This window comes from Acidovorax sp. Root275 (genome assembly GCF_001428965.1).
GTDB classification, from domain to species: Bacteria; Pseudomonadota; Gammaproteobacteria; order Burkholderiales; family Burkholderiaceae_C; genus Acidovorax; species Acidovorax radicis.
In genome coordinates, this window is the sequence record NZ_LMJH01000001.1 from 298,552 (window position 1) to 356,222 (window position 57,671).

46 protein-coding genes and 4 tRNA genes (2 of these 50 only partly in view) are annotated in these 57,671 nt (G+C 63.3%); 26 read left to right on the forward strand and 24 right to left on the reverse strand.

Annotation, left to right across the window (positions count from 1 at the left end; all coding sequences use genetic code 11):
* The 5 genes from ASE52_RS01410 to ASE52_RS01430 form a co-directional block, all read left to right on the forward strand.
* Positions 1 to 174: the 3' portion of an ABC transporter ATP-binding protein gene (locus ASE52_RS01410; RefSeq protein WP_057225069.1), read on the forward strand. The gene continues 630 nt to the left of window position 1, outside the view; the window shows 174 of its 804 coding nt (coding positions 631–804); the start codon falls outside the window, past its left edge; it ends in the stop codon at positions 172 to 174.
* Positions 171 to 1,070 carry a branched-chain amino acid ABC transporter permease gene (locus tag ASE52_RS01415; protein WP_010460501.1) on the forward strand — a complete coding sequence of 300 codons (900 nt, stop codon included), beginning with the start codon at positions 171 to 173 and terminating at the stop codon, positions 1,068 to 1,070. Before ASE52_RS01410 ends, ASE52_RS01415 begins: the two co-directional genes overlap by 4 nt.
* On the forward strand, positions 1,067 to 2,113 hold the full coding sequence (locus ASE52_RS01420) for a branched-chain amino acid ABC transporter permease (protein ID WP_057223205.1): 1,047 nt from the start codon (positions 1,067 to 1,069) through the stop codon (positions 2,111 to 2,113). Before ASE52_RS01415 ends, ASE52_RS01420 begins: the two co-directional genes overlap by 4 nt.
* 264 nt (positions 2,114 to 2,377) lie before the next feature.
* A complete protein-coding gene (locus ASE52_RS01425; RefSeq protein WP_057223207.1) occupies positions 2,378 to 2,848 on the forward strand; it encodes a (2Fe-2S)-binding protein in 471 nt (156 codons plus the stop codon).
* Positions 2,845 to 5,145, forward strand: a complete 2,301-nt coding sequence (locus ASE52_RS01430) for a molybdopterin cofactor-binding domain-containing protein (RefSeq protein WP_057223209.1) — start codon at positions 2,845 to 2,847, stop codon at positions 5,143 to 5,145. Before ASE52_RS01425 ends, ASE52_RS01430 begins: the two co-directional genes overlap by 4 nt.
* A gap of 181 nt (positions 5,146 to 5,326) precedes the next feature.
* Here the strand turns inward: ASE52_RS01430 and ASE52_RS01435 are convergent, their stop codons facing one another.
* Complete coding sequence (locus ASE52_RS01435; protein WP_057223211.1) at positions 5,327 to 5,716, reverse strand: nuclear transport factor 2 family protein; 390 nt, start codon at positions 5,714 to 5,716, stop codon at positions 5,327 to 5,329.
* A 144-nt stretch (positions 5,717 to 5,860) separates the two neighbouring features.
* Here ASE52_RS01435 and ASE52_RS01440 point away from each other — a divergent pair, with 144 nt between their 5' ends.
* Entirely contained in the window at positions 5,861 to 6,841 is a 981-nt protein-coding gene (locus ASE52_RS01440; protein ID WP_057223213.1) for an AraC family transcriptional regulator, read from the forward strand.
* A gap of 83 nt (positions 6,842 to 6,924) precedes the next feature.
* Here the strand turns inward: ASE52_RS01440 and ASE52_RS01445 are convergent, their stop codons facing one another.
* Entirely contained in the window at positions 6,925 to 7,347 is a 423-nt protein-coding gene (locus ASE52_RS01445; RefSeq protein ID WP_057223214.1) for a DUF1810 domain-containing protein, read from the reverse strand.
* Positions 7,348 to 8,353: 1,006 nt separating this feature from the next.
* Between ASE52_RS01445 and ASE52_RS01450 the strand changes: the two genes are divergently transcribed.
* Positions 8,354 to 9,241, forward strand: coding sequence for an alpha/beta hydrolase (locus tag ASE52_RS01450; RefSeq protein ID WP_057223216.1), 888 nt, complete (start codon positions 8,354 to 8,356; stop codon positions 9,239 to 9,241).
* A gap of 47 nt (positions 9,242 to 9,288) precedes the next feature.
* On the opposite strand, the gene ASE52_RS01455 is transcribed toward ASE52_RS01450, so the two are convergent.
* Positions 9,289 to 10,983, reverse strand: a complete 1,695-nt coding sequence (locus tag ASE52_RS01455) for a hypothetical protein (protein ID WP_057223218.1) — start codon at positions 10,981 to 10,983, stop codon at positions 9,289 to 9,291.
* 164 nt (positions 10,984 to 11,147) lie between these two features.
* On the opposite strand from ASE52_RS01455, the gene ASE52_RS01460 reads away from it, so the two are divergent.
* Positions 11,148 to 11,651, forward strand: coding sequence for an alpha/beta hydrolase (locus tag ASE52_RS01460; RefSeq protein ID WP_347230959.1), 504 nt, complete (start codon positions 11,148 to 11,150; stop codon positions 11,649 to 11,651).
* 229 nt (positions 11,652 to 11,880) lie between these two features.
* Here the strand turns inward: ASE52_RS01460 and ASE52_RS24860 are convergent, their stop codons facing one another.
* The 5 genes from ASE52_RS24860 to hemH form a co-directional block, all read right to left on the reverse strand.
* On the reverse strand, positions 11,881 to 12,885 hold the full coding sequence (locus ASE52_RS24860) for a putative phage abortive infection protein (RefSeq protein WP_082606724.1): 1,005 nt from the start codon (positions 12,883 to 12,885) through the stop codon (positions 11,881 to 11,883).
* Between the two features lie 880 nt (positions 12,886 to 13,765).
* Entirely contained in the window at positions 13,766 to 15,526 is a 1,761-nt protein-coding gene (locus ASE52_RS25440; protein WP_140426114.1) for a hypothetical protein, read from the reverse strand.
* A 133-nt stretch (positions 15,527 to 15,659) separates the two neighbouring features.
* Complete coding sequence (locus tag ASE52_RS24865) at positions 15,660 to 16,472, reverse strand: Dam family site-specific DNA-(adenine-N6)-methyltransferase (protein ID WP_082606725.1); 813 nt, start codon at positions 16,470 to 16,472, stop codon at positions 15,660 to 15,662.
* A gap of 506 nt (positions 16,473 to 16,978) precedes the next feature.
* Complete coding sequence (locus ASE52_RS01475) at positions 16,979 to 19,462, reverse strand: ATP-binding protein (protein ID WP_057223225.1); 2,484 nt, start codon at positions 19,460 to 19,462, stop codon at positions 16,979 to 16,981.
* Positions 19,463 to 19,584: 122 nt separating this feature from the next.
* Complete coding sequence (gene hemH / locus ASE52_RS01480; protein WP_057223230.1) at positions 19,585 to 20,700, reverse strand: ferrochelatase; 1,116 nt, start codon at positions 20,698 to 20,700, stop codon at positions 19,585 to 19,587.
* A gap of 108 nt (positions 20,701 to 20,808) precedes the next feature.
* Between hemH and ASE52_RS01485 the strand changes: the two genes are divergently transcribed.
* The 4 genes from ASE52_RS01485 (at position 20,809) to ASE52_RS01500 (ending at position 23,537) form a co-directional block, all read left to right on the forward strand.
* Complete coding sequence (locus tag ASE52_RS01485; RefSeq protein WP_057225071.1) at positions 20,809 to 21,537, forward strand: HAD-IA family hydrolase; 729 nt, start codon at positions 20,809 to 20,811, stop codon at positions 21,535 to 21,537.
* A gap of 261 nt (positions 21,538 to 21,798) precedes the next feature.
* A complete protein-coding gene (locus ASE52_RS01490; RefSeq protein ID WP_057225073.1) occupies positions 21,799 to 22,644 on the forward strand; it encodes a DUF2189 domain-containing protein in 846 nt (281 codons plus the stop codon).
* Positions 22,641 to 22,853 carry a DUF2788 domain-containing protein gene (locus ASE52_RS01495; protein ID WP_010460530.1) on the forward strand — a complete coding sequence of 71 codons (213 nt, stop codon included), beginning with the start codon at positions 22,641 to 22,643 and terminating at the stop codon, positions 22,851 to 22,853. Before ASE52_RS01490 ends, ASE52_RS01495 begins: the two co-directional genes overlap by 4 nt.
* Before the next feature lie 90 nt (positions 22,854 to 22,943).
* A complete protein-coding gene (locus ASE52_RS01500) occupies positions 22,944 to 23,537 on the forward strand; it encodes a nucleotidyltransferase family protein (protein ID WP_241776893.1) in 594 nt (197 codons plus the stop codon).
* A 31-nt stretch (positions 23,538 to 23,568) separates the two neighbouring features.
* On the opposite strand, the gene ASE52_RS01505 is transcribed toward ASE52_RS01500, so the two are convergent.
* The 9 genes from ASE52_RS01505 to ASE52_RS01545 all read right to left on the reverse strand — a co-directional run bounded on the left by ASE52_RS01505 (position 23,569) and on the right by ASE52_RS01545 (position 33,728).
* On the reverse strand, positions 23,569 to 24,606 hold the full coding sequence (locus tag ASE52_RS01505) for a tripartite tricarboxylate transporter substrate-binding protein (RefSeq protein WP_057223234.1): 1,038 nt from the start codon (positions 24,604 to 24,606) through the stop codon (positions 23,569 to 23,571).
* A 56-nt stretch (positions 24,607 to 24,662) separates the two neighbouring features.
* The gene (locus tag ASE52_RS01510) at positions 24,663 to 26,060 is read right to left on the reverse strand and encodes a sensor histidine kinase (protein ID WP_057225077.1); all 1,398 of its coding nucleotides are present in this window, start codon (positions 26,058 to 26,060) and stop codon (positions 24,663 to 24,665) included.
* Between the two features lie 132 nt (positions 26,061 to 26,192).
* On the reverse strand, positions 26,193 to 26,876 hold the full coding sequence (locus ASE52_RS01515; protein WP_010460538.1) for a response regulator: 684 nt from the start codon (positions 26,874 to 26,876) through the stop codon (positions 26,193 to 26,195).
* A gap of 112 nt (positions 26,877 to 26,988) precedes the next feature.
* Entirely contained in the window at positions 26,989 to 28,002 is a 1,014-nt protein-coding gene (locus ASE52_RS01520; protein ID WP_010460540.1) for a tripartite tricarboxylate transporter substrate binding protein, read from the reverse strand.
* A 129-nt stretch (positions 28,003 to 28,131) separates the two neighbouring features.
* Positions 28,132 to 29,448 (reverse strand): hydroxysqualene dehydroxylase HpnE, encoded by a 1,317-nt coding sequence (hpnE, locus tag ASE52_RS01525; protein ID WP_057223237.1) that lies wholly within the window; start codon positions 29,446 to 29,448, stop codon positions 28,132 to 28,134.
* Between the two features lie 19 nt (positions 29,449 to 29,467).
* The gene (gene hpnD / locus ASE52_RS01530; protein ID WP_057223239.1) at positions 29,468 to 30,307 is read right to left on the reverse strand and encodes a presqualene diphosphate synthase HpnD; all 840 of its coding nucleotides are present in this window, start codon (positions 30,305 to 30,307) and stop codon (positions 29,468 to 29,470) included.
* Between the two features lie 60 nt (positions 30,308 to 30,367).
* Positions 30,368 to 31,258 (reverse strand): amino acid ABC transporter substrate-binding protein, encoded by an 891-nt coding sequence (locus tag ASE52_RS01535; protein WP_241776894.1) that lies wholly within the window; start codon positions 31,256 to 31,258, stop codon positions 30,368 to 30,370.
* 124 nt (positions 31,259 to 31,382) lie between these two features.
* A complete protein-coding gene (locus tag ASE52_RS01540; RefSeq protein ID WP_057223241.1) occupies positions 31,383 to 32,792 on the reverse strand; it encodes an L-serine ammonia-lyase in 1,410 nt (469 codons plus the stop codon).
* Between the two features lie 354 nt (positions 32,793 to 33,146).
* Complete coding sequence (locus tag ASE52_RS01545) at positions 33,147 to 33,728, reverse strand: hypothetical protein (protein WP_057223244.1); 582 nt, start codon at positions 33,726 to 33,728, stop codon at positions 33,147 to 33,149.
* 200 nt (positions 33,729 to 33,928) lie between these two features.
* Between ASE52_RS01545 and ASE52_RS01550 the strand changes: the two genes are divergently transcribed.
* Entirely contained in the window at positions 33,929 to 34,810 is an 882-nt protein-coding gene (locus ASE52_RS01550) for a LysR substrate-binding domain-containing protein (RefSeq protein WP_035197260.1), read from the forward strand.
* On the opposite strand, the gene ASE52_RS01555 is transcribed toward ASE52_RS01550, so the two are convergent.
* Positions 34,807 to 35,520, reverse strand: coding sequence for a hypothetical protein (locus ASE52_RS01555; RefSeq protein ID WP_035197262.1), 714 nt, complete (start codon positions 35,518 to 35,520; stop codon positions 34,807 to 34,809). The genes ASE52_RS01550 and ASE52_RS01555 overlap by 4 nt on opposite strands.
* Positions 35,521 to 35,625: 105 nt before the next feature.
* Positions 35,626 to 36,462, reverse strand: coding sequence for a squalene synthase HpnC (gene hpnC / locus ASE52_RS01560; protein WP_057223246.1), 837 nt, complete (start codon positions 36,460 to 36,462; stop codon positions 35,626 to 35,628).
* Between the two features lie 284 nt (positions 36,463 to 36,746).
* On the opposite strand from hpnC, the gene ASE52_RS01565 reads away from it, so the two are divergent.
* The 12 genes from ASE52_RS01565 to ASE52_RS01615 all read left to right on the forward strand — a co-directional run bounded on the left by ASE52_RS01565 (position 36,747) and on the right by ASE52_RS01615 (position 49,518).
* A complete protein-coding gene (locus ASE52_RS01565; protein ID WP_035197264.1) occupies positions 36,747 to 37,973 on the forward strand; it encodes an efflux RND transporter periplasmic adaptor subunit in 1,227 nt (408 codons plus the stop codon).
* 8 nt (positions 37,974 to 37,981) lie between these two features.
* Positions 37,982 to 41,164, forward strand: coding sequence for an efflux RND transporter permease subunit (locus ASE52_RS01570; protein ID WP_010460558.1), 3,183 nt, complete (start codon positions 37,982 to 37,984; stop codon positions 41,162 to 41,164).
* A gap of 91 nt (positions 41,165 to 41,255) precedes the next feature.
* A tRNA-Leu gene (locus ASE52_RS01575) sits at positions 41,256 to 41,342 on the forward strand.
* A 75-nt stretch (positions 41,343 to 41,417) separates the two neighbouring features.
* Entirely contained in the window at positions 41,418 to 42,731 is a 1,314-nt protein-coding gene (gene tig, locus ASE52_RS01580; RefSeq protein ID WP_010460561.1) for a trigger factor, read from the forward strand.
* A gap of 127 nt (positions 42,732 to 42,858) precedes the next feature.
* The gene (gene clpP / locus ASE52_RS01585; protein ID WP_010460564.1) at positions 42,859 to 43,467 is read left to right on the forward strand and encodes an ATP-dependent Clp endopeptidase proteolytic subunit ClpP; all 609 of its coding nucleotides are present in this window, start codon (positions 42,859 to 42,861) and stop codon (positions 43,465 to 43,467) included.
* Between the two features lie 102 nt (positions 43,468 to 43,569).
* A complete protein-coding gene (clpX, locus tag ASE52_RS01590) occupies positions 43,570 to 44,835 on the forward strand; it encodes an ATP-dependent Clp protease ATP-binding subunit ClpX (protein WP_010460566.1) in 1,266 nt (421 codons plus the stop codon).
* A gap of 126 nt (positions 44,836 to 44,961) precedes the next feature.
* On the forward strand, positions 44,962 to 47,394 hold the full coding sequence (gene lon, locus ASE52_RS01595) for an endopeptidase La (RefSeq protein ID WP_010460568.1): 2,433 nt from the start codon (positions 44,962 to 44,964) through the stop codon (positions 47,392 to 47,394).
* Between the two features lie 204 nt (positions 47,395 to 47,598).
* Positions 47,599 to 47,672, forward strand: a tRNA-Cys gene (locus ASE52_RS01600).
* A 183-nt stretch (positions 47,673 to 47,855) separates the two neighbouring features.
* Positions 47,856 to 47,953 (forward strand) — tRNA-Gly (locus ASE52_RS25895).
* Between the two features lie 116 nt (positions 47,954 to 48,069).
* Positions 48,070 to 48,162: transfer RNA gene (locus ASE52_RS01605), tRNA-Leu, on the forward strand.
* A gap of 13 nt (positions 48,163 to 48,175) precedes the next feature.
* Positions 48,176 to 48,814: a DUF6806 family protein gene (locus ASE52_RS01610; protein ID WP_029413648.1), complete on the forward strand. Its 639-nt coding sequence runs from the start codon at positions 48,176 to 48,178 to the stop codon at positions 48,812 to 48,814.
* 167 nt (positions 48,815 to 48,981) lie between these two features.
* Entirely contained in the window at positions 48,982 to 49,518 is a 537-nt protein-coding gene (locus tag ASE52_RS01615; protein WP_029413650.1) for a M48 family metallopeptidase, read from the forward strand.
* Between the two features lie 72 nt (positions 49,519 to 49,590).
* On the opposite strand, the gene murI is transcribed toward ASE52_RS01615, so the two are convergent.
* The 4 genes from murI to ASE52_RS01635 all read right to left on the reverse strand — a co-directional run bounded on the left by murI (position 49,591) and on the right by ASE52_RS01635 (position 55,093).
* Positions 49,591 to 50,463 carry a glutamate racemase gene (murI, locus tag ASE52_RS01620; protein ID WP_057223253.1) on the reverse strand — a complete coding sequence of 291 codons (873 nt, stop codon included), beginning with the start codon at positions 50,461 to 50,463 and terminating at the stop codon, positions 49,591 to 49,593.
* 100 nt (positions 50,464 to 50,563) lie between these two features.
* Positions 50,564 to 52,120, reverse strand: coding sequence for a fumarate hydratase (locus tag ASE52_RS01625; protein ID WP_057223258.1), 1,557 nt, complete (start codon positions 52,118 to 52,120; stop codon positions 50,564 to 50,566).
* A gap of 225 nt (positions 52,121 to 52,345) precedes the next feature.
* Positions 52,346 to 52,741, reverse strand: coding sequence for a hypothetical protein (locus ASE52_RS01630; RefSeq protein ID WP_057223268.1), 396 nt, complete (start codon positions 52,739 to 52,741; stop codon positions 52,346 to 52,348).
* A 189-nt stretch (positions 52,742 to 52,930) separates the two neighbouring features.
* Positions 52,931 to 55,093: a bifunctional diguanylate cyclase/phosphodiesterase gene (locus ASE52_RS01635; protein WP_057223271.1), complete on the reverse strand. Its 2,163-nt coding sequence runs from the start codon at positions 55,091 to 55,093 to the stop codon at positions 52,931 to 52,933.
* Between the two features lie 506 nt (positions 55,094 to 55,599).
* On the opposite strand from ASE52_RS01635, the gene fumC reads away from it, so the two are divergent.
* A complete protein-coding gene (gene fumC, locus ASE52_RS01640; protein WP_057223273.1) occupies positions 55,600 to 56,985 on the forward strand; it encodes a class II fumarate hydratase in 1,386 nt (461 codons plus the stop codon).
* Between the two features lie 134 nt (positions 56,986 to 57,119).
* On the opposite strand, the gene ASE52_RS01645 is transcribed toward fumC, so the two are convergent.
* Positions 57,120 to 57,671: the 3' portion of a Crp/Fnr family transcriptional regulator gene (locus ASE52_RS01645; protein WP_057223275.1), read on the reverse strand. 222 nt of this gene lie beyond the right edge of the window; 552 of the gene's 774 nt are visible here — the last part of the coding sequence; its start codon lies beyond the right edge, outside the window — the gene reads right to left on this strand; the stop codon is at positions 57,120 to 57,122.

A 57,671-nucleotide genomic window follows, 5' to 3' on the forward strand; every position in this document is an offset into this window, starting at 1 on the left:
AGCGTGGTGGCCGATGCGCCCGCAGACCAGCTCACCCGTGCGCAGATCACAGCGTTTTACTTTGGCGCGCAGCGGCCCGAAGCTGCGCCCATCAGTCACACCACGGGCAGTGCCGACGGCGAAGCTGCCAACCACGCGAGCCACATCCACCCCGCCCACAAGGAGGCCGCATGAACCTTCTCAATCAGATCGTCCAGGGCCTCTTGCTGGGCGGCTACTACGCGTTGCTGGCCTGCGGGCTGTCGTTCATGTTCGGGGTGATGCGCATCATCAACCTGGCCCACGGCAGCCTGACCGTGGTGGCCGCCTACCTGCTGTGGGTGCTGGCCGAGCCGATGGGCTGGCACCCGCTGCTGGCCCTGCTGGCGGTGGTGCCTGCCATGGCGCTGCTGGGCTGGCTGCTGCACAAGCTGGTGCTGGAGCGCAGTGCGCGCCTGGGCGCGCTGGTGCCGCTGCTGGCCACGTTTGGCTTGGCGAGCGTGATCGACAACGTGTTGTTCCAGCACTTCGGTGCCGACACGCGTTCGCTGGCCACCTCCATCGGCACGCTGGCGTACGACAGCTGGGAGCTGCCTGGCGGCCTGTATGTGGGGCAGCTGCCCACCCTGGTGCTGGTGCTGGCCGTGCTGTTGCTGGGCGGTCTGCATGCCATGCTGGCGCACACGGCGCTGGGGCGGCAGATCCGCGCAGCGTCGGAGGATGCCGACACCGCGCGCCTGGTGGGCGTGCGCACCGGCACGGTGTTCGCGGCGGCTTCGGCCATCACCATGGTCACCGTCACGCTGGCCGGGGCATCGCTGGCCCTGCGGGCCACGTTCGATCCGTTCTCGGGCCCGCAGCAGCTGATCTTTGCGTTTGAGGCCGTCATCATCGGCGGCGCGGGATCGCTGTGGGGCACCTTGCTGGGCGGCGTGGTGCTGGGCGTGGCGCAGAACCTGGGGGCGCAGGTGCATCCCCAGGGTTTTCTGATCGCAGGGCACGCCACCTTTCTTGTCATCCTGCTGGCCCGGCTCTACGCGAGCGGTGCGCTGCGCAGGTTCTTCTCTTCCCGCCGCAGGGCCGTGCCATGACTGTTCCAACGATCTCTGTTCCCTCCGCACCCACGAGCCCATCACCATGGGTCATCCAGCGCTGGACGCGCGCGTCCATCGCCTTCGCCAGCGCCACCGTGCTGCTGCTGGCCGTGCTTTGCCTGGGGCCGCTGTGGCTGCAGGCGGGCACAGTGGACCGGCTCACTACGTTGTTCATCTACGTGATCCTGGCCGTGATGTGGAACGCTTTGGCGGGCTACGCCGGACTGGTGTCGATTGGTCACCAGGCGTTCTTTGGCCTCGGGGCCTACGCCATGGTGCGGCTGGCCGATGCGGGCCTGGGCCCGTACCCGGCGCTGCTGGTGGGCGCTGTGCTGGTGGCCTTGGTGGCGGTGCCGCTGGCGGCTTTCATGCTGCGCCTGCAGGGCGGCGAATTTGCGATCGGCATGTGGGTGGTAGCGGCGCTTGCGCACCTGTGTGTGAACCTGGACAGCCTGGTGCAGGGCGAGACGGGCACCTCGATGATCGCGCTGCAGCAATACGCGGCCGACGACCGGCGCGCGTATACCTACTGGGCCGCGCTGGCCGCCATGGCTGGGCTGTGCTGGGTGGTCTTCCTGATCTTGCGCAGCAAGGTGGGCACGGCCGCCCAGGCCATTCGCGACAACGAGACCGCAGCCATCTCGCTCGGTGTGCGCGTGGTCGCCATCAAGCGGCTGGTGTTTGTGCTGTCGGCGTTTGGCTGCGCGCTGGCCGGTGGGCTGTGGCTGGCCACGTCGATCAGCTTTCAGCCCAAGACCTATTTCAGCGTGCAGTGGACGGCCTACATGATCTTCATGGTGTTGGTGGGGGGGATAGGCACCATGGAAGGCCCCATCCTCGGCGCGCTGCTTTTCTTTGCGGTAGAGACCCTGTGGGGCGGGCAGGGCGTGCTGTATCTCATCGGGCTGGGCGCCATTGCCATGCTGTTCGCGCTCTTCCTGCCCAAGGGCATCTGGGGAGCGGTGCAGCAGCGCTGGGACGTGCACCTGCTGTCGGCGGGCAACCGGGTGCGGGCACGCGAACGGTCCACGTCAGAGTGAATCGCCCCGAGCTGGAGTGACCTGCAGGCAGCGGCCTGCCTCGGCCGTGCAGCCGGGGCTGCCTGTGAGGAGGCACAGGCTTGTGCGCCACAGGCGTTGCCCCATCCGCAGGTTGGCAGGAATCCATGCACCAAGGATTGAGTGCACTGAATGTCAGTGCCACTCATTAGCTTCATTAATAAGCCCAAGAAGCCAGAGTGCCCTAGTCTGCGAGGCACGACGTCTGTACCGTTGCGCCCACTGAATGACTCAAGGACGCCAAGCATGACCACACTCCAAATCAACGGGCAGGTGCGCAGCACTGATGCGCCCGACGAAACCCCCTTGCTCTGGGTGTTGCGCGATGAACTCGGCATGACCGGCACCAAGTTCGGCTGCGGCATGGCCCTGTGTGGCGCCTGCACGGTGCATGTGGACGGGCAGGCCATCCGTTCGTGCCTGACGCCCCACGGCGCGGTCGCGGGCAAAGCGGTGCACACCATTGAGCATATGGAGCAAGACAAGGTCGGTAGAGTGGTTCAGCAGGTGTGGGTCGAACTGAACGTGGCGCAGTGCGGCTATTGCCAGGCGGGTCAGATCATGGGGGCGGTGGCGTTGCTCAAGGCCACGCCAACACCCAATGACCGGCAGGTCGATGACGCCATGAGCGGCAATGTATGCCGCTGCGGAACGTATCCCCGCATTCGTGCGGCCATCAAATTGGCATCGCGCCGTCTGGCAGGAGAAAAAGCATGACCGTTGCCACACCTACTTCCACTCACAAGATTGCACGCCGTCGTTTCCTGCAGGCTGCAGCGGCCCCGTTCGTGCTGGCTGCGGGCGTCGACGGTATCGCCCAGACTACAGACACCCCCAAGAAGTTTGGCGCTGCGTCCATGCCCGGTGGCACGGTTGACAACCCGCTGGTGTTTGTCTCCATCGCCACCGATGGCACGGTGACCATCGTGGCGCACCGTGCCGAGATGGGCACGGGCGTTCGCACCAGCCTGCCCATGGTGGTGGCCGATGAACTAGAGGCGCGCTGGGACCGTGTGAAAGTCGTGCAGGCGCCTGCCGACGAAGCCCGTTTTGGCAATCAGAACGTGGATGGCTCGCGCAGCGTGCGTCACTTTCTGGAGCCCATGCGCAGAGTGGGTGCGGCAGCACGCCAGATGCTGGAGGCAGCCGCTGCCGCACGCTGGTCCGTCCCCGTGGCCGAAGTGCAGGCGGTGCAGCATGAGGTGTTGCACCGCGCCACGGGGCGCCGGTTCGGCTTTGGTGAGTTGGCCGTGGATGCCGCCAAACAAAAGGTTCCGGCCACCGGCGAGCTGCGGCTCAAGGACCCGGCCCAGTGGCGCTACATCGGCAAGGGCCGGGTGGGCGTTGTGGACATGGCCGCCATTGCGCGTGGCCAGGCCACCTTCGGGATGGATGTGCGACTGCCCGGCATGGTGTATGCGGTGGTGGCCCGCCCGCCCGTGGTGGGTGGCAAGCTGCGTTCTGCCGACAGGGACGCCGCCTTGAAGGTGCCAGGCGTTCTCAATGTGGTGGAAATTGCCGGGTTCAGCGGCGCCGCGGCTTTTCAGCCACTGGGCGGGCTGGCCGTGGTGGCGCGCAACACGTGGGCGGCCACCCAGGGCCGCGCTGCGCTGAACCCGCAGTGGGACGACGGTGTCAATGGCAGTTATGAATCTGTTGCGTTCCGGCGTGAGCAGGAGCGGTTGGTCAAAGCGCCAGGTACGGTTTACCGCAACAGCGGCGATGCAGCCAAGGCGCTGAGCGATGCGCCCGCGGGCAAGGTGTTCAGTGCTGAGTACTACGTGCCGCATCTAGCGCATGCCACGATGGAGCCTCCGGTGGCCACTGCGTTGGTGACGGGCGACACGTGCGAGATCTGGACCTCGGTGCAGAACCCGCAGGCTGCGCTTGATGGCGCCGCCGCAGCGCTGGGCATCAAGCCGGAGAACACCAAAGTCAACGTGCTGCTGTTGGGTGGCGGCTTTGGGCGCAAGTCCAAGCCCGATTACGTGACTGAGGCCGCTCTGGTGGCCAAGGCCATGCCCGGCACGCCCGTCAAGCTGGTGTGGACGCGCGACGACGATATCCACCACGGCTACTACCATGCCGTGTCGCTGGACCGGCTGGAGGCGGTGGTCAAGGACGATGGCCTGCCCCTGGCCTGGCTGCACCGCACGGCAGCGCCCACCATTACCTCACTGTTTGCACCAGGCGCCAAGGCGGCTGCACCGTTTGAAACAGGCATGTCGGCCACCAACATGCCATTTGCTGTGCCCAATGTGCGCATTGAGCGTGCCGAGGTGCCTGCGCATGCGCGTATCGGGTGGTTCCGTTCGGTGGCCAACATTCCGCATGTGTTCGCCACGCAGTGCTTTGTGGATGAGCTGGCCCACCGCGCTAAAAAAGACCCGCTGCAGTACGCCCTGGCGCTGCTGGGGCCGGACCGCAAGATCGACCCGACCACGTTGTCCGACAGCTTCAACTACAGCGAGTCACCGGTGGAGTACCCCATCGACACCGGCCGCATGCGTGCCGTGGTGGAAGCGGCGGCACGTGGTGCCCGCTGGGGGCGGCGCCTGCCCAAGGGCCACGGGCTGGGGCTCGCTTTTGGCTACAGCTTCGTGACCTATGCCGCCACGGTGGTCGAGGTGGAAGTGGACAGCAAGGGCCAGGTCAAGGTGGTGGCGGTGGACATGGCGCTCGACTGCGGCCCGCAGGTCAATCCCGAGCGCATCCGTGCGCAGATGGAGGGCGCCTGCGTGATGGGGCTGTCGCTGGCGCTGAGCAGCGAGATCACCTTTGAAGCCGGGCGGGTGCAGCAGAGCAATTTTCATGATTACGAAGTGCTTCGGCTGCCGCAGTCGCCCCGCACCGTCCGCACCCACCTGGTGGGGGGTGATCCCAAGTTGCCCCCGGGTGGCGTAGGCGAACCACCGATGCCGCCCGTGGCGCCAGCGCTGCTCAACGCCATCTTTGCGGCCACAGGCAAGCGCATCCGGTCGCTGCCGCTGCGCGACCAGTTGGGCAAGGCCTGAGTTTTGCAAGGGATGTGCTGTGCGCTTTGAATGAAAGAACAATTTGCTATAAATTGAATAGCAATTAATTGTTTGTTAGTAAGCGCTGGGTGGCAATTTGGCTCAAAAAATGTCCAGCACACGCTGTTCCATCGGATGAGGCAGCGCGTGTGGGCACGGTCACGGTTGGTGGGGCAGCGGGTTACTGGCCCCAGAACGCGTCTTCCTGAGCCGGATTGCTGGAGAACAGGCGGACTTCAACGATCTTTCCATCGGCGATACGCAGCAGGTCCACGCCCGCCTGCTGGAGCGTGAGGCCGCCGCGCTCGCCTGCAAACTCGATGCTCACGGCCACCCAGTCTCCGTTGGCCATGTAGTGGTCGGCCCGGGTGATCGCAAACGTCCCTTGCGACACGGCCATCATCTGGCCGAGCATCTGGCCCACGGCGGCCATGCCACGGTGCGTGCCCGAGAACTGGTTGTGGCCCGGCTGGTGCCAGACCACATCGGGCGAGAGGACGCGGCCGAGGGTGGCCTGGTCCCCGGTTTGTGCGGCTTGGATGTAGGTCTTGGCGATTTCAATGGCGTGCATGCGGATTCCTTGGTGGTTTTGGGGCAACGCCCCTGGGGGCGCTGTGAGGTCATTGTTGGACAATAAAAGCCCCTGCAGGCGGTGAAAACTGGGAGATTCACTGTCACTTCAGGACAAACCCCTGCACCCCGCCGTTGCCGACCCATGACCCCACGCCACCACAAACCCACCGCAGCCCGCCACCCCGACATCCAGCACCTGAGCTACCAGCCCGAGGGGCTGTACCCGCTCGACCTGGAGATATTCCGGGTATCGGACCTGCGGCAAAGGGTGGGCGGCGAGGCGCTGGCGTCCACCTACCGCTACGCCTTTCCGACCCTGATCTTTGTGACTCAGGGAACATGCCTCCACCTGGTGGATTTTGAGCATGTGCGCTGCGGCCCGGGCTCGGTGCTGGTCCTGCGGCCCGGCAAAGCCCATAGTTTTGGTGACACCCAGGACTGGGACGGGTGGATGGTGCTGTTCCGCCCCGAGTTTCTGTGGGCAGCGGCCCCCGCCGCGCAGGCGCAGACCCCGATCGACGGGCTGGACGGCCTGCCGACCGCGTGGGCGCTGGGCAGCGACAGCGCGCCGGTGATTGCCCACGCCATTGCGCAGATGCACCAGGACACGCAGACCCACGCCGCATCGCTGCATGCCCATGCCTTGTTGCGCTATCAGCTCTATGCCTTGCTGACGCGGCTGCGCATGGCGCATGAGCAGCAATCTGCGCAGCCCGCACCCCCGGGGCGCGCGCTGCAGAGGTTCAAGGCGTTTGAATTGCTGGTGGAGAAGCACTTTGCCGCCTGGCACCAGCTGCCCCGGTATGCGCAGCAGCTGGGCTGCTCCGAGAAAAGCCTGGTGCGCGCATCGCTGGAAGCAGCCGGGGTCACACCCAAGGCCTTCATCTCCGCCCGCGTCGTTCTGGAGGCCAAGCGCCTGCTAGCCCACACCACCTGGCCGGTGGCGCGCATTGCCGAGAGCCTGGGCTACAGCGACCTGGCGAACTTCGCCAAGTTCTTCAAGCGCGAGGCCGGGTGCACCCCGACCGAATTTCGCAGCAGGCAGGCTGACAAATCGAAAGTGACGGCGGAGCGGGTGGAGGTAGCGGGTTTGCATTCACCACCCCTGCGTTCCCCCAACTGACTGGCCCGCCCGCCGCGTTGTAGCCGGCCTTGCCTACGACGCCAGCCATCCGATCGCATTGCTGCAGCCACGCAGCAAGCAAGCTATCCAAGCAGTTGCACCGTGCGCGGGTCTTTTTCCCCGCCGAAGTACTTCTGCAGCACCGCGTCGAAGACGCTGCCGGGCGCCGATGCTTCAGCAAACAGCGTCATGCTGGAGCGCAGCTTGAGGTCGTCTGGCGTGCCCAACACATCCAGCGCAGAAGACGCCTCCAACCCCAGCAGGATCTGGCAGCACTCGCGCAGGCGGCCTGCCAGCACCGGGTGCGCCAGATACGCCCGCGCCTCTGCCAGCGATTGAATGGCGTAGCGCTGCGCCATGTCGCTGTGCCCCAGCCCTTTGATCTGCGGAAACACAAACCACATCCAGTGCGTGCGCTTTTTGCCCGCCCGCAGCTCGGAAATCACGCGGGGCCAAACGGGCTCCTGGGCTTGCAGAAAGCGGTCGAGGTCAAGGAAGAGGGGCATTCCGGGAGCTTGGTGATGGACTGGCTGATGATGTCCAGTGCAGTGTCAGGCCGAGCGGGTGGCAGCGGTCAAATCTGGATGCATTTGAGTCAAGGATGAACCACACCAGGGGCAATGTCGAATGACAGTCTTGCTCGGTTCGACCCACCAACACGGCAGACTCTCTGGGCCGGCCAAGCCAAAACGGATTGCAAGGCCTGCATCGGCACCCTGAACGGCGTGAAACATCTCAGTGCAACAGTACGCTTGAGACATCCTTATCCATTCGTACCGTTCTGGCTCCAGCTCCGATTTTCTCCACTCAAGGCAGGCACTGCATTGCGAAATATGCTCAATCGCTGCATTCAGCTTCGTGTCCCCAAACAGGCTCGAATCGACGTCAAGGCAATCGTCCAATGCGAGACTTAGGGCCGTTCGATCGCCTTGATTTGCGTTCCAAAAAGTCTTGATTGCAGATCGAGAAGCAGCACAAGCATGCGCTGCTTGGATTGCACCCGAAGGCTCAGTGCCCATCAGCTGTTTGTCCTTGCTGGAAGTCATAGGGGTGGCCTGAAGTTTGAATTCACCGGCATGTACGGCTTTGGCCTCGCTGGGGCGCCGGCGAAATTGTGCCGCAGAGGGGTTTCGACAAAATTGGTGGGGGCGGGACCGGCAACGCAACTGGAACCGCGACGAAATCGCCGCAGACCCTCTCATCTTGCGCGCCCTCCACTATGCCTGCGCCCCGGGCATGAGCTTCAGCCGGCGTCTGTGGTGTCTGGGGACGTGGTTTAACCAGCCGTCGCTCCGCGTACTTGGGCTGGCGTGTTCACGGCTTGGGCCCCTGCATTTGACGCAGCTGCAAAAGCCGCCACAAGCGCCGTGAGAGTGGGAATGCGCATGGGGCTGGTTGGAGTTGATGGTGATTGGGAAGCCTCGGCACGGCAAAAATTGAATGGTGATGGAAGGTGATGGGTCCGGGAAATGTGACCGTGACACACCGCCACGCCCCGTGCAGAATGAACCGATGAGCACTACCACCACCTCCTCCTTCCAGTCCAACGCAGACGGCACCCAGGTCACCACCTACACCTGGGCCCAAACCCCGGGCCAACCTGTGGGCGTCGTTCAAATCTCCCACGGGCTCGCCGAGCACGGCGAGCGCTACGACCGCTTTGCGCGGGCGCTGAACGCCGCAGGCTTCATCGTCCACGCCGTGGACCATCGCGGCCACGGGCGCACTGCCGGTGGGCGGCTGGGAGACTTTGGCAGCGCTGGTTTCAACGGCCTCATTGCCGACGTGGCCCAGTTCGGCGCACTGCTGCGCGCGCAGCATGGGCCGCAGCTTCCGCTCTTCCTGTTCGGCCACTCCATGGGCTCGTTCGCAGCGCAGGCGGCCATCCTGGACCACTCCTCCACCTGGTCCGGCGTCATCCTGTCAGGCTCCACCGCCCTCGACCTGCTCGCCGCCGCCATGGCCAACGCCCCCGCTGATGCGCCCGCCGGGCTCGCTGCATTCAACGCGGGGTTTGAGCACCGCACCGGCTACGAATGGCTGTCGCGCGACGCCGCAGAGGTCGATGCCTACGTGGCAGACCCCTGGTGCGGCTGGGACATGCCGCCCGATGTGATCCCTTCACTTTTCGAGCCCGCCCCCCGGCTGGCCGACCCCGCGCTGCTCGCGCGCATCCGCAGCGACTTACCCATCCTCATTGCATCCGGCGATGCGGACCCACTGGCCGCAGGCGGGGTCTTGTTGGAGCAACTGGGGCAGCGGTATCGGGATGCCGGTGTGGCCGATGTGACGGTCAAGCTGTACCCGGCGGCGCGGCATGAGATCTTGAATGAGACGAATCGGGATGAGGTGACGGGGGATATCGTGGCGTGGCTGCGGGCGCGTTCCCGCATTGCGTAGTCACGGCTCCCGTAGCGGCAGTCTGTTGAAGCGGCTCCCACGCCAGTTCATGCGAACAGCTCTGCCACCCTTTCCAGGAATGCCTGCATGTTCAGCTCGGCGTCCAGCGTTTCGCGGGTGATGACGTCGGCGTTCCCGTGGCGCACGCCGTACTCAATGCGCAGCTGCATTTGGCCGTCGTCATCCAGTCCGTTTTCGTAGCCCATGCGGAACATGCGTGATATGTCGCCGCGGCGAGCCTGTGCCAGGAAGCGATGCTCGTCGAGGCCAGTGATGGGTGGAAAGCAAAGGCACACCACTTTGATCGCGCCCTCACCAGCCCTGCCGGGCAGAGTGGCTACATGGCATCCGAGGCCGTCCGGGGGGATGCGTGCGGAGCCAGGCAAGGTGGAGGCCTTGTCTTGCCACACGCGCGTGAGCTCGGATGCACCATCCGGACCTCCGAACCTGGCCCAAAAGCCACCTGGGTCTTTGCTCAGGTCCTGGTGCAAGGCTTCGGTCACTTCATAGTGGTGGCAGCGCCGCCCGCGCGGGTCGGGGGTGCGGAACTGCAGCGATGCAGGAATAGGGCGCAGTGCGGCCCGCCAGGCAGCTATGTCGTTCCAGTGGGCCAGTGGCGGCGTGTGGGCTAGCGTGGCGCGCACGGCCGCCAGGGCCTCGCGTTCCTGAGGCGCGCGCCAGTAGCTGCTGTGCTGCCAATGGTCCTCCAGCTCGCGGGCGATGGCGGGTGCCATGGGGTTGCCGTTGAGGTGAGCAATGATGAGGCGCTGCGCATGCGGGAAGACCTCTTCACGCAGGCTGCGCGAGCCATCGGAGCCGTCAGGGCGGCCCGACCAGGTGTACGCGTTGCGGTAGGGGGTACGCACCGTGTCGGCGCTCGCGTCGTTGAGCAGTTGGTCCAGCCCATGCAGGTCAGTGCACAGGCCCGCCAGGGGCAGAACCCGACCACATACCAGCGCAAGGACCGCTGGCAATTGCGACAGACGTTCGAGTGTCCAGCGGTGCAGGGATCCCGGCCCGGGCTCGAAAAACGCCATGCCCAACTCGAATGCGGTGTCCTGGTGAGGCTCGGGCCCCAGGGCTTGTGCCAGCACAGCGGTACAAGCGTCATGCCACACACGCAGGGTCAGATTCAGCACTTCATAACGCATCAGATTGACGGTCAGCACCTGGCGCACAGCACCGAGCCGTCGGGCGAAGACGATGGGCGCGCCTGGCTCGTCGGGTGGCGCAGCTTCCAGCTCAAAACCGCTGCCCGCCATAGCGCGCGCCAGGGCAGGGGCCAAAACTTCTCGCACCTCGCTCTCGCCGCGCAGCGCGTCTGGCGGGAGCGCCCCCCAGGGCCGTTTTTGGGCGGGCGCCACAGGCGTGGCGGCTTGCGCGAACTCGGTCGGCACTACCCGGCCGTCGGGCAGAAAACCCACCCCCAGCGCCGCGTCATACGCCACCAATCCCAGTGCACCGGCAATCTCCACAGCCGTCCGGTATGCGTTCATCTCGTCCACGTTCGGGAGGTCAAACTGCCATGCCGCGCGACGGCAGGCGTTGGCCTGCTGCAAGGGCGTGGTGCGGCCCCCGTCCTTGAAGCGATCCTCGAACCGCAGCGCGAACTCGACAAAGCGCAAGTTCTTGCCATCGGCACGCGCGTGCAGCAACTCGCGCATGGCCTCCAGCGCCGCAAAGCTCTCAGGCAGCGGCAGGGCATGGCGATCGGGGTCGAAGAGGTGAAGGCTAGAGGGCATGGCTGAGCGAAGACAAAGGGTTGGCTCACGCAGCTTAGCCGCTATCAGGGCCTGGCAGCTTCGCCGTACGAGAGGGACTTCACGCTCACGTCGCGTAGCAGCATGCTGGCCTCCCGCTCTTGCTGTTCGGGCACTCCATGGGCTAGTTCGCAGCGCAGGCGGCGATTTTGGACCAAGCATCCACCTGGTCCGGCGCGGTCCTGTCAGGCTCCACCGCTCTCGACCTGTTGGCCGCAGGCATGGCCAACGCCCCCACCGGGCTCGCCGCATTCAACGCTGGCTTTGAGCACCGCACCGGCTACGAATGGCTGTCGCGCGACGCCGCCGAGGTGGATGCCTACGTCGCAGACCCATGGTGCGGCTGGGACATGCAGGATGACGTGATCCCCTCATTCTTCGCACCCGCGCCCCGGCTGGCCGATCCCGCGCTGCTCGCGCGCATCCGCAGCGATTTGCCCATCCTCATCGCATCCGGCGACGCAGACCCGCTGGCCGCAAGCGGGGTATTGATTCAGCAACTGGGGCAGCGGTGTCGGGATGCCGGTGTGACCGATGTGATGGTCAAGCTGTACCCGGCGGCGCGGCATGAAATCTTGAATGAGACGAATCGGGATGAGGTGATGGGGGATGTGGTGGCTTGGCTGCGGGGGCGTGTTGAAGTGCTTTAGTCGATGCCCGAAGGGGTTGCGACAGATAAAGAACTGCCGTTGGCGATACTGTATTGGCCGGTGAAAAAGATGCCAGGCGACGGCCAGATGCGGTTTCTGTGGTAGCGATTTCTGAGCATCAATTTAAATTCCGTTGTCGCCAATCACCCCTTTGATAACGCTAAGGGCTCGTCTAAATACTAAGTCATACGTAACAATTTATAAAATTGAAATGTGGGGTATGTTCAGGCTAATATGTGTAGGGCTTGCGATCTCGTGTTCCTAAAACCGCATCTTTTTCGAAGCAAAGCGACGCGATTTGTTCATCCAGTGTCGGTCTTTCACTGTCGCGAGCAATGTGCTTTAGTAATCCATATTTTTCTACTAATGGCTTAAAATCAGCTCCATGGGAGGAGATGCAATTGACGGCTAGTAAGAATAGCTGATCTTTTCCAATTGTAGATCTAGCTATGTTTGCATATCGAATTTTAGATTTTGCATCGAAGTTTGAATGTTCGATCAACTTGAATACTTGAAACAAAGTTCTGAAATGCGGCCCGAGTTCATTTTGATTGACTGCATAGAATACGTCATAGAAAGAGCTGCAGTATTTCTGAAGACGTTGCTTTCTTTGATCGATGTCTTGGACATTTCCTATTTTCATACGCAGGGCTCGCCGAAAAATAGCCATCGCGCGTTGGAAGTCATGTCCCGATTCTTCGCCATCACGTTGTGAAGTTTGCCGAGCCCTCTTTGTTAGCTCACCCCGCAGCCTAAAACGCGGAGCGGCTACTTCTTTGTGAAGATTCAGAAGCTGAAAAAAAAGAGGTTCAAAGGACTGCTGCTTCTGTTGTTCTCTGGAGATCTGCAGCGAACGTGCTTGCATGAAGGTCGCTGCAGCAACGCCGGAGAAAGCTAGCGCTGCAAATAGAGCGTTAATTCCCCCGTACAAATCGCCAGCCTGACCTAGCGAGGCTATGTACTTCTCATTTTCGCCTTCAGAAACGCTCTCGGATGCATCTTTGTCCTGCTGGGCAACTCTTGTCGGTATGTTTGACTGATAAGCATGAGGCGATTTTTCTTTAATTTTCTCCAGCATCACGTGCGCACCAGTAGTACCCCAGAAGTACCACGCAAAACATACCGTCAATGGCAATGCAGTAAAAAGCACTAGCATTGAAATTTTTTCGGAGAACAACGAAAAAATCATCGCTATAGCGATTCCTGCTGAAAAACTTAGTAATGCGATTTCCATAATTTAACGATATCTAATGCGCCAGCAGCTTACGCGCCCAGCAGGTATAACCTGCACAGGTGTGTTTCGTTCGCCTACTGAGTGAATGCACGTAAGGCGTTCGCGTTGATGCCCGACCAAAAGGGTACCAAGGATGTGGGTTTTTGGTCCCATAGCGACAGCCATAACCTCATCGCTCTCGGATACATCGTCAACCAATTTTTTGAGCTTCTCAACAATTACGCCTAAGTCACTTAATGGAAGTACAAGTGGCGGGNCATCATCTTCTGCCATATAGCAAAGAAAACTATCCGGCTGAATGATCTCATGAACCGCCAATGTGGCATATTTGTCATATCCAAGGCCATATAGTGCGACCGTACGTCGTGTTCCGGCCATGGCGCCCTCGAATCCTGCAAGTGCACGTGTCTCATCAATTTGAAATGACGAGAATTCCCCTTCATACGTTCCATGGGCGTAAGCGAAATCCACGTCTGCACTTTGCGTTGCATCCGCATAACGCAACCATGTAAGTATGTACGCATACCAAACCCGCGTCATAACGGAGTAGTCGATAAATATCCGAAGTGTTCGATTGCCCGCCTGCTGCGCGACTCGCTCTAGGTTGATCTTTATAAATTCCTCGTACTGTTCCGGGCGGCTGTGAATTGCATACCGGATGTTGCATTCTTCGAAGCGGTTGTCATTGTCGCTACGACTTAATATATTTTTCTTGGGATGAAAGCCTAAAACCACGCAGTTTTGATGAGCAGTTTCTGGAATTTTTTGAAACATGTAGGTGCTGCGCGCTTCAAATCCGGATGCAAGAAAAATTATGTCGTATTCGACCCATTTTAGATTGTTGAAATCCACCTCATCAATTGCATTTGGATCCATGATTTTAAAGCAGCGACTGCTGCAAGAAAATAGATTCTGTTTGTTTAGTATGCGATCTGTGCGTCAATATTTTTGAAAGTCGCACTGAACTATTTCTGCGTGGCAGTAGTTTAAACAACGGAGAAAAAAGAAATGCAAAGTGAAAAACTCCGGTGCATGTCGGGCTACTTGCCGTTAAGGTTATATCCGGTCCTGGAATCATGAGGGAAAGTTGGACGGCCTGTTTAATAAAACGCTGCGCTTCTTCCCCATCCTCAGCCTCTATCCGTATTGAAGTAACTTGATCGCTTCCCAATAAACTGGCAGAGCTTGAAAATTTCCATTTAAAGTACTCGCCAATCGCAGAAAGGTAAGTTGCCGCGACCGCACCGTTAGGTGGCTCACTGTGGACGCGGCTTAGGGTGTCGCGCGCCATCGACTCTAGAATTTGATTTTGGACAACTGGCTCAATGGGAAGTTTGGGTGAGCCTTTGTCGTTTATTTCAATCTTCTGAACTAATTGATTTATCACTCTCATCAATCTTCGCGCATTGCCGTCGCAGCAACGAACTACGACTGACTCGCCGCAATATATCCCCAGTCGAGAGTTCCCACCCTTATTTTCCAATGCTTCGCGTAGCAATAGTGCGCCATGCATTTTTCGAACAATTTCGTTTTTAAATTTCGGAGTGTCTTTGAGACGCTCAGCTCTTATGATTGTTGCTGAATTGGCATGCTTCCTTAGCAAGGAAAAAAAATATTGCTTTTCCTCTATCGTCTCGACGCGCTTATTGTCCACAAGGGGGGCGGTACCTAAAAGTGACCGCAAATCCAGTTGCGCTAAATGAGGGGATTTGACGGCAATCCGTCTGCGGAACATTGCTCTGGCAAATCTAAGAAAATCACCTTCAACTTGACCGCCTCGGCTGTCGATGGATTCTTGATCAACATTGATGTATTCAAAATCGTTTCCTTCTCGAACTGGGTCGCCCAAATTTGTTGCGAGCGTATGATGCGCAAATGGCATCGTGGCGATTTTGAAAATAATATCTGAGCTGGCTGATCTGATTTGACCATTTAATATTCTATGGTGCAGTTCTGATAGATATTCTATTTCGTCTAGGCATATCATCCACACTGCATCTGCAGGGATTTTTATATTTGTTTTTATAATGTTTATGGCATTCTTGAATGGAAGCAGTAGATCATTATCAAAATGATCTTCAAAGGGATCTAATTTTTTAGAACTAGTTCGACGTTTTCGAAGTTCTGTCTGGTGCCTTAATTCAACCTTCGAAAGAATCAGCCTTAGCTCCTCAACCGATGCGGCTTTCGCTTCTTCACCACCCCATGTTGTTGCCAGATGGGAGCAGATTTTTGATATTGCATTGGCTCTTTGGCTGTTATCTGAATCGGTTAGATACTGATTTACGCAGCTTTCAAGTATGTGTGTCAAGGCTGAGCAAATATGTAAATTTAGACGCCAAACGAAATATTGTTCAGCTTCTTCTTCTGTTTGCCATCCCTTGTTTTTCAGATCACCTGTGAATGCAGCACTTGCTGGGACATACACTCCGATCAAATTCCTCTGGAGTGCGAGTCTTGCGTAGTCGGTTCGTTTGCTCTGGTCCAGCGCTGCTAAATAGACATGATCATGCGCTAGCATTCGGACCCATGTAGTTTTACCCGATCCCCTAGATCCAAGCAGAATTTGATTTTTTTTAACAATCAGTCTGTGAAAGTTTGGTTGCGGTATAAAAAGCTGAACCGTTTCGTGGACGTCCATCTGTTTGGCATTGTCGACTCCGAATGCGGATTTTATTTCTTGGAGTTCGTGTCGCTCAATGGTACTGTGACTCGGGCGGGGTGTTGTTTTTTTACGTGGCACGCTCTTCATTTTTCTCTGCATAAAGTTAATGCTATAAATTTGTGAAAAGAATTTCGTTGGCGCTGCCGCGATTTTTTATGTTGGCCGCAATGCTGCGCCTCACTTGTACCGAAAATTGGCTCCATTGTTCAGCGATTGGAATAATCTCATCGCAATGTGCATAGGAGACTACAAAATGTGCTCCCACATTATTTATGCGATTTAACAAAAGATTCAACCTTTCAAGGTCTTCGGTCCCAAAGACGTCAGGGCCATACTGGTTGTCTAGGCTAGCATTGCGCTTTGCATAAGGTGGATCTAAATACACAAAATCGTTGCGTTGAATTTGCGTTGTAATTGCATGAAAAAAATCGCCTGTCTGAATTTTCGCTTTTTCTAGGGTTTTTGATGCATCAAGCAAATTCTTGTACTGCGGCATCATGCCAACACGCATGCCCCCATAAGGAACATTAAATTCTCCTTTTTTGTTGGTGCGATACAGGCCATTGAAGCAGTTTCTATTTAAGTAGATGAACGCGGCGGCTCGTTCGTTAGGGCTTAAAATCGACTTGTCCAACGATCTCACTCTATAGTATTGGGCTTCGCTAAGCTCCCATTTTTGTAACGCAAGGGCTACGCCTTTGGGTGTTTCTTTGACGCGTCGTAGACAATGCTGTAGCTCTTTGTTAATGTCAATAAGTATCGCTCGCGGAGGCCTCAAATGAAAAAATAAGGCGGCAGAACCAGAAAATCCTTCGATGTATCTTTTTTCTTCTTGAGGGGTATTGAGGGTGGCCGCGTGCCAGCAAGACTCCAGCACATCTAAAATTTGCTTCTTACTTCCGGCCCATCGCAAAAAACTCATTCTAGCGCCTCGAATAATTGCAAATAATTTATTTTGCAATAATATGGATTGTGTCTTTGCTTCATTGGGGAAGTCGGGCGTTTAGGTGGCTGGTTAAACGTTATTTGGTTTTATTGAGTCTGGGCTCTGCTGATTGAGCTTTTGGATAGTTCTAAACGCTGTCGTGGCTAATGCTCTGCGCATTAAATTCGGGGCTGCTGCAGAACACAATAAAATGGAAGCGCCACCTGCCATGCTTGGAATTTCGAAAAAATGCATTCATGGAAATCAGAAGAATCATAGCGTGCGCTTCCTGCAAAGCAAAGTTCTGGAACTGTGAACATACTTTTTTTCCCGTAGCAATGCTCCAAGTTCAGAATTGAACCCCCCTGCTGTTGGCGGTTGCCGACCCTGCTCAGACCAGACCACTTAGCTGTTGCCCAGTTTCTGTTTATTGCATTCGGTTATCAGCCAGTTCGTACTTTAGTTACCCTGGAGTTAATTTTTTCGCTGCTCAACGCGCCAAGTCATCGCGCTCGCCCACGGCGCGCGTGCCCCGCGCTCTGACAAGCCCTCCGATACGCCCGCAGCGTCAACTCCGCCCGCTGCATCACCGTGTCCTCCACTGTGGTCGCTCCACCGGCCAGCTCATCCGCCTGCGCCTGCAGCAACTCCGCCGGGCTCATCCCCGATGCCTCCCCCGTCAGCAGCGCAATCCCCTCGCTCACATGCCCCATGGTGTAGACATGGAACAGCCCGCGTTCCACCGCGTCCAGCACAGTGCGGTCCAGCATCAGGTGGCGTTGGTTGCGGGCGGGGATCAGCACGCCGTGGGTGCCGTCCAGCCCGGCCGTCGCACAGGCGCGGAACCAGCCTTCGATCTTTTCGTTGATGCCGCCCACGGGCAGCACTTCGCCGTGTTGGTTCAATGCACCCGTCACGGCAATGCCCTGGCGCAGGGGCAGGCCTGACAGGCTGGACAGCAGCGCATACAGCTCGGCGCACGAGGCGGAGTCGCCTTCCACGCCGCTGTATTCCTGCTCGAACACGATGGAGGCATTGAGCGCCAGGGGTGCCACATGGCTGAACAGGGCCGTGAGGTAGCTGTGCAGGATGAGCACGCCCTTGTCGTGGATGGGGCCGGACATATCGACCTCGCGCTCGATGTTGAGCAGGCCCTCTTGCCCGGCAAAGGTGCGCGCGGTAATGCGCACGGGGAAGCCGAAGCGATAGTCGCCCAGGTCGATCTGCGTCATGGCGTTGATCTGGCCGGTGATGGAGCCTGCCAGCGAGATCAGGCGCTCGCCCTCGGTGATGGAGTCGTGCAGTTCTTCTTCAGGCTGGTTGTGGCGCTGGGTGCGGGCGGCCAGGGCGGCCTGCACATCGGCGGCCTGCACCAGGGTGCCGCCGCGCGCCTTGCACAGGGCGGCGCTTTCGATGGCCAGCGCTTCGGTGTGGGCAAAGCGTGCGCTCTGGCGGCGCTGGTCGTCGGCCTCGCGGTGGGTCTGCTCCAGCACCAGGGCCACGGCGTCGGGGCCGAAGTGGGGCAGGCCGCGCTTTTTGCAGACTTGCGCCACCAGGATGGCGGTGGCGTGGTGGGTGGCGGGGGTGGCGGCAAAGTGGTCTGAAAAATCCACCTTCACGCGAAAGCGGCGCGCGGCGTCGGGGTCGGCGTCTTGCAGTGCGTAGTACTCGTCCACCGATCCGATCAGCACGATTTTCACGTCCACGTCCACCGGCTCGGGCTGCAGCGCCACGGCGCCGAGGGGGCCATGGCCGGGGCCGCCTCCACCTTCGTCGATCTGCAGGCGCCCGCAGCGCAAGAAGCGGCGCAGGCGCTGCCACAGGCCTTCTTCGGCGGCCAGGTCGTGCAGGTGCAGCAGGATGAAGCCGCCGTGCGCCTTGAGCAGGCTGCCCGCGTGGATGCCGGTGTGGTCGGCCTGCACGGTGTCGGCGTCCGATCCATGCTCGATGCTGCCAAACAGCGTGCGCTGGGTGGGGTTGTCTTCCACCACCACGGGCGCGGCGGTGCGGCCGTGGTTGTCTACCACCAGGTTCACCTGGCAGCGGGCTAGCAGGTCGTCGAGCGCGTCCTTGCGGTCGTCTTCGGCGTCGGTGCCCTGGTCGCCACCGCGTTCGGCGTCCAGGGGCTCGAACAGGTCGATGTCGGCCAGCACCGCATGCTCCACTTGGTCAAGCCAGTGCGTGAGCTTGACGGTGTCCTTGATCTGCTTGCGCAGGCCCTGGCGGATGTCGTGCAGGGCGTGTTCCACCAGGGGCTTGATGGTTTGGCGGCGTAGGGTGGCCAGGGCGTCGTCGCGGGCGCGCTCCAGCGGGCGTGCGGCTTCAAGAAAGCGGGCGATCTCGGTGCGCACTTCCTGCTCGGCGGCGTCGATCTCTGCGCGGCGCTCGCGCGGCAGGGCGCGGGCTTCGCTTTCGGTCAGCGGCTGGCCCTTGGGGCCGGTGAGGGTGAACACCATCTGCCCGCCGTCGCGCGTCAGGCGGAACTGGCGGGCTTCGGCAAACGCGTCCAGCGCCGCAAAGGCTTCGGCCTCTTGCGTTTGCCAGGTTTTTTCGATGCACTCGGCCTCGGCCTTGAAGTCGGCGGCGGCCAAGCGTTTGGGAATGTCGGCCTGCAGGTTCTTGGCCATGTCGGCCAGGCCCTGGCGCAGCTGGCGGCCCTGGCCCGCAGGCAGGCGCAGTGCGCGCGGGCGGTCGGGCGTGTCGAAGTTGTGCAGGTAGCACAGGTCGGGTGGCACGGCGCGTTCTGCCGCAGCGGTCTGCATGGCCTGGCGCAGCAGCGATGCGCGGCCGCTGCCCACTTCGCCCAGCACAAACAGGTGGTAGTCGGGCTGGTGCAGGCCCAGGCCAAACTGCGCGGCGGCCTGGGCGCGCTCCTGGCCGATCCAGGGCAGGGGCAGGTCTTGCAGCTCGGCCGTGCTGGCAAAGCCCAGCGTGGCGGGGTTGATCGTCAGCCGCAGCTGGTGGGGGGCGAGGGCAAAGGCGGGCATCGGTGCGGGCGTTGGGGGAGGGCAGTTCGTCAGACTGGGTCTGCCATCTCAAAATATGGATAAAAATGACCGCTAGCGCTTTATGGATAAGCGCTAGTAGCTATAAAAATAATAGTAACCAGTCAATGGGCCACAGGGCAGGCCCCGGCAGGTGCGCCACCCGCCTGCGCATGGCTGCGCGCATCGGCCAGCGCCGCAGCGGTGGGCGCCTCGGTGGGCCAGCCCGCCAGGTGCTGCTGCGCCACGCGGCTGAGCGCGGTGATCCAGTGGTTGTTGTCGTTCAGGCAGGGGATGTAATGAAACTCCTTGCCGCCCGCGTGCAGGAAGGCCTCGCGCACTTCCATGTTGATTTCTTCCAGCGTCTCCAGGCAGTCGCTGGTGAAGCCGGGGCACACCACGTCCACCCGCCGCGTGCCGGCCTTGCCCAGTGCCTCGATGGTGGGCTGGGTGTAGGGCTCCAGCCACTTGGCCTTGCCAAAGCGCGACTGGAAGGTGATGCGGTAGCGCTCCGCGCGCAGGCCCAGGCGCTCGGCCAGCAGGCGGCCCGTCTTGCGCGCCTCGCAGTGGTAGGGGTCGCCCAGGTGCAACGTGCGCTCGGGCACGCCGTGGAAGCTCATCACCAGCTGGTCGGGCTGGCCGTGGTGTTTCCAGTGGGTTTCGATGGTGCGGGCCAATGCGTCGATGTAGCCGGGGGTATCGTGATAACGGTTCACAAACCGCAGCTCGGGCACGTTGCGCGTGGCGGCAGCCCAGGTGTAGACCGCGTCAAACACGCTGGCCGTGGTGGTGGCTGAATACTGCGGGTACAGCGGCAGGATCAGGATGCGCGTGGCGCCCTCGGCTTTGAGCGCATCGAGCTGGCTGGCGATGGAGGGGTTGCCGTAGCGCATGGCATGGCGCACCAGCACGGCGTGCCCGGCCTCGCCCAGCCAACCGCGCAGCAGCGTGGCCTGTTTGGCCGTCCACACCGCCAGGGGCGAGCCCTCGGGGGTCCACACGCTGGCGTATTTGGCGGCGGATTTTGCGGGGCGGGTGCGCAGGATGATGCCGTGCAGGATGGGCCACCACACCAGCTTGGGAATCTCCACCACGCGGTGGTCGCCCAGGAACTGCGCCAGATACCGGCGCACGGCCGGGGCCGTGGCGGCGTCGGGCGTGCCCAGGTTGCACAGCAGCACGGCGGTGCGGTCGGCCTGGCCGTGGGTGTAGGGGGGTTCGGGGGCAAAGGGTGAGCGCATGGCCCCATTGTGGCAAATGGCCCTGGCCCTTTGCGCCGACGGGTGCATGGCCCGCGCATGGACCTGCGGGGTGAATGGGTGGGGCGTGTCGGGTATTCTCGCCAGACCATGCCTGCACCCCTTCCTGACCTGCCCCCGGCGCAATCGCTGGACAAGGGCCGCATCCGCGCCATCACCATTGACCTGGACGACACGCTCTGGCCCATCTGGCCCACCATTGAACGTGCAGAGGCATTGCTGCTCCAGTGGCTCACAGACCACGCGCCCGCCACGGCTGCCCTGTTCCAGAGCACCGAGGCGCTGCGCGCCATCCGCAACCAGATGGTGACCCTGCGGCCCGACTTGAACCACGACCTGAGCGCGCTGCGCCGGGAGTCCATTCGCCTGGCGCTGACCCAGGCGGGTGACGAGCCCGCGCTGGCCGAACCCGCGTTTGAGCTGTTCTTTGCCGAGCGCCAGCGTGTGCAGTTGTTCGACGATGCCCACGATACGCTGGCTTTCCTCGCGTCGCGCTACCCGGTGGTGGCGGTGTCCAACGGCAATGCGGACGTTCACAAGGTGGGCATTGGCCACTATTTCCAGCACAGCCTGAGCGCTGCAGTGCTCGGCGTGGCCAAGCCCGATGCGCGCATCTTCCACGCCGCCGCCGGCATGCTGCAGGTGTCGCCGCACGAGGTCCTGCACGTGGGCGACGACGCTGCCCTGGATGCGCGGGGCGCGATGGATGCGGGCATGCAGGCCGTGTGGTTCAACCCCGCCGAGCATGCGTGGCCGTATGACACACCGCCCCACGCCACGGTGGGCAGCCTGACGGCGCTGCGCGAATTGCTGGATTGATTTGAAACCCCCCTGTGCCGCCTTCCCCTGGAGATGATGGCGATGCGCATGCTGTGGCGTGGCCCTTGTCCGGCGTTTCTGGCCGGGGCCGCGCCCGTTTCGCGGGCGTGTGCAGCGGCCAACCATTGAGCTGCGCCATGGCGGGCCCCCGCCTTGTTTCTTGTCGCAGGTCAAGACTTGGGCGCGCCATCGCTGCCGGAGCGCTTGATCCCACCGGCGGTTGACGCCACACTCACCCGTCGCCTCGCCGACCATTCCACCATGCCCCGCAATCCCCCCGCCTTGCCCCATGTTCGCAGTATCGGCCTCATGCAGCCCATGACCTGGCTCGTTCTGGCCTGGCGCGACATGGCGCGTGCGGGCTGGATCAGCTTTGCCCATGGCTTGGCGCTCACGCTGCTGGGGGCGGCCATCTTTGCGGTGGCGCACAACCGCTTCTGGCTGCTGGCCGGGGCGCTGTCGGGTTTTCTGGTGGTGGCGCCGGTGCTGGCCACCAGCCTCTATGCGCTGAGCCGTGCGCTGGAGCGCGGCGAGCCCGCGAACCTGGGTGTGGTGCTCAAGACCTGGCTCAACTGGCAGGGCAGCCACGTCAACAAATGGGGCAACGACTACTGGTGCATGGTGCAGTTCGGCGCCTTGCTGGCGCTGGCGGCCACGGGGTGGGTGATGACGTCGGCGGCGCTCATCACGCTGCTGGCGCCGGTGCCCATCCACACGCCACTCGATTTTCTGCGCCATGTGGTGCTGGCACGGGATGGCTGGCTGTTCGAGATCTGGCTGGCCCTGGGCAGCCTGATGGCGGCGCCGATCTTTGCGTCCAGCGTGGTGGCCATGCCCCTGCTGCTGGACCGCCGCGCCACGCTGCTGCAGGCCGTGCTGACCAGCTGGCAGGCCGTGATCGGCAACCCGCTGCCCATGGCGTTCTGGGCGGCACTGATCCTGGGGTTCACGCTGCTGGGGCTGGGCTCGCTGCTGCTGGGGCTGATCGCCGTCATGCCCATGCTGGGCCATGCCAGCTGGCATGCCTACCGCGACCTGGTCGATGCCTCCAGCCTGCCTGAACGCGATGCCACCAAACCCGCGCAGACAAGTGGGGTGGCACCGTGATCTTTGGTTTTACCGAGGCGCAGATCTCGGGCTTCTTCCTCACCTATGGGGTGGGCGCGTTCATCCTGTACATGCTGTTCATCATCGGTCAGCTGGCGTGGGAGTCCAAGGCCGGGCGCTTTGGCACTTTTGTGCTGTTCCTGGGGCTGGGCGTAGGGTTTTTGGGGTTTCTGGCCAAGGTGGTGATCCAGTGGTGGCTGGAGAAGTGAGATCGCCTGCCCGTGGCCGGGCGGGGTAGAGGTCGGTGTTGCCCCGATGTTTTCTTTGGCCCCAGATCACTACTGCGTAGGGCCCGCCCTGTGACCCACCACAGCTCTTCCTGGACCGAGCACCACACCCGGCTTGTCGCCCTGATGCGTGCATCGCCTGCGTTGATGGGGGCGCTGCGTGCCGTCCGGATGCTGGGGCTGGGCTCGTGGTGCATAGGTGCCGGTGCGGTGCGGTCTCTGGTGTGGGACGACTTGCATGGGTTTGCAGAACCCACGCCGCTGGACGATGTGGATGTTGTCTACTTCGACCCCGCTCGGGAGGGCACAGAACACGATGCGGCGCTGGAACACCGCCTGCGCCAGGAGATGCCGTCCGTGGTGTGGGAGGTGACCAACCAGGCCACCGTGCACCACTGGTTTGCCCGCCACCTTGGGCAGCCAGTGGCGCCATTGGAGTCGCTGGAAGACGGAGTGGGCACCTGGCCGGAGATTGCCACTTGCGTGGGTGTTTTCCTGCGTGCGGACGATTCCATCGGCGTTGTGGCACCCCACGGTCTGGACGACTTGTTCAACTTGATCGTTCGCCACAACCCGGTGCGCGCCGATGCGCGAACCTACCACGAGCGTGTGGCCTCCAAACGATTTGCCGCGCGCTGGCCGCTGTTGTCCATCCGCCCCGCTTGAGGCGGATTCGTGCCCTGAGCCGGTAACCGCCTCAGCGCGGCCAGGACCGTAGGCCCAGCTCCTGCGCCAGCTGGCGGTACTCGCTCAGGCTGCGTTGCACAAAGTCCTCCAGCGCCGCGCCGGTGCGTGCAAACGGGTACAGGCCGTGCTGGCTGCACAGCGCGGCATAGCCAGGGGCGGCCAGCGCTTCGGCAAAAGCGGCCACCCAGGCGCGCACGGCCGCATCGGGGGCGCTGGCCGCCATATACAGGCCGCGCACCGTGGGCCAGACCAGGTCGATGCCTTGCTCCCGCGCCGTGGGCAGGCCAGCCAGGGCGCCTGGCAGGCGGGCCTGCGACAGCACTGCCAGAAAACGCAGCGGGGCACCCTTGTCCAGGGCTTGCTGGGCCTCGGCCGCGTCCCCGGTGAAGATGCCGATGTGGCCGCCGCGCAGCGCCTTCAGGGCCTCGCCGCCGCCTTCGAACGAGACAAAGCGCATGCGTTTGGGGTCTTGCCCTGCGGCGCGCGCCAGCAGCGCGGCCTTCATCCAGTCCTGGCTGCCCAGCGTGCCGCCCGCCCCGAAAACGACGCGGGTCAAGTCCTTGCGCAGCGCCGCCACCACATCCTGCAGGTGCTGGTGTGGTGAGTCGCGGTGCACGGCCACCACGCCGTAGTCGGTGCCCAGGGTGGCGATCCAGCGCACGGCGCTCACCGGGTGGGGGCCGAAGCGGCCCTGCGCGATGTTCAGCAGCGAGCCACTGGAGAACGCCACCAGGGTGCCCGGCCCGCCCAGCCGCCCGGTGGCTACCTGGTCAAACGCCACGGCACCGATGCCGCCTGGAAGGTAGCGCGTGTGCAGCGGCGGCCGGGCGGGGCGTACGGCCTGCACGGCCTGTGTGGCCAGTCCGCAGGTCAGGTCGAACCCACCACCGGGCCGCGAAGGGGCCACACATTCGGCAGCCTCGGTGGAGGCATCGGCGGCCCATGCAGCGGGCCACCAGGCCGAGGCCGACGCTGCGGCCAGGGCCTGCAGGGCATGCCGACGTGGGCGGCTGTCTGGGCCGGGGAGGGGCATGGGAAGGTTGCGCATGATGTGCTGCGTGCGGGGTCGGGAGGGCTGAACAGGTGCCGTATGAGATCAGAACATCAGGGACGTGGCCACCACAGGATGGCCAGCAGGCCGGGGCCGCCCGCGCGGTCTTCCAGCCGCAGGGTGCCCCGGTGCCGTTCGGCGATGGACCGCGCAATCGCCAGGCCCAGGCCCGACCCGCCCGCAGCCGCTTGCGAGCCGCGCCGGTAGCGCTGGCCCAGCGCATTGCGTTCGCTGGCGGGCAGGCCGGGGCCGTTGTCTTCCACGCTGACGCTCCAGCCCAGGCCGTCGCTCGCAGCGGATACGGTGACCGTGCCGTGCGCGGGTGTGTAGGCAATCGCGTTGGCTGCCAGGTTGGTCAACGCCTCGCGCAGCAGGCCGCTGTCGGCCACGGCCATGAACTCCGGCGTGGGGGTGTGGATGCCAAAGTCGATCTGCCGCGCGCGGGCACGGGGCAATAGCTCCAGCGCCACGGTGCGCAGCAGGGCCGCGAGGTCGAAAGGGGCCAGTTCGACCGCCGCCGTGTCACTGCGGCCCAAGGCCAGCAGCTGCTGCGTACTGCGGGTGGCGCGCGCGATCTCGCCACCGATGGCATCTAGCGTGTGTTGCACCTGGGTCGCATCGGCCTCGCGCCGGGCGTAGTCGATCTGCATCTGCAGGGTGGTGAGGTGGGTGCGCAGCTGGTGCGAGGCGTCGTCCAGAAACTGCCGCTGCTGCGCCACCAGGTCCTGCGTGCGCGCCATCTGTTGGTTGGCAGCGGCCACCAGGGGACGGATGTCGGCGGGCAGGTCGGTGTCGGCCATGGGGGTCATGTCGTCGGGGTTGCGCGCCTGTACCTCGCGGGCCAGGCGCGCCAGGGGGCGCAGCGCCACGGCCAGCGTGGCGGCGGTACCCAGCACCATGAGCGCCAGCACCAGAGCGTCGCGCAGGGCAGCCCGGCGCACAAACCGGCGGGTGAACTCCTGCCGCGAGTGGGTGCTTTCGGCCACCTGCACCAGCACGCTGCCGGCGTCGGGCCCAGGGGCTGCGGCTTCTACCGCGCGGCGATAAGCGGCCAGCCGCACGGATTCGCCAAAGTAGGTGGCGTCGTAGAAGCGGGGCACTCCGGGTTCCAGCGGGCCGGGCGGCAGGGGGAGGTCGGCATTGCCAAGCTCGACCAGGCCATCGGACGAGGCCACCCGGAAGTACACCGGCCCGCTGGCCGTGAGTTCAAAAAATTCGAGCATGGTGTAGGGCAGCTCGGCCGACAGGCCGCCCGATGCCGTGGAGATGTTGGCGTCGATGGATTTGAGTGCCCCGAGCAGCGAGCGGTCGTAGGCCGCATTGGCCGCCTCCAGCGCATCGTGCCGCGTCATCCACAGCTCCACGCCCGTGACCACGGCCAGCAGCGGCAGCAGCAGCACAGCCAAAAGCCGCCACAGGCTGGCCCGGCGCAGACGTTGAAACAGACGCATGCCCTTCACGCCGGTCTCCGGCAGATGGGCGCAATCGTGCGCACTGGCGCGGCCCAGGCCAATGCCACCGTGGAACTGGTTTTGCCAGCCCACCGGTGGCGTCCCCCCCGAGGGGGGAAGACGCGCTGCGTCTCAGGGGGGCGCCACATCACTGGATTCAAGCGCGTACCCTAGGCCGCGCAGGGTGGTGATGCGCACACCACTGCCATCGAGCCGCTTGCGCAGGCGGTGCACAAACACCTCCACCGCCTCGGGGTGCACGTCTTCGTCGTCGGAGAACACGCGGTCCAGAATCTGCTGCTTGGAGAACGGCTCGCCGCTGCGCTGCACCAGCACGCGCAGCACCGCATGCTCGCGCGGCGACAAGGCCAGCGGCTCGCCGTGCAGCGTGAACTGTTTGCGCGCGTTGTCGTACACCAGTGCGCCACAGGCCAGGCGCGGGTGTTCGTTGCCGCGTGCGCGGCGCACCAGGGCGTGCAGGCGGGCTTCCAGCTCGGCCAGCTCAAACGGTTTGGCCAGAAAGTCGTCGGCCCCGGCGTTGAGCGAGCGCACGCGCTCGTCCAGCGAGTCGCGTGCGGTCAGGATCAGCGCGGGCAGGCGCTGGTCGCGGTCGCGCAGGCGCTGCAGCACGGCCTGGCCGTCCAGCCCGGGCAGGCCCAGGTCGAGCACCAGGGCGTCGTAGTTGTCGTGCTGCTGCAGGGCCCGGTCGGCCAGGCGCCCATCGTTCACCCATTCCACCTGGATGCCCGCATGCTCCAGTGCACGGCTGAGCCAGGTGCCCAGGCTGTGTTCGTCTTCGGCCAGGAGGATGCGCATGGGGGGATGCTAATGCCGCTAGAGTGTGCTTGGTGCGCCTGCGTGGGACCGGAGACTTTTGAAATGGGCGGGCTCCAAGGCGACGGCCACGGCTGGCGTTCCCCTTGGCGTCTTAGTCGGGTTTGACCTTGGCCCGCAGCAGCACCTTTTTCCAGCGCTCCTGCTCGGCCGCAATGAACTGTGCAAACTGGGCTGGCGTGCCGCCAATCGCTTCGGCGGCGTCACCGTTCAGGCGCTCCAGCGAGGCGGGGGCCTTGACGGCCTTGGCGGTTTCGGCCGCCAGCTTGTCAAGGTGCGCCGGCGCGAGGTTGGCGGGGGCCAGCATGCCGTACCACTGGGTCATCTCAAAACCTGGAAAGCCCTGTTCGGCCACGGTCGCCACGTCGGGCAGTTGTGGCAGGCGCTTGGCCGAGCCCGTGGCGATGCAGCGCACCTTGCCCGATTTGATGAACGGCAGCATGGCAGCGGCGCCCACCGATGCGGCATCAAGGCGGCCCGAGAGCAGGTCGGTCATCATGGGGCCGGTACCCCGGTAGGGTACGTGCAGCATGAAGATGTCGGCGGTCATCTTGAGGTATTCAAACGCCAGGTGCCCCGCGCTGCCGTTGCCGGCCGAGCCGTAGCTGAACTTGCCCGGGTTCTTCTTCACGTAGGCGATGAACTCCTTGAGATTCTTGGCGGGTACATCGGGGTGCACCACGTACAGACTGGGCACCTTGGCCAGCAGGCTCACGGGCTTGAAGTCCTTGTTGGCGTCGTAGGGCAGCTTGTCGAAGATGAAAGGGTTCACGGCCAGCGTGCCGATGTGGCCCAGGATCAGCGTGTGCTGGTCTTCCGCACGGGCCACTTCGCCCATGGCGATGTTGCCAGCGGCGCCGGGCTTGTTGTCCACGTACACGCTTTGCCCCAGGGTCTTGCTGAGTTCGGCCGCCGTGGAGCGCGCCACGATCTCGGAGCTGCCGCCCGGTGCAAAAGGCACCACGAAGCGGATCGATTTGGCGGGCCAGGCGGCCTGGGCCGATGCCAGCGTGGGTAGGAGGCCGCCCATTGCCAGTGCGCCGCCCGCGCCCAGCAGGTGGCGGCGGGTGGGGTGGAGGGTATGGGAAAGGTGGTTGTCGAACAGCATGGTTGTCTCCGTGAAAGCCATCAAGGCGTTACCAGATGCCATGGTGCGCGCTGCGTGCTTTCGGAATGCTGTCAGTCGGCCTGGGGTTTTCCCGATGTCCTCGGTGCAAAGGGGCTTTGGCTCAGACGGTCAGGGCAGTGTGGCGACCGCCGTACCACTGAGTACAGCACCTTCCAGCGTGGCGGGGTAGGGGCCATCCACGTAGTCCCCGCAGGCCGTCAGCCCCGGCAGCACCTGCATGCCGGGCCGCTGCAGGCCGGGCGTGCAGGCAAAGGTGGCGCGTTTTTCGACCACGGTCTGCAGGGGCTGCAGGGTCGATATGCCCAGCTGGGTGGCTGCCTGCTGCAGCACCTGTTGTTCAATCTGCAAGCGGTCTCCGTCACTGGCACTGACCACAAAGGCCAGCAAGCCGTGGGTGCCATCCAGCTGGCCCCGGTCGAACACGAACTGCGCGGGGTGTTCGGCGGTATTGCGCAGCGCCAGCATGGGCAATGGCAGGCGCACGCCGGGGGCGCTGGCATAGACGGTGGTGATGGCTTCAAAGCGCAGTGCACTGGCCTGGGTACTCCATGGGCTGGCACTGGCCAGCCCTGCAATGCTGGCCACGCCTGCCACAAGCCGGCTCGCCTCCCACGAAGGGCAGGCCAGGGTGATGTGATCGAACACGTCGGGGCTACTGTTTGCGGCGCTGGTATTGCTGCTCGCGCACACCACTTGCCAGCGCCCGCCCGGCTGCGGTTGCAGCCGCTGCACCCGTTGCCCGGTGACTATCGTGCCGCCGTGGTGGCCCAGCCAACGTGCGGCGGGCTCGGGGAACAGGGCACCCAGGTCCGCGCGGGGCAGCAGCAGGTTGGAGCCACCGCGCCCGCTGAACAGGCTGTCCTGCAGCACCCGCAGAAACACCTGGCCGCTGGCTTCGCGGGCTGGGGTGTTCAGCGCCGACACGCACAACGGGTCGATGAACTCGGCCATCAGGCGCGGCGTGAGCGGCGCGCACAACTCGGCCACCGAGGTGGTGGGCTCGCAGCGAAAGCCGCGCAGCTGCCACGCCGTGGCGTTGCGCAGCAGCGCCAGCTTGTCGCGCCAGCTCCAGCCTTTTGCATGGACGATGCCGAGCAGTGCATCCAGCGGCGGGGGCAGATCGGGCAATTGCAGGCCCTGGCCATCGGGAAACTGCAGCGTGAGCGGCAGGCGCAGCAGCGCAGTGTCAGGGTTCACACCCACCAGCCGCATCAGCCGCAGGCTTTCGGTGTAGGCGCCGATAAGGATGTGCTGGCCGTTGTCGAGCGTGATGGGGGTGTCGTCGGGCTGGACGGCAGGCACAGCGCGCGCGCGGCCGCCCACGGTGCGCGCGGCTTCAAACACGGTGACCTGGCGGCCAGCCTGTGCGTGTGCAATGGCCGCAGCCATGCCGGCCCAGCCGGCACCGACGATGGCGATTTTCATAGGCGCTGCGGCACTGCCACTACATCCGGCCGAGGGCCTGGACCTTCCACGCGAGCCAGAACTTGCGCAGCGGCGTGAGTTTGATGCGCTGGTGCAGCACCTGGAAGTTTTCGTGCTCGATCTCGCGCAGCAAGGTCCGGTAGATGCTGGCCATCATGAGACCGGGTTTCTGTGCCCGGCGGTCGGCATCGGGCAGCAGGGCAAAGGCTTCGTCGTACAGGCGGTGCGCACGCACGGCCTGAAAACGCATCAGCGCGGTGAAGCGGTCGGAGTAGGTGCGCTTGAGGATCTCATGCGCCTTCACGTCGAACTGCTGCAGCTCGCTCACCGGCAAATAGATGCGGCCCAGCATGGCGTCTTCGCCCACGTCGCGGATGATGTTGGTGAGCTGGAACGCCAGGCCCAGCGTGTGGGCGTAGTGGGTGGTGCGCTCGTCGGTCTGGCCGAAGATGCGCGCCGTGACTTCGCCCACGATGCCGGCCACGAGGTGGCAGTAGCCCTTGAGGCCTGCAAAGTCGAGGTAGCGTGTTTGCTCCAGGTCCATCTGGCAGCCGTCAATCACGGCCTGCAGGTGGCGCTGCTCGATGCCGTATTCACCTGTGTGTGGCATTAGTGCCTGCATCACAGGGTGGGTGGGCTGGCCCGCATAGGCCTTGGCCACCTCGGCCTGCCACCAGGCCAGCTTGGTGCGGGCCACGCCGGGGTCGGTCACTTCATCGACCACATCGTCCACTTCGCGGCAAAACGCATAGAACGCCGTAATGGCCGCGCGGCGTGGCGCGGGGAGGAACAGGAAGGCGTAGTAGAAGCTGCTGCCCGAGGCGACGGCCTTTTGCTGTACGTACTGCTGTGGTGTCATGGGGCGGGATTGTCCCATGGCCTCCGGCCCTACGAGAGAGGCCGCACTTGGCCATCTCCGTCAAAAAGCGATCTGCTCTACCCCTACGTCGCTTGGGCGCTTGAGTGCCTCGCGCATGAAGGCGCTCATGGGCAGCACCCCCTGGTCAGAGTTGAACCATTTCTTGTACAGCGCTGACATTTCACCGCTTTGGATAGTCCGCCGCGTTACGCGATCCACCAGGTCCTTGAACCTCTGGTCATCGCGGCGCAAGCCGATGCTGTAGGGCTCCATCGACAGCCGTTTTTCCAGAAAGTGGTATTCGCCCATCGACTTTCCCAATTGCGTCATTGGCACCCAGAGGCTGGCGTCGTCGGCAAACGCTGCGTCGGCCTCACCCCGTGTGAGGGCGGCCAGGCTCTGTTGTGCACTGTCTACCAACACGTAGACGAACTTGCGATGGAAAGTGCGTTCGTTGGCCACCAGCAGGCTGTCGTTCGTCGTTTTGCGTTCCACCGCAATGCGCTTGCCCTGCAGATCATCCAGGGTCTTGATGCCCGAGTCCTTGCGGACTACGAACGCAGTGGTGGCAATAAAAATGTGATGGCTGAAGGCTATTTCCTTCTGGCGCTCGGCGGTATTGGTGGTGGTGCCGCACTCAAGGTCCACCGTGCGGTTCTTCAGGTCGCTCAGGCGGTTTTTCCCGTCGACCAGCACATAGGTCAACCTGAGGTCGGGGCGCTTGAGTTCTTTCTTTACCTCGTCATAGATCTTCGTGCAGATGTCCACGGAGTAGCCCATCACCTGGCCCGTTGCGGGGTCCCGATACGAAAACGGGCGCGAATTGTCCCGATGGCCCAAGCGCAATTCGCCGGTTTTGGCCACCATGGAGAGGGTGTCCTGAGCCCAGGCGCCAAGCGGGTTGTGAAGGCAAAAAACAAAGACGAAAAAGGTTCGCAGCAAGATACGCAAGTACATGGCAAGGGGAGTGAATGACCTCGCGCATCAGATCCTCCAGCAGATTTTGTGGAAGTGTCGCGAAGGTGACAGATTGTGCTCCAGACTTTGCGGCGATGCAGCATTTGTCAGCGAATGGTCAGCATTCCACAACGTTGACCGCAAGCCCTCCACGCGAAGTCTCCTTGTACTTCACCTTCATGTCCGCACCGGTCTGCATCATGGTCTTGATGACCTTGTCGAGCGAAACCACGTGCTGGCCGTCGCCGCGCAGGGCCATGCGGGCGGCGTTGATGGCCTTGATGGCGCCCATGGCGTTGCGTTCGATGCAGGGGATCTGCACCAGGCCGCCCACCGGGTCGCAGGTCATGCCCAGGTTGTGCTCCATGCCGATCTCGGCGGCGTTTTCGATCTGCTCTGGGCTGCCACCCATCACGGCAGCCAGCGCACCGGCGGCCATGGAGCAGGCTACGCCCACCTCACCCTGGCAGCCGACCTCGGCGCCGGAAAGGGATGCGTTTTCTTTGTAGATGATGCCGATGGCGCCTGCGGTCAGCAAAAAGGTGGCGATCCCGTCGTCGTTGGCAGGGATCGGGCCTTGCAGGAAGTTGACGTAGTAATGCAGCACGGCCGGTATCACGCCGGCAGCGCCGTTGGTGGGCGCCGTCACCACGCGGCCCCCAGCGGCGTTTTCTTCGTTGACGGCCATGGCGTAGAGGTTCACCCAGTCGAGCATGGAGAGTGGGTCGCGCAGCGCGGCTTCGGGCTGGGTGCTGAGGCTTTTGTGCAGCTCGGCCGCGCGGCGGCGCACGTGCATGGGGCCGGGCAGGGTGCCGGTGCTGGCGCAGCCGCGTTGCACGGCCCCCGCCATCGTTCTCCAGATGGCCAGCAGCTGGCGCCGTACCTCAGCGGCGCTGCGCCAATGCTCCTCGTTGGCGGCCATGAGTTGCGCCGGGGAGAGGTCGGTGGCCTGGCACTGGGCCAGCAGCTCGGCGCCCGTGCGAAATGGGTAGGGAAGGCCACGGCCATGGCCTTCGGCGCCGGTCGCAGGAGTGGCGGCCAGATTGAGCACCCGCTCGCCTGCCGCGTCGACCACAAAGCCGCCGCCCACCGAGTAGTACTCGCATGCCGCTATCTCGGTGCCTTGCGCACCAAACGCATGAAACGCCATGCCGTTGGGGTGCAGTGGCAGGCTTTTGCGGCGGAACAGCAGGTGCTCTTTGTCGACAAACGGCACCGGGTGTTCGCCCAGCAGGGCCAGCGTTTGGCGGGTGCGGATGTCGGTAACGACCGGGGTGATCTGATCGGGGTCCATCTGGTCGGGTTCATGTCCCGCCAGGCCCAGCAATACGGCCTTGTCGGTGCCATGGCCCACACCGGTGGCGGACAGCGAGCCGAACAGCTCGACAGTGACATGGTGCACGGCGGCCAGGCCCAGGGTGTCGCGCAGATGGCAGGCAAATTGCCGCGCTGCAATCATGGGGCCCACGGTGTGGGAGCTGGATGGGCCGATGCCGATCTTGAAGAGGTCGAAAACGCTGACGGACATGGTTTGGGGCTACCGGGTAGGTTCCTGGGATGCGTGGATGCCCTGGAGGCACGGAAAGCAGCGATGGCGCGGGTGGCGCCATCGCTGGTCTCAAGACAACAACATCCTTCGCACTGCCTGCACTCTTGGTGCTGGAGTGGGCGCGAGGCTAACCGCGCAGGGCCCGGCCGGCACACGCGTAATCCCTGGGGTGTCGCGGTCTGGGGCGGGCTGCCCATGCACCGGATAGAGTGAGGGATTTCAATATTGATAGCAAACAAATGAATATAGTTAAGCGGTAGGGGCAGTTTTCATTCAAATTTTCTGCTGTTAAACCACGCTGGCGTGGCTGCGCTTGTTGCCCATGAATGTTTCTTACAGTGCAGCGGGCCGGGTCGCCACCAGCGCCAGGTACATCACAGCCTGGGGTGCCGTGGGCGGAGGCTGCCGCGTGATGCGGGGGCGCACGGACCATGGATGCAGCAGGGCCCCAAGCGCAGCGCTGGTGAAGGGCCCGCGCGCAAAAACTTCGCACGACAGGATGTGTTCTCGGCCAGCGCCGGCCTCTTGTAGCAGGCGCTCGGCGGCGTTGCGCATCAGAGTGAATTGGCCACCGGTGTCTGGTGGTGGGCTGGCCAGTGGCGTGCCTGCAGGGTAGGTGATGCAGATGGAGAGCGTGGTGGGTGCATGCCGCACACACACGTGCAGTGCTGAGGGCGCAGGGGTTTCGGCGGCGTGGCTCGGTGGGGATCGATAGGAGCGGTGGCCGCCGAGGGCCCGCGTGCCCTGCGCGCCCGTCATGCGGGGCTGCCGTGGCGGGGCTTCCATGGCCGCCTTTTGCACCAGCCCAAAATCCTCGCGGCTTGGGTGCTTGCCCATCTCCTGAGCGGAGTGCGCGGCTGGCGCGCCGGGGCCTGTGGGGGTGGGTGCATTGGTGGGGTCAGGGGTGCGGTGCACACCCGGCACATAATGAGTAAATCTATCAAGTCGATTGGCTTTTTTCCAGGCATGCTGCAGATCGTACGAAGCAAAGTGGCAGCTGACTATCGACAATATTTCCTTAAATCATGAATTCAACTCATGCCAAAAGTGGCAGCAGCGTTGTCGCGTCCGGTCCAGGTGGTGCCAGCGGCCCGCGCCGTTTGCCGCCTCTGAACATGCTGCGTGCCTTTGAGGCGGCGGGGCGGTTGCTGAGTGTGACCCACGCTGCGCGTGAGCTGAGCGTCACGCAAAGCGCGGTGAGCCACCAGATCAAGGCCCTGGAGGAATGGCTGGGCGTGGCGCTGGTGGCGCGCGACGGACGGCGGCTGGCACTGACCACCGCAGGGGCGGCGTTGCTGCCCGGGCTGACGGGTGCGCTGGACCTGATGGCGCAGTCCACGGCAGGCATCGAGCGGCTCACGCGGCGCAACACGCTCGTGGTGAATGCCACGTCCACGTTGGCCTCGCAATGGCTGATCCCTCGGCTCGCAGGCTTTTGCGCGCAGATGCCGGGGCTGGATGTGCAGCTGGTCACCACGGTAGGGCACCTGGATTTCGAGCCTGCGCAGTACGACGTGTCGATCCGCTGCTTTGCCGACAGTGAATTGGCAGCGCTGCCCGAGCGCGCGGGCTGGCGAGGCGTCAGCCTGGAGGCGTTCATCCCCGAGCAGTTCACGCCCGTGTGCAGCCCTGCCATGCTGGCGGGCGCCAAGGCCATGCTGTCGCCCCAAGGGCTTGCGCAGCACACGCTGCTGCACAGCCGATCCACACCCTTGGTCTGGCAGCAGTGGCTGGAAAGGGCGGGGGCTCCTGGCCTGCAGCCCTTGGGCGATTTGGTGTTTGACCACGCACACCTGAGCGTGCAGGCCGCCATCCAGGGCCTGGGGGTGGCGCTGGGCAACCCGCGCTTTCTGGGCGATGCACTCGCCAGTGGCTTGCTGGTCATGCCGTTCCCAGAGCTGCTTTCGGGCGAGAAGAACTATTGCTGGCTACGGCCCGCGCGTGCAGCGCAGGACCCGGCCTCGGTGGCCTTCTGCGCGTGGCTGGCGTCGGCTTAGGGCTGCGGGGCGCGTGTTGCCAGATGGGTTTGGAGGAAATAGGCGGCCACCGTGAGCAGGGCCCACGCCAGCAGCACATCCCAGAACGCCATGACCAGCCACACCGGCGCTAGCAGGGGGCCTGCGAGCGGAATGACATAGAGCGCGAGACGGTGTGTCCAGAACCCCGGGGCCGACATGCAGGGTGACGAGAAGGGATCGAAACTGCCTGGCGAGCAGCCCAGGGCGCCCAGCACCTCCAGCGCCATCCGGTTGCCCAGTATGGGCGTGCCGAAGGCCACGCAAAAGCCGATGAGCCCGAGCAGCAGTGTCCAGAAGGCGGCGCGCGATGCCCAGCGCGCGATGTCAGCGCCGTTGACCCTGGCGCGGCGCGCTTGGCTGCGTCCCGGCATCGCAGCCGCGCTGGCGGCATTGTGTGCAGCCCGGTGCGTGGCCACCAGCGCGAGCACCCACAGCGCGATCAGCGCCCAGAAGTTGTGCAGCAGTACAAAGGGGTAGTCCGAAATACCCCCGGCCGAAAGAAACGGCGTGAGTCTCAGGCCCAGCGCATTGGGCAGCCAGGAGCAGCTGCGCAGCGCGGGATTGGCGTGCGGCTGGCATTGCAGCAGCTCCAGCAGGCGCTCAGCCACCGTGCCGCCCACCATCGCAAAACAGAGGCAAAAGAGGATCAGTCCCCACTGGAGAACCTTGAAGAGGTGTCTGTATGACACGGGATGCTTCCTCCCCGGTTGGGTGATCGTGTGGCCGTCTGCTGGTGCCCGAGTGTGCGCCGCGCTGTTTGTATGGCCTGCTCGGCCTGGTCGCTTGCGCTATCGCTACATCACCAGCGCCCGGCCCAGCATCACGCACCAGTCCCAGCCTCGAAGGCGCGGGCGCGTGTGCAGGCTGCCGCCGCGCAGCGCATCCACCTTGTCGAGGATGCGCAGGCCGCCCTGCACCACCAGCCGCAGTTCCCATCCGGCTCGGCCAGGCAGGCGATGCACCAGTGGGGCTCCGCTCTGCATGCTGGCACGGGCCCATTGGGCGCAGTCGGTGATGAGGCGGATGTTTTCGGGCGTGTTTTGCAACGCCAGCAACTCGGCCTGGCAGGCACCGTGGGCAGCGCAGTCGGCGCGGGGCAGGTAGTGGCGGCCCCGGGGGATGTCCACGGAGAGGTCCTGCCAGAAGTTGATCAGTTGCAGCGCGGTGCAGATGGCATCGCTTTCTTCCAGCGCCTGGGCGTCCGTCACGCCGTACAGATGCAGCAGCAGGCGGCCCACGGGGTTGGCCGAGCGGCGGCAGTAGTCCAGCAACTCGGCGCGGTCTGCGTAGCCCTCGGCGTCGCGGGTTTTTTCGACGTCCTGGGCAAAGGCGCTGAGCAGGTCTGCCAGCAGCGGCACGGGCAATTGATGGCGGCGCAGCACCGATTCCAGCGGCAGGAACACGCTCGCCCAGCGCGGCGAAGGCGGCTGGCCTTGCGCGATGGCCATCAGGTCGGCATGGTAGGCGGCCAGGTCGGCCAGGCGGGTGGTGGCCGGGGCGTCGCCTTCGTCCGCAATGTCATCGGCGGTGCGTGCAAAGCCGTAGATGGCGGCAATGGGCTGGCGCAGGTGGGGCGGGCACAGCAGGGACGCGACCGGGAAATTTTCGTAGTGTGTGACAGGGGCGGCCAACGCGGCAGTTTTATCGTGTCGGGAAGGCCGGGGCGGCGGTGGAGCAGAGGTCGCAGCGCCACGGGCCGAAGGTGAGGGGGGGCTGGGTTGGTCGTTCACACCCCGGATTGTCGCTTGACAAGGCGGGGTGCTTCTCATAGATTACTAACCGGTCAGTCAGTAATCAAAAAAACCAATTCATTCAGGGACAAGGAGGCTGGCCCGTACCCGTTGCAGCGCAGGCATTCGTGCCTGCGTTTTGCGTGCAGCCCCCTTGTAGCCCTTCTTTATTCACCGGATTTCCCATGCGCACACCCTCCGCCTCGCGGCCCCTTCAACGGCACTCCCGGACTCTGCTCGTGCTGGCCACAGCGGCTTTGCTGGCCGCCTGCTCGCGCCCTGCGCCGCCCGAAGAGCCTGTGCGCTCCGTCAAATTGTTGACCGTGGGAGTGGGCGCGCTGCAGTCCAGCCTGGAGTATTCGGGCGAGGTGCGGGCGCGTGTGGAGTCGCGTTTGGGCTTTCGCGTGGCGGGCAAGATCGTCAAGCGCCAGGCCGAACTGGGCCAGCAGGTACGCGCCGGAGAGGTGCTGGCCCAGCTGGACCCCAAGGACTACCAGCTGGCTACTGACGCCGCGCGTGCGCAACTGGCCTCGGCCACCACACAGCGTGACCTGGCTGCTGCCGACTACAAGCGCTACCAGACCCTGAAGGACCAGAATTTCATCAGCGGCGCCGAGCTGGAGCGCCGTGACGCGACGCTGAAAGCCGCGCAAGCCACGCTGGACCAGGCCCGCGCGCAGCTGTCATCGCAAGGTAACCAGGCGGCCTACACCACACTGGTGGCCGACGTGTCCGGCGTGGTGACGGGGATCGATGCCGAGCCGGGGCAGGTGGTGTCGGCCGGAACCCCCGTGGTGCGCATTGCGCAGGACGGCCCCCGCGACGTGGTGTTTGCGGTGCCCGAAGACAAGGTGGCGCAGATTACGCAAGGCTCCGAAGTGGCGGTGCGTGGCTGGTCCGGCGGCGCCAGCCTGACAGGCCGCGTGCGCGAAGTGGCGGCCAGTGCCGACGCTGCCACGCGCACTTACCAAGTCAAGGTGGCCATTGATGGTGCAGACGCGCCGGCGCTGGGCGCCACGGTGTATGTCATGCCCAAGGCCCTCAGCCACGCAGGCATTCCGGCCATCAAGCTGCCCACCAGCGCGCTGCGCCAGGAGGGCCAGTCCACGGCCGTGTGGGTGTACGACCCAGCCAGCAGCACGGTGAAGTCGCAAGTGGTACAGATCGCGACGGCCGATGGCAACGAGGCCGTGGTGGCTGCGGGCCTGGCGCCTGGCATGCAGGTGGTCGCCACGGGCGTGCATGTGCTCTCGCCCGGCCAGAAGGTGCTGGTTTACCAGCAAAAAGTGGCCTCGGCGCCCGCCAATAAAGCGCAGACAGCTACCAATCCAGTAGCAATGCCTGCAGTGCCCGTCGCATCCGCTGCTGCGGCCGCCACGGCTGCGGCACCCGCAGCTTCCACTGCCAACTGAGGCCGGCCATGACGCAAGTACAACCCAAAGAGGGGTTCAACCTCTCCAAGTGGGCGCTCGACCATCCCGCCCTGACGCGTTACCTGATGGTGGTGCTGATGCTGCTGGGCTTTGCCGCCTATTTTCAACTGGGGCAGGACGAGGACCCGCCCTTCACCTTTCGCGCCATGGTGGTGCGCACCTACTGGCCCGGCGCCACGGCGCAGCAGGTGGCCGAGCAGGTCACCGACAAGATCGAGCGCACGCTGCAGGAAGTGCCGTATGCGGACAAGATCCGCAGCTATTCCAAGCCCGGCGAGTCGCAGATCATTTTCCAGATCAAGGACTCATCCAAGGGCAGCGAGGTTGCCAACGTCTGGTACAGCGTGCGCAAGAAGGTGGGCGACATGCGCTACACCTTGCCGCAGGGCATCCAGGGCCCGTTCTTCAACGACGACTTTGGCGATGTGTACGGCGTGATTTACGCGCTGGAATCCGAGGGCTTCAGCTACGCCGAACTCAAACAGTTTGCCGACGACGCGCGCCAACAATTACTGCGCGTGCCCGATGTGGCCAAGGTCGAGCTGTTTGGCGTGCAGGACGAAAAGCTGTTCATTGAAATTTCGCAAAAGCGCCTGTCGCAATTGGGCCTGGACATGAACCAGGTGCTGGCCCAGCTGGGCCAGCAAAACGCTGTGGAAAGCGCGGGCGCGATTCAGACGCCGCAGGACCAGGTGCAGGTGCGCGTGGAAGGCCAGTTCAACGCCATCGAAGACCTGCGCGCCATGCCGATCCGTGGCCCGTCGGGCGCGCAATTGCGCCTGGGGGATATCGCCGAAGTCAAGCGCGGCTATGTGGACCCGGCCACCGTGAAAGTGCGCCACCAGGGGCAGGAGGTGATTGCGCTGGGTGTCTCCATGGCCAAGGGCGGGGACATCATTGCGCTGGGCAAGGCGCTGCACGCGGCCACCGACCGCATCGGCAGCACCTTGCCGGCAGGGGTGAAGCTCGTCAACGTGCAAGACCAGCCCAAGGCCGTGGCAACCTCGGTGAACGAGTTCGTCAAGGTGCTGATCGAGGCCGTGGTCATTGTGCTGGCGGTGAGTTTCATCGCACTGGGTTTCCACAAGCGCCCCGGCAAGAATCCGCTGTGGAAGCGCTGGTACATCGATCCACGCCCGGGGCTGGTGGTGGGCATCACCATCCCGCTGGTGCTGGCCGTGACCTTCCTGGCCATGTGGTACTGGGGCATTGGCCTGCACAAGATTTCGCTGGGCTCGCTCATCATTGCGCTGGGCCTGCTGGTGGACGACGCGATCATTGCGGTGGAAATGATGGTGCTCAAGCTCGAAGAGGGCTATGACAAGGTGCGTGCCGCCACCTTCGCCTACGAGATCACGGCCATGCCCATGCTGACGGGCACGTTGATCACGGCGGCGGGCTTTTTGCCCATCGGCCTGGCCAAGTCCACGACGGGCGAATACACGTTCGCGATCTTTGCCGTGACGGTGATCGCGCTGGTGCTCAGCTGGATCGTGTCGGTGTACTTCGTTCCGTATCTGGGGACGCTGCTGCTCAAGGTTCCGCCCCATGTCGTGGCCGCCCAGGCGAACAAAGGCATCACGGATGACCCCCACGAGGTGTTTGACAGCCCGTTCTACCGCGTCTTCCGCCGCTTGGTGAACTGGTGCGTGCTGCACCGTTGGCTCACCATCGGCGCCACGGTGCTGACCTTTGCGCTGGGCATTGTGGGCATGGGCCAGGTGCAACAGCAGTTCTTCCCGGATTCGAGCCGACCCGAAATCATGGTGGACATCTGGTTCCCTGAGGGCACATCCTTTGCGGGCAATGAAGAGGTCACCAAACGGGTGGAGCAGCGCCTGTTGTCGGAGCCGGGTGTGAACACGGTCAGCACTTGGGTCGGTTCGGGCGTGCCCCGTTTCTACCTGCCGCTGGACCAGGTGTTTCCGCAGAGCAATGTGTCGCAGTTCATTGTGGTGCCCAAGGATTTGAAGGTGCGTGAATCGCTGCGCGTGAAGCTGCCAGCGCTGCTGGCCGAGGAGTTCCCGGAAGTGCGTGGCCGCGTGAAGCTGCTGCCCAATGGGCCGCCCGTGCCGTATCCCGTGCAGTTCCGCGTGGTGGGGCCTGATCCGCTGGTGCTGCGCGAACGTGCCGACGAGGTGAAGGCGCAGCTGCGCCAGAACCCCAACATGCGCGGCGTGAACGACAACTGGAATGAGTCCGTGAAGGTGCTGCGCCTGGAAGTGGACCAGGCCAAGGCGCGCGCACTGGGCGTGACGAGCCAGTCCATCGCCCAGGCGTCCAAAACCATCTTGTCGGGTACGCAGGTGGGCCAGTTCCGCGAGGGGGACAAACTCATCGACATCCTGCTGCGCCAGCCGCTGGACGAGCGCAATGCCATTACCGACATTGCCAACGCTTACCTGCCCACCGCCTCGGGCAAGTCGATCCCGCTCACGCAGATCGCCAAGCCGGTGTTCACCTGGGAGCCCGGTGTGATGTGGCGCGAGAACCGCGACTACGCCATCACCGTGCAGGGCGATGTGACCGAAGGCCTGCAGGGTGCCACGGTAACGGCCGCACTGCTGCCTGCCCTCAAGGACATCGAGGCGAAATGGCGAGCCGCCGGTCAGACGGGTTATCGCATTGACGTCGCGGGGGCCGTGGAAGAAAGCTCCAAGGGCTCCGCTTCGATTGCCGCAGGCATTCCGATCATGCTGTTCATCACCTTCACGCTGCTGATGCTGCAGCTGCACAGCTTCAGCCGCGCGATGCTGGTGTTCCTGACCGGGCCATTGGGTCTGGCGGGGGTGGCGGCGGCGTTGATTCTGCTCAACCGGCCGTTCGGCTTTGTCGCGCTGCTGGGGGTGATTGCGCTCATGGGCATGATCCAGCGCAACTCGGTGATCCTGATCGACCAGATCGAGCAAGACCGCGCTCGGGGCGTGCCGGCGTGGGATGCGATTGTCGAATCCGCCGTGCGCCGACTGCGCCCCATTGTGCTGACAGCCGCCGCCGCGGTGCTGGCCATGATCCCGTTGTCACGCAGCGTGTTCTGGGGTCCGATGGCCGTGGCCATTATGGGTGGGTTGGTTGTGGCCACCGTGCTGACCCTGCTCGCGCTGCCGGCAATGTATGCGGCCTGGTTCCGTGTCAAACGGCCTGCGCCTGAGGTCCTTGGAGGGGTTTGATTCCCACCCTGCCCGCATCAGGGTAAAATAGAAGGTTGACCGATTTCACACAGGCGGCAGTTCGTGCCGCCTGTTTGTTTGTTGTAGAACCGCGCGGGTGGCGAAATTGGTAGACGCACCAGGTTTAGGTCCTGACGCCAGCAATGGTGTGGGGGTTCGAGTCCCCCCCCGCGCACCACCCATGTGAGACTTTGCGGAACACGGCGCTGCTGCGCTGCAGCCAGCACGATCCACATTCATAAGAGGAATAGCCATGGCCGTTACTGTTGAAACCCTTGAGAAGCTCGAGCGCAAGATTACGCTGAGCGTGCCCGTCACCCTGATCCAGTCCGAAGTCGACACGCGCCTGAAGCGCCTGGCCCGCACGGTCAAGATGGACGGTTTCCGTCCTGGCAAGGTGCCCATGAACGTGGTGGCCCAGCGCTATGGCTATTCGGTGCAGTACGAAGTGCTCAACGACAAGGTCGGCGAAGCCTTTGCCGTGGCCGCCAACGAAGCCAACCTGCGTGTTGCCGGCCAGCCCCGCATCACCGAAAAGGAAGGCGCGCCCGAAGGCCAGGTCACATTCGACGCCATTTTCGAAGTGTTCCCTGAAGTCAAGATCGCTGATCTGGCCGATGCGGAAGTCGAAAAGCTGTCGGCCGAAGTGACCGACGCTGCCATCGACAAGACCATTGACATCCTGCGCAAGCAGCGCCGCAGCTTCGCCCAGCGCGCCATCGACGCCGCGGCACAAGACGGTGACCGCGTCACGGTGGATTTCGAAGGCAAGATCGACGGCGAGCCGTTTGATGGCGGCAAGGCCGAAGACTTCCAGTTCCTGGTGGGTGAAGGCCAGATGCTCAAGGAATTTGAAGACGCCGTGCGTGGCATGAAGTCCGGCGAAAGCAAGACCTTCCCTCTGGCATTTCCTGCCGAGTACCATGGCAAGGATGTCGCCGGTAAGACCGCTGACTTCCTCGTCACGATCAAGAAGATCGAAGCCGCCCACCTGCCCGAAGTGAACGACGCCCTGGCCAAGTCGCTGGGTATCGCCGACGGTTCCGTGGATGGCCTGCGCGCCGACATCAAGAAAAACCTCGAGCGCGAAGTCAAGTTCCGCCTGCTGGCCCGCAACAAGCAAGCCGTGATGGACGCACTGGTGTCCAAGGCCGAACTGGACCTGCCCAATTCCAGCGTGCAGGCTGAAATCGCCCGCCTGCTCGAAGGCGCCCGCGCTGAACTCAAGCAACGTGGCATCAAGGACGCCGACAAGGCCGAAATCCCTGAAGACGTGTTCCGCCCCCAAGCCGAGCGCCGCGTGCGCCTGGGCCTGGTGCTGGCTGAGCTGGTGCGTGCGAACGAACTGCAAGCCAAGCCTGAGCAACTCAAGGCCCACATTGACGAACTGGCTGCCAGCTATGAGAAGCCAGAAGACGTGGTGCGCTGGTACTTCGGCGATCGCCAGCGCCTGGCCGAAGTGGAAGCCGTTGTGATTGAAAACAACGTGACCGAATTCGTGCTGGGCAAGGCCAAAGTGGTTGAAAAGGCCGTGTCTTTCGACGAACTGATGGCCCAACAGGGCTGATAGGCCCAGGCCGGGCGGCTTGTTACCGAATTGCCCGGTTGTTGCCGATACACGCCAGGGGCTTGTGCTTTCGTGCACAAGCCCCAATTCATTTCTGGGTACAGTACCTGCTTGTCTGGAGAAAAACATGAGCGCATTGGAAATACAAGGCCTGGGCATGGTCCCCATGGTCATCGAGCAGTCGGGCCGTGGCGAGCGGTCCTATGACATCTACTCGCGCCTGCTCAAGGAGCGTGTGATTTTTCTGGTGGGGCCGGTCAACGACCAGACCGCCAATCTGGTGGTAGCGCAGCTGCTGTTCCTGGAGAGCGAAAATCCTGACAAGGACATTTCGTTCTACATCAACTCCCCTGGCGGTTCGGTGAGTGCTGGCATGGCGATCTTTGACACCATGAACTTCATCAAACCCGATGTATCGACCCTGTGCACCGGCATGGCGGCCAGCATGGGTGCCTTCCTGCTGGCGGCCGGCGCCAAGGGCAAGCGTTTTGCGCTGCCTAACTCCAAGGTCATGATTCACCAGCCTCTGGGTGGCATGCAGGGCCAGGCGACTGAAATCGAAATCCATGCCCGCGAAATTCTCAAGACCCGCGAGCAACTGAACAAGATTTTGGCCGAGCGCACGGGCCAGCCGCTCGAGAAGATCCAGCGGGACACCGAGCGTGACTATTTCCTGTCGGCCGATGAGTCCAAGGAATATGGTCTCGTCGATCAGGTGATCAGCAAGCGCGCCTGATCCCGGCAGGGTCGCGCGGCGGCGTTTTCCCCTGGGGAAGACGCCGTTTTTTATTTGGTTATCATCCCGACAACTTTCCGTAACAAGCAAGGCATTGCCCCCATGGCCGAGAAAAAAGGCTCTTCCAGCGAAAAAACCCTTTACTGCTCTTTCTGCGGCAAAAGCCAGCACGAAGTGAAGAAGCTGATCGCCGGTCCGTCGGTCTTTATCTGCGACGAGTGCATTGACCTGTGCAACGAGATCATTCGCGATGAGCTTCCGGCCGGTGACCTGGCGCGAGAAGGCCGCAGTGACCTGCCCACCCCGGTAGAGATCAAGACCAACCTCGACAACTATGTGATTGGCCAGGATGTGGCCAAACGCACGCTCGCGGTGGCGGTGTACAACCACTACAAGCGCCTGCGCCACAAGGACAAAGCCCACAAGGACGACGTCGAGCTCTCCAAGAGCAACATCTTGCTGATCGGGCCCACGGGTTCGGGCAAGACGCTGCTGGCGCAGACCTTGGCGCGCATGCTGGACGTGCCGTTTGTGATGGCCGACGCCACCACGCTGACCGAGGCAGGCTACGTGGGGGAGGACGTGGAAAACATCGTCCAGAAGCTGCTGCAAAGCTGCAATTACGAGGTGGAGCGCGCCCAGCGCGGCATCGTCTACATCGATGAGATCGACAAGATCTCGCGCAAGTCGGACAACCCCAGCATCACCCGCGACGTGTCGGGCGAGGGCGTGCAGCAGGCGCTGCTCAAGCTCATCGAAGGCACGATGGCCAGTGTGCCGCCGCAGGGTGGGCGCAAGCACCCCAATCAGGACTTTCTGCAGATCGACACGACCAACATCCTGTTCATCTGTGGCGGTGCGTTTGCAGGGCTGGAAAAGGTCATCGAGAACCGCACCGAAGCCTCGGGGATCGGGTTCGGTGCATCGGTCAAGAGCAAGAAACAGCGGTCGCTGACCGAGGTGTTCACCGAGATCGAGCCAGAGGATCTGATCAAGTTTGGCCTGATCCCCGAACTGGTGGGGCGTATGCCCGTGGTGACGGCTCTGGCAGAGCTGAGCGAAGACGCGCTGGTGCAGATCTTGACCGAACCCAAGAATGCGCTGGTCAAGCAATACAGCAAGCTCCTGGCCATGGAAGGCGTGGACCTCGAGATCCGTCCTGCGGCGCTCAAGGCCATCGCCCGCAAGGCACTGGCCCGCAAGACCGGTGCCCGGGGCCTGCGCTCGATCCTGGAGCAATCGCTGATTGGCACGATGTTCGACCTGCCCAATACCAGCAACGTCGAGAAGGTGGTGGTGGACGAGTCCACCATCGAAGAAAACAAGCCGCCGCTGCTCGTCTACCGCGAAGCGGCCAAGAAGGCCTGAGATGACCGGAGCGGGCGCTTTGTTGACGCCCATTGAACCATCAACCCTTGCGGCAGTGCGGCTGCGTGCAAGGGTTGAAAATCCCCACATGTGGACCAACTTCCACAGAGCACTTTGAGGATTTCCATGTCCGGACATACACCCCTGCCAGCCACCCCTATAGACCTGCCACTGCTGCCTCTGCGCGATGTGGTGGTGTTTCCCCACATGGTCATCCCGCTTTTTGTGGGCCGCCCCAAGAGCATCAAGGCACTTGAATTGGCCATGGAGGCCGACCGGCGGATCATGCTGGTCGCCCAGAAAGCTGCGGCCAAGGATGAACCCTCTGTGTCGGACATGTTCGATGTCGGCTGCGTTTCCACCATCCTGCAGATGCTCAAACTGCCTGACGGCACCGTCAAGGTGCTGGTAGAAGGCCAGCAGCGTGCCCTGGTGACGTCCATTGAGGACGCAGAAACTCATTTCACTGCCACTGTGACACCGGTCGAGGCTACGCCCGAGGCCAACAAGCCCAGCGAGATCGAAGCGCTGCGTCGCGCGGTGATGCAGCAGTTTGACCAGTACGTCAAGCTCAACAAGAAGATTCCGCCGGAAATTCTGACTTCGATCTCCAGCATCGACGATCCAGGCCGCCTGGCCGACACCATTGCAGCACACCTGCCGCTCAAGCTCGAAAACAAGCAGGTAGTGCTGGACCTCTCCGATGTGAAGGCGCGTCTCGAAAACCTGTTCGAGCAGCTCGACCGGGAGGTAGACATCCTCAACGTCGACAAGAAGATCCGTGGGCGTGTGAAGCGCCAGATGGAGAAGAACCAGCGCGACTTTTACCTGAACGAACAGGTCAAGGCTATTCAGAAGGAGCTGGGCGAGGGCGACGAAGGCGCCGACATTGAGGAGATCGAGAAAAAGATCAAGCTCGCCAAGATGTCTGCCGAGGCGCGCAAGAAAGCTGATGCTGAGCTCAAGAAGCTCAAGCTGATGTCGCCCATGTCGGCCGAGGCCACCGTGGTGCGCAACTACATCGACGTGCTCACTGCGCTGCCCTGGAGCAAGAAGACCAAGATCAAGCACGACCTGGTGAATGCCGAGGGCGTGCTTAACGAAGACCACTTCGGCCTCGACAAGGTCAAGGACCGCATCCTTGAGTACCTTGCGGTGCAGCAGCGCGTGGACAAGGTCAAGGCGCCTATCCTGTGCCTGGTCGGCCCTCCAGGCGTGGGCAAGACCTCGCTGGGGCAGTCGATTGCCAAGGCCACCGGCCGCAAATACGTCCGCATGGCCCTGGGTGGCATGCGCGATGAGGCCGAGATCCGCGGCCACCGCCGCACCTACATTGGCGCACTGCCGGGCAAGGTGTTGCAGAGTCTGTCCAAGGTAGGCACGCGCAACCCGCTGTTCCTGCTCGATGAAATCGACAAGCTCGGTACCGATTTCCGGGGGGACCCGTCAAGTGCGCTGCTGGAGGTGCTGGACCCCGAGCAGAACCACACGTTCGGCGACCACTACGTAGAGGTGGACTTCGACCTGAGCGACGTGATGTTCGTCGCCACGTCGAACTCGATGAACATCCCGCCGGCGCTGCTCGACCGGATGGAGGTGATCCGTCTGTCCGGTTATACCGAGGACGAGAAGACCAGCATCGCCATGAAATACCTGCTGCCCAAGCAGCTCAAAAACAATGGCGTGAAGGACGAGGAACTCGAGATCACCGAGCCCGCCGTGCGCGACATGGTGCGCTACTACACGCGGGAAGCTGGCGTGCGCTCGCTGGAGCGCGAGTTGTCCAAGATCTGCCGCAAGGTGGTCAAGGGCTTGCAGCTCAAGAAGCTCGAGCCCAAGGTCATTGTCACTGCCGACAATCTGCCTGACTTCCTGGGCGTGCGCAAGTACACCTATGGCCGTGCCGAGTTGCAAAACCAGGTGGGGCAGGTGGTGGGCTTGGCTTGGACGGAAGTTGGCGGTGATCTGCTGACCATTGAAGCGGCCATCATGCCCGGCAAGGGGGTGATCACGCGCACTGGTTCGCTGGGTGATGTGATGAAGGAATCCGTGGAGGCTGCTCGCACCGTGGTGCGCAGCCGCTCGCGGATGCTGGGAATCAAGGATGAAACGTTTGAGAAGCGTGACATCCACATCCACGTGCCAGACGGTGCCACGCCCAAGGACGGCCCGAGCGCGGGGGCTGCGATGACCACGGCGTTTGTTTCGGCCCTCACGGGTATTCCCGTGCGTGGTGATGTGGCCATGACGGGGGAAATCACCTTGCGCGGCGAAGTTACAGCCATTGGTGGTCTGAAAGAAAAGCTGCTGGCGGCCCTGCGGGGTGGCATCAAGACGGTGCTGATCCCGGAAGAAAATGTGAAGGACTTGGCAGAGATTCCGGACAACGTGAAGAGTGGTTTGGAGATCGTGCCGGTGCGCTGGATCGACAAGGTGCTGGAAGTTGCCCTGGAAACCAAGCCAGTGCCCCTGACGGACGAGGAAGTGGCGGTGGTGACGACGCCTTCTGCCGACAAGGCCGTTGCGGCCTCGGGTGCCACAGATGGCTTGAAACATTGATGCAAATTTTTTTGGGGAGCCCCAAAAAATGCGCTACAATTCATTCCATCGCAGCAAACGTTGTACAATGTGAGGCTTCGGTAAAATGCGGGAATAGCTCAGTTGGTAGAGCGCAACCTTGCCAAGGTTGAGGTCGAGAGTTCGANATTTCCACAAAAAGGGAAGCATTAGCTTCCCTTTTTTGTCAGAGGAATGTGAATTCCTGGCGCGGTAGCAAAGCGGTTATGCCCCGGATTGCAAATCCGGTTAGTCCGGTTCGACTCCGGACCGCGCCTCCAGATACGGTCCATGCCGTCGATGTTTGAAGATCCTCCAGGATTGGCGCATCGAGGGAGATCGTAAAACGATGGATGGTGATTGGTTGATTTTTTGGTTCGCAATCGAACAGAGCCAAAAAATAGCGATATAATTTGAGGCTTGCTGATTCATGTTGATGGAAACATTGGCGGCAGTCAGAAAATGCGGGAATAGCTCAGTTGGTAGAGCGCAACCTTGCCAAGGTTGAGGTCGAGAGTTCGANTATTTGTAAGGGAAGCTTCGGCTTCCCTTTTTTCTTGGTGGTGCCGGGCAGGCGGTTTGACGAACAGCCGCCCTGTGACCAGAGATACGACAGGGCATTGCGCGCATGCGCTGCCCGGGTTACGCTGCGATGCAGGTGTGCGTTGGGCAGCCGGCGCCCCGATGGTGAAATTGGTAGACACTGCGGACTTAAAATCCGCCGCTTTCCTGAAAAGGGGCGTGCCGGTTCGACCCCGGCTCGGGGCACCACTACGATTCAATCATGTCAAGTTACAACGCTCCCTTCGAAATCCACGTCCACGGACAAGTCCAGTTGCGCGCCGATGCGAGCTTTGACCAACTCCAGGAGGCGCTCAAACCCCTGTGGAAGTACGCCGGAGCCCGCTCGCTGGCCGATGGTGCGACCAGCGCTTATGAAGAAGAGCCAGGCATCAAGTTCGATGCCCAGGAGCACTTGTTGCAGATGTGCTGGACGGTGCGGGGCGATGAAGACTTTCGCCAGTCGCTCGACGAGATGTGCATGAATCTCAACGAGCTGGCCGAACAGGGGGCCGCCATAGAAGTCACGTTCTACGACGCGGACTTTGACGAGGAAGAGGAAGATCAGGGCGCGGAGTCGCGCGACGACTTCGTCATGCTGTTTGTCGGCCCCACGCCCGCGGCCATCATGCAGGTGCAGCGTGATCTGCTGGTGCAGGACGTTGTGAACATGATGGAGCGCCACTTTGATGGTGCCGAACTGGGCGGCGTGGTGGCGGAGATCGACAAGCTGTTCAGCCAGCGCTTTGACGCCCTGGTGAACTCGCTGGAGATCGGCAAACCTCCGCGTGGCCCGGGTGGAGGGGGCTCTGGCAGCGGTCACGGTGGCGGAGGTGGCCGCCGTCCGCGCCACCTGCACTGAGCCTGGCCAGGCACACGGTGTTGCGGGAGTGCTTGTTTTCTGTCCGCGCTCGTGTTGAAAAGCAGGCGGCAGGCTGTGGCAATCAGCCCGGGTTGCATGCATGGGCTCCACGGCACTGCCGCGCAGTTCTGTAGCTCTGTGATTCCCTGCGCGCTGTCCCTTCTCCCATGACCTCCGATCTACCGTATCTGCGTTCCTACCCCGCGTCCTTGCAAGACCAGGCGCGCGATCTGTTGGCGCAAGGGCGGCTGGGAGCCATGTTGCAGCGCAAGTACCCCCAGGCCCATGCGGTGCGCAGCGACAGGGCCCTGTACGACTACGCACAGGAACTCAAGGGGCGCTACCTGCGCAACGCGGGGACGGTCAACAAGGTTCTTTTCGACAACAAGATCCACGTAGTGCGCCACGCCTTGGGGTTGCACACGGCGGTCTCGCGTGTGCAGGGCAACCGGCTGGCGGCCAGGCATGAGATCCGCATTGCGTCGATGTTCAAACAGGCGCCGGACGAGTTCCTGCGCATGATCGTGGTCCACGAGCTGGCCCACCTTCGTGAGAAGGACCACGACAAGGCTTTTTACCAGCTGTGTACCCACATGGAGCCGCAATACCACCAGTATGAGTTCGATCTGCGCCTGTACCTCACCCACATGGAGCATGTGGGGGAGCGGTTGTGGGGTGGAGCTTCAGAAACCGGTTCAGCGTAGAAAGTGAATGCTATTTATTTAATAGCAATGAACGCTTGTTGGTAAAGCGCCAGGCCCCAAAAATATGTTGAATCAGGGTACAGACACTGTTTCACAGCAGTCTGCAGGCAGACCCAGCCAGCGCTCGGCTGCTGCCTGAAGCATGGCCACCGGCCCGGTGGTAAGCAGGCGGGTGCGAGAGACATCCGTGGCAGGGGCACCATCGGGCGTTGCCAGCAGCCCCGCTGTCTCCAGCAATCGTCGCGTCTGCCGGGCCACGGGTTCACCGGTCTCGATGAATTGCACATGGGGGCCTACCAGTGCCCGAAGTTCGTGGGCCACAAAAATATAGTGGGTGCACCCAAGCACCAGCGTATCGATCTGCCCTGGTGCTGTGCCGAAATCGCCCATGGCCTGAAGGTACCGTTCGCACAGGGCACCCGTTTCCGTTGCACCCACCGAGGCGCCGGGCACGGGCGCTGGCCGGGCCACGCTGCGCTCGATAGCGTGCGCCAGGCCGTCACAGGGCTGCACCACGAACTGGGCCTGTTCGGCCAGCGAGCCCAGCAGCTTGCCGAACTTGGCGCTGGTGAGTGTGCCCCGTGTTCCGATCACGCCCACGCGGCCGGTTCGGGTCACCGCCAGCGCAGGCTTGATGGCGGGCTCCAGGCCCACAAGAGGTAGATCAAGGTGGCTGGCGCGCACCTCGTGGATGGCCGCCGCCGTGGCGGTGTTGCAAGCCACCACCAGGGCCTTGATGTGGTGCTGTTCGAGCAGGTACCGCGTGATGGCATGGGTGCGGGCACCCACATAGGCATCGCCCCGTTCGCCGTACGGCGCATGGGCACTGTCGGCCAGGTACACAAAACGCTCATGGGGCAGTGCTGCCCGCAGGGCGCGCAGTACGCTCAGGCCCCCCACGCCGCTGTCAAACACGCCGATGGGGAGTTGCTGTGCTTCGGTCATGGATCCTTGTGAACCGGAGAAGGAACAGAGTCGGGGAGAAAGCCCGGCGGGGGCAGGCGCTATGGCCTGCCCAGCACCGCTCAGGCGGGTTTTGTGTTCATCAGGCTGCGGCGGCGACGCCGATGCCCTTGAACTCGCCCGTGGCGATCTTCTTTTGCCATTCGGCCGGGCCGGTGATGTGGGCGCTGGTGCCGCCGGCGTCCACCGCCACGGTCACGGGCATGTCCACCACGTCGAATTCGTAGATGGCTTCCATGCCCATGTCGGCAAAGCCCACCACCTTGGCGGTCTTGATGGCCTTGCTGACCAGGTAGGCGGCGCCGCCCACGGCCATCAGGTACGAGCTTTGGTGCTTCTTGATGGCTTCGATGGCGACCGGGCCGCGCTCGGCCTTGCCGATCATGGCGATCAGGCCGGTTTCGGCCAGCATCATTTCGGTGAAGCCGTCCATCCGGGTGGCGGTGGTGGGGCCGGCGGGGCCAACGGCCTCATCACGCACCGGGTCCACGGGGCCAACGTAGTAGATGACGCGGTTGGTGAAGTCCACGGGCAGTGGCTCGCCCTTGGCCAGCATGCCCTGGATGCGCTTGTGGGCGGCGTCGCGGCCCGTCAGCATCTTGCCGTTCAGCAGCAGGGTGTCGCCGGGTTTCCAGCTGGCGACTTCGGCCTTGGTCAAGGTGTTCAGGTCCACCTTTTTGCTGGTTTTGTAGTCGGGCGTCCAGTTCACGTTGGGCCACAGGTCCAGCGACGGCGGGTCGAGGTAGACCGGGCCGCTGCCGTCCATCACAAAGTGGGCGTGGCGGGTAGCGGCGCAGTTGGGGATCATGGCCACGGGCTTGCTGGCGGCGTGGGTGGGGTACATCTTGATCTTCACGTCCAGCACGGTGGTCAGGCCGCCCAGGCCTTGCGCGCCAATGCCCAGGGCGTTGACCTTTTCCATCAGCTCGATGCGCAGGGCCTCGACCTTGGTCAGCTCGGCGCCAGAAGCCTTTTTGGCCTGCAGCTCGTACATGTCCAGGTCGTCCATCAGGCTTTCCTTGGCCATCAGCACGGCTTTTTCAGCGGTGCCGCCGATGCCGATGCCCAGCATGCCAGGTGGGCACCAGCCAGCGCCCATGGTGGGCACGGTCTTCAGCACCCAGTCGACGATGCTGTCACCGGGGTTGAGCATGACCATCTTGCTCTTGTTTTCGCTACCGCCGCCTTTGGCTGCGACCGTCACTTCCACGGTGTTGCCGGGCACGATCTCGGTGAAGATCACGGCCGGGGTGTTGTCCTTGGTGTTCTTGCGGTCGAAGTGTGGGTCGGCCACCACGCTGGCGCGCAGGGTGTTGTCGGGGTGGTTGTAGCCACGGCGCACGCCTTCGTTGATGGCGTCGTCCAGGCTGCCCGTGAAGCCCTCCCAGCGCACGTCCATGCCCACTTTCAGGAACACGTTGACGATGCCGGTGTCCTGGCAGATGGGGCGCTGGCCGGTGGCGCTCATCTTGCTGTTGGTCAGGATCTGGGCGATCGCGTCCTTGGCCGCCGGGCTTTGCTCGCGCTCATAGGCGCGGGCCAGGTGGGCGATGTAGTCGGTGGGGTGGTAGTAGCTGATGTACTGCAGCGCGGCGGCTACGGATTCGATGAGATCGTCCTGGCGGATGGAGGTGGTCATGGCGTGTCGTGGGGAGTCTTATGGAGAACGCAAGCACGTTCCTGTTCTGCCCGCCGCACGCACTCCTGGCTGGCCACTGCCGGTCTTCCAGAAGCACTGCCGATGGCAGGCGGACCGTATTTTGACAGACCCCCGCCAGCGGAGCTCCGCGCGCGCAATGGCACACCCCGCCGTTGCGCCACTTGCCGCTTGACGCGGGAACCCCGTCCCGATGGTTCCGGGGTGCTATTCGCTCTCTTCGTCTTCGTCCGTTGCTTCGCTTTCCGGCAGGTCGTCTGCAGTCAGCGGAGCGGCATGGCCATGCGTGCCATGCTGCATGTCGGGGGCTTCCGGCAGGCCGTTGTCTTCCATGTCCATGCCGGGTTCTTCACTTTCCTCCGACATGTCTTCCACGTGGTCGGGCAGGATGTCCCGCGCCAGGGGCTGGGGGGCGGGCTCCACGCTGCTGCGCTCGCCCGTGCCAAAGCGGTCGGTGTCGCTGTCGGTCTCGGAACCGTAGGCGCCCGCACTGTCGCTGCCGGAGTCGGAGGCGTCGCTGGGCCCCAGGCTGTCAATGCCGGTCGCACTGTGGGCCGGGGGAAGGTGGTCGGCGTCAATGCCGAGAAGGCTGCTGGTGGCCATGAGGGTCTCCAGGTTTGTTGGGGGGACGTGCGCCAGTCCTGGGGGCCGGCGCGGCAGTGGCAGCGTTGCCGCTGAAGTGCCATGGTGCGCCGACCGTGGGCTGCACGGCGTCAGGCGACGCTGACACGGGTGTCGTCCTTTTCCGACGACGTGCCATGGCCGGGGCTTTCAGGCGCGCAGCAGGCGGCCTTACAGCTCTGGCAACGACCCGATGACGGACGGCGTGAAGTCTGCACTGCCGACCGGTTTTTCACCTTGTGACCATGCCAGCAGCGTGTCTGCCGGCATGGGATGGGCATAGAAGAAGCCCTGCAATTCATCACAGCCCATGCCCAGCAGAATATCGCGCTGGCCGCTGGTCTCCACCCCCTCGGCCACCACCCGCAGCCCCAGGGCATGCGCCAGGCTCACCACCGCGGCCACCACGGCGCGGGCGTCTTCGCTGCTTTCCAGATCGTTCACGAAGCTGCGGTCGATCTTGAGCTGCTGCGCCGGCAGCTGGCGCAGGTAGTTCAGGCTGGAATACCCGGTGCCGAAGTCGTCGATGGACAGGAACACGCCGATGCGTGCCAGCCCCTCGAAGGTGCGCTGCGTGGCCTTGATGTCCTCCATGGCCACCGATTCGGTGATCTCGCACAGCAGTTGCGAGGCATCGAGCCCGTGGCGCAGCAGCGCCTGCTCGATGCGCTCGGCCAGCCCGGCCTCGCGCAGCTGGTGCACCGACAGGTTGATGGCCACGCGCATGCGCATGCCGCTGCGGGCCCACTCGGCGGTCTGGCGGCAGGCTTCATTGATGACCCAGTTGCCCAGCCGTCCGATGAGGCCGAAGCGCTCGGCCAGCGCGATGAAGACCACGGGGCTCACCATGCCATGTTGGGGGTGCTTCCAGCGCAGCAGCGCTTCCACCCCGCTGATCTGGCCGCGCGTTCCGTCGATCTTGGGTTGGTAGTGCAGGGCCAGCTGGCCCCGGTCAATGGCTTGGCGCAGGTCGTTCTGCAACTCCAGCTGCTCTGAGGCGTCCGAGCCCATGTGGGGTTCAAACAGCGCATAGCAGCCGCCGCCCGCGCGCTTGGCGGCATACATGGCGGCATCGGCGTTGGCCACCAGCTTGCCGCGCTCCCCGTGGTCGGGGTGCACGACGATTCCGATGGAGCAGGCGATCTGCACCTGTTTGCCCGCCACTTCGAAAGGCTCCGAGAGCGATGCCAGCACCCGGTTGGCCACCATCACGCTCGCGGCCACGTCGGTCACGTCTTCCAGCAGGATCAGAAACTCGTCTCCGCCGACGCGGGCCACGGTGTCCCCCTCGCGCGCCTCGCGGCGCAGGCGGTCGGCTGCGCCGCGCAGGATCACGTCGCCCGCGGCATGGCCAAAGGAGTCGTTGATGGGCTTGAAGCCATCCAGGTCCACAAACAGCACGGCCAGGCGGTCTTCCACGCGGTGGTGGTTGGTCCGGTCCAGGCGCAGCAGCGCGTGGATGAGCCGGTCTTCGAACAGCAGCCGGTTGGGCAGGCCGGTCAGCGCGTCGGCGAACGCGCGTTTTTGCAGCTCGTCGTTGGCGGCCTGCAGGCGGGTGTTGCTGTCCTGCAGCGACTTCGTCAGGCGCTCGGCCGTGGCCTGCAGCCGCGCGTCCAGAATGGACGTGAACAGTGTGCTCACCAGCAGCATGCCCGTGGCCATGAGCACCATGGCTGTGAGGCCCGGGCCGCCGAGCTCGCCCGCGCTCAGGCACACGGAGCCCATGGCAAAGCTGGCCGCCGCCATGCCGGTGTAGTGCATGCCGCAGATGGCCACCGCCATCACGAACGATGCGGCCAGCTGGTAGGGCAGGCGCTGGCTGGGCCGCACCCGGCGCAGCAGCTTGAAGATCAGCAGGGCCGTGGCCGATGCCAGCACCGCGATCAGCACCGACAGCGCCACCAGCGGCAGGTTCCAGACGATGCCGGGCGCCATCTCCATGGCGGCCATGCCGATGTAGTGCATGCCGCTGATGCCGGCACCCATCACCAGCGCACCCATGGCCAGTTGGGCCCGGCCAAAGGTTTCCTGGCTGGCCAGCTGCAGGGCCATGGCAGATGCGGTCACCGCTGCCAGCCACGACAGCAGCGTGGGGCCGCCGGCAAAGCCGATCTCGATGGGCAGCCGGAAGGCCTGCATGCCCAAAAAGTGCATGGCCCAGATGCCCGTGCCCATGACGATGGAGCCTGCGGCCCACCAGGCCAGCCCGACGCGGCGCTGCGCCGTGCGCACGCGGCGCGCCAGGTCCAGTGTCACGTATGACGCCAGCATGGCGATCGCAAAGGAGGCCGCCACCACGAACAGGTTGTAGCTGGAGGGCATGAACGTGTTCATGGTGCAAAGAATGCTGGGGTTGGATGGGCAGGGTGCATCGGGCGCGCGGCGCCGTCAAGAGGCCCAGGGCAGATAGGCCGCGGCAGCGCAATGGATGAATGAAGCAGGCACGGGGCGGAAAGGGCATGGCCGCGCGCGTCGGAGTGTATCCACCGGTGCGAAGGCGTGCCGGCGCGGGGGTTTTGCCTGCAGCGGGCGGATTGGTATCCATCGCCATGCCCCCGCAGATGCCCCCTCCGGCAGTGTTGGCGGCGAGGCTTGTTGCTCTTTGCTGCGGGGCTTGCCGCACACTGGCCGGGCGCAACCCGCTCAGGCTGCGCAACTCCATAAATGAGAATGGTTCGTTTTTGCATTATGCTGCCAGGCGCGACGATGTTCCCGGTTGCACCTGTTTTGGGGCCAGACGCAGGCAGCCCCTGCAGCCCCGCGGCGGCTCCAGGCCGGGCCGTGCGTTTGCCCGCCCTTTCTCACTTTTCCTGCTTTTTCAACTTGGAGAACCGCTGCCCATGACCTCCCGTACCGAACGCGACACTTTTGGCCCCATCGAGGTGCCGGCCGACAAGCTCTGGGGCGCGCAGACGCAGCGCTCGCTGCAGAACTTCGACATCTCGGGCGAGCAGCAACCGCGCGAGATCATCAAGGCGCTGGCCCAGGTCAAGCGCGCGTCGGCCGTGGTCAACCAGGCGCTGGGCCTGCAGGATGCCAAGAAGACCGATGCCATCGTGGCTGCGGCCGATGAAGTCATCGCTGGCAAGCATGCCGGCGAGTTCCCGCTGGTGGTGTGGCAGACGGGCTCGGGCACGCAGACCAACATGAACGTCAACGAAGTGCTGGCCAACCGCGCCAGCGAGATTCTGGGCGGCGAGCGTGGCGAAGGCCGCCTGGTGCACCCCAACGACGACGTGAACCGTAGCCAGTCGAGCAACGACGTGTTCCCCACCGCCATGCACGTGGCCGCCGTGGAGGCGCTCACGCACAAGCTGCTGCCTGCCATCGCCAAGCTGCGCGCCACGCTGGCGAAGAAGGCGCAGGACTTCGACGGCATCGTCAAGATCGGCCGCACCCATCTGCAGGATGCCACCCCGCTCACGCTGGGCCAGGAGTTCTCGGGCTATGTGGCGCAACTGGACCATGGCGAGCGCCATGTGCGCGCCGCGCTGCCCCATTTGTACGAGCTGGCCTTGGGTGGCACGGCGGTGGGCACGGGCCTGAACGCGCCCAAGGGCTATGCCGAGCAGGCCGCCGCCGAGCTGGCGCGCCTCACGGGCCTGCCCTTCGTCACCGCGCCGAACAAGTTCGAGGCGCTGGCCTCGGTGGATGGCCTGGTGCACGCCCACGGCACCCTGAAGACCCTGGCCGCCAGCATGATGAAGATCGCCAACGACGTGCGCTGGCTGGCCAGCGGCCCGCGCAGCGGCATCGGCGAGCTGAGCATCCCCGAGAACGAACCCGGCTCTTCCATCATGCCCGGCAAGGTCAACCCCACGCAGAGCGAAGCGGTGACCATGCTGGCCGCGCAGGTGTTCGGCAACGACGTGGCCATCAACTTCGGCGGCGCCTCGGGCAACTTCGAGCTCAATGTCTTCCGCCCCATGGTGGCCCACAACTTCCTGCAGAGCGTGCGCCTGTTGGCCGACGGCATGGTCAGCTTCAACGACCAGTGCGCCGTGGGCATCGAGCCCAACCGCGAGCGCATCACCGAGCTGGTGGACCGCTCGCTCATGCTGGTCACCGCGCTCAACACCCACATCGGCTACGACAAGGCCGCTTTCATTGCCAAAAAGGCGCACAAGGAAGGCACCAGCCTGCGCGAGGCGGCCGTGGCCTCGGGCCACGTCACGGGCGAGCAGTTCGACCAGTGGGTGGTGCCGGGCAACATGGTGGGGCGCTGAGCGCCTGGCAAGGCGCCATTCGCCAAAAAATTCAAGCCAAAATGGCCTCCAGCGCTTTATCCATAAGCGCTAAATGCTACTATTTTTGTAGCAAACGCTGACTCAAGGGATTGCAACGCTCCCGCGCCGCCGGTCTACCCCTGCTGCGCCAGCGCCTCCAGCTGTTCCTGCTGGTGCACCACGATGCCGCGCTGGTGGATGCCGATAATGCCCTCGCGCTCCATCCACTTGAGTTCCACATTGATGCGCTGGCGTGAGCCGCCCAGCAGTTGCGCCAGCTCGTCCTGCACCAGCGCCAGCCCGATGGCGCCACGCTGGCCGGGCACGGCGGCGCGCTCGCCGAAGCGGCGCAGCACGTGCAGCAGCTGCTTGGCCAGTCGTGCGCGCAAGGGCAGGGTGGCCATGTCTTCCATCATCCAGTACAGGTAGCGCATGCGGCGCGCCTGCAGCGTGAGCAGTGCCTCGCCGAACTCGGGGTGTTCGCGCAGCAGCTGGCGGAACACGCCCTCGGCCACGCTCAGCACCGTGGTGGGGCCGTGGGCGTGCGCGTCGTAGGTGTTGGGGCCGCGGTGCAGCACCTCGGCCTCGCCCACCCAGATGCCGGGCTCCACGTAGGCCAGCGTCACCTGCTTGCCCGACGGTGTGGTGCGCCGAAACCGGATGGCACCGCTGGCACAGGCAAACCA

Excerpts from the sequence above, each read along its gene's own strand:
- hpnE (WP_057223237.1), bottom strand. The coding sequence starts at position 29,448 with ATGAAAATCGCCATCGTCGGTGCCGGCTGGGCCGGCATGGCTGCGGCC.
- clpX (WP_010460566.1), top strand. The coding sequence starts at position 43,570 with ATGGCCGAGAAAAAAGGCTCTTCCAGCGAAAAAACCCTTTACTGCTCT.
- ASE52_RS25440 (WP_140426114.1), bottom strand. The coding sequence starts at position 15,526 with ATGGACGTCCACGAAACGGTTCAGCTTTTTATACCGCAACCAAACTTT.
- hpnD (WP_057223239.1), bottom strand. The coding sequence starts at position 30,307 with ATGACACCACAGCAGTACGTACAGCAAAAGGCCGTCGCCTCGGGCAGC.
- ASE52_RS01440 (WP_057223213.1), top strand. The coding sequence starts at position 5,861 with ATGACCCCACGCCACCACAAACCCACCGCAGCCCGCCACCCCGACATC.
- tig (WP_010460561.1), top strand. The coding sequence starts at position 41,418 with ATGGCCGTTACTGTTGAAACCCTTGAGAAGCTCGAGCGCAAGATTACG.
- clpP (WP_010460564.1), top strand. The coding sequence starts at position 42,859 with ATGAGCGCATTGGAAATACAAGGCCTGGGCATGGTCCCCATGGTCATC.
- ASE52_RS01445 (WP_057223214.1), bottom strand. The coding sequence starts at position 7,347 with ATGCCCCTCTTCCTTGACCTCGACCGCTTTCTGCAAGCCCAGGAGCCC.
- ASE52_RS01515 (WP_010460538.1), bottom strand. The coding sequence starts at position 26,876 with ATGCGCATCCTCCTGGCCGAAGACGAACACAGCCTGGGCACCTGGCTC.
- ASE52_RS01505 (WP_057223234.1), bottom strand. The coding sequence starts at position 24,606 with ATGCGCAACCTTCCCATGCCCCTCCCCGGCCCAGACAGCCGCCCACGT.
- ASE52_RS01420 (WP_057223205.1), top strand. The coding sequence starts at position 1,067 with ATGACTGTTCCAACGATCTCTGTTCCCTCCGCACCCACGAGCCCATCA.
- ASE52_RS01550 (WP_035197260.1), top strand. The coding sequence starts at position 33,929 with ATGCTGCGTGCCTTTGAGGCGGCGGGGCGGTTGCTGAGTGTGACCCAC.
- ASE52_RS01490 (WP_057225073.1), top strand. The coding sequence starts at position 21,799 with ATGCCCCGCAATCCCCCCGCCTTGCCCCATGTTCGCAGTATCGGCCTC.
- ASE52_RS01450 (WP_057223216.1), top strand. The coding sequence starts at position 8,354 with ATGAGCACTACCACCACCTCCTCCTTCCAGTCCAACGCAGACGGCACC.
- ASE52_RS01635 (WP_057223271.1), bottom strand. The coding sequence starts at position 55,093 with ATGAACACGTTCATGCCCTCCAGCTACAACCTGTTCGTGGTGGCGGCC.
- ASE52_RS01570 (WP_010460558.1), top strand. The coding sequence starts at position 37,982 with ATGACGCAAGTACAACCCAAAGAGGGGTTCAACCTCTCCAAGTGGGCG.
- ASE52_RS01435 (WP_057223211.1), bottom strand. The coding sequence starts at position 5,716 with ATGCACGCCATTGAAATCGCCAAGACCTACATCCAAGCCGCACAAACC.
- ASE52_RS01565 (WP_035197264.1), top strand. The coding sequence starts at position 36,747 with ATGCGCACACCCTCCGCCTCGCGGCCCCTTCAACGGCACTCCCGGACT.
- murI (WP_057223253.1), bottom strand. The coding sequence starts at position 50,463 with ATGACCGAAGCACAGCAACTCCCCATCGGCGTGTTTGACAGCGGCGTG.
- ASE52_RS01510 (WP_057225077.1), bottom strand. The coding sequence starts at position 26,060 with ATGCGTCTGTTTCAACGTCTGCGCCGGGCCAGCCTGTGGCGGCTTTTG.
- ASE52_RS01610 (WP_029413648.1), top strand. The coding sequence starts at position 48,176 with ATGTCAAGTTACAACGCTCCCTTCGAAATCCACGTCCACGGACAAGTC.
- lon (WP_010460568.1), top strand. The coding sequence starts at position 44,962 with ATGTCCGGACATACACCCCTGCCAGCCACCCCTATAGACCTGCCACTG.
- ASE52_RS01625 (WP_057223258.1), bottom strand. The coding sequence starts at position 52,120 with ATGACCACCTCCATCCGCCAGGACGATCTCATCGAATCCGTAGCCGCC.
- ASE52_RS01540 (WP_057223241.1), bottom strand. The coding sequence starts at position 32,792 with ATGTCCGTCAGCGTTTTCGACCTCTTCAAGATCGGCATCGGCCCATCC.
- ASE52_RS01455 (WP_057223218.1), bottom strand. The coding sequence starts at position 10,983 with ATGCCCTCTAGCCTTCACCTCTTCGACCCCGATCGCCATGCCCTGCCG.
- ASE52_RS24865 (WP_082606725.1), bottom strand. The coding sequence starts at position 16,472 with ATGAGTTTTTTGCGATGGGCCGGAAGTAAGAAGCAAATTTTAGATGTG.
- fumC (WP_057223273.1), top strand. The coding sequence starts at position 55,600 with ATGACCTCCCGTACCGAACGCGACACTTTTGGCCCCATCGAGGTGCCG.
- ASE52_RS01615 (WP_029413650.1), top strand. The coding sequence starts at position 48,982 with ATGACCTCCGATCTACCGTATCTGCGTTCCTACCCCGCGTCCTTGCAA.
- ASE52_RS01425 (WP_057223207.1), top strand. The coding sequence starts at position 2,378 with ATGACCACACTCCAAATCAACGGGCAGGTGCGCAGCACTGATGCGCCC.
- ASE52_RS01520 (WP_010460540.1), bottom strand. The coding sequence starts at position 28,002 with ATGCTGTTCGACAACCACCTTTCCCATACCCTCCACCCCACCCGCCGC.
- ASE52_RS01485 (WP_057225071.1), top strand. The coding sequence starts at position 20,809 with ATGCCTGCACCCCTTCCTGACCTGCCCCCGGCGCAATCGCTGGACAAG.
- ASE52_RS01415 (WP_010460501.1), top strand. The coding sequence starts at position 171 with ATGAACCTTCTCAATCAGATCGTCCAGGGCCTCTTGCTGGGCGGCTAC.
- ASE52_RS01475 (WP_057223225.1), bottom strand. The coding sequence starts at position 19,462 with ATGCCCGCCTTTGCCCTCGCCCCCCACCAGCTGCGGCTGACGATCAAC.
- ASE52_RS24860 (WP_082606724.1), bottom strand. The coding sequence starts at position 12,885 with ATGGAAATCGCATTACTAAGTTTTTCAGCAGGAATCGCTATAGCGATG.
- ASE52_RS01630 (WP_057223268.1), bottom strand. The coding sequence starts at position 52,741 with ATGGCCACCAGCAGCCTTCTCGGCATTGACGCCGACCACCTTCCCCCG.
- ASE52_RS01430 (WP_057223209.1), top strand. The coding sequence starts at position 2,845 with ATGACCGTTGCCACACCTACTTCCACTCACAAGATTGCACGCCGTCGT.
- hemH (WP_057223230.1), bottom strand. The coding sequence starts at position 20,700 with ATGCGCTCACCCTTTGCCCCCGAACCCCCCTACACCCACGGCCAGGCC.